Raw genomic sequence first — 57671 nt, forward strand, 5'->3', positions numbered from 1 at the left:
GCTTTCTATAGCTTATTTTCTAAAAAACTTCTAACCATATTCATTTACAAACCTTTACAGATAAAACTTCTTTTCACCCTTAAAAATTACCGCTACCAAAACTCAAATCACTTACGCTTTCTTATACTATATAGGTAAGAACCCTCCCTGCCAGGTATCAGCTACCTATAGTAATGAATAATATTACTTTTTCCCCTTCTTAACCTATACCCTCTTTCACAGCTTCTGGATTGAAGGATACAAATCTTCAAGCCTCATACCTCGTTTAACCTTAGTTCATAAAATGAATATGAATACCTTTCCTCTACTACCTATAAAGCGGTATTCCTATTACCTTCTCAATACACCATAGTTGACTGCATCATTTAACAGCCAACCATCCCCTACCCCACACTATATATAGTAGTGTTAAACACCTTCTTCCAGAATGCGTCCATTTCGAAAGAAGCAGCGCCTCACTAATAAGTTATCCCACTACAATACCATATATATGACACCTAACTTTAAGGCTTTGCTTTGGTAAGGTATGTTTAACCTGAAATCGAAGACAATGAAATAGGCAAAGGAATAAAGCTGACGAAAACAATTTTGGCAGCATTGTTTCAAAATAAGCTACAATACCACCAAAATCCATTTGAAATGCCACCTCCACCAGTGGACTCATCTTACTAAACCACAAATTCTGGCTAGACAACCCTTTGCCACCTTATGTCATTGTTAACTATGGTAAGCCTACACCTATAAAAATAATGGACAGTTATGGCGCATTCTAAGGAAATGCGTTTCAAGCTCATCAAATCCAATCTCGAAGTAGCTTCATTACAATACCTACCGCCTGTTACACCCCGAAGCATACTTTTTAAATTCCAATCCTTGTGAGGTGACAAGCTGATTCTCTTGCAAACGACAGGAAAGTTCTCTTACCATAAGCAATTGAACTAGAATCGTTTTTAAGAAAGGATACTGAATAGTGCCATTGTAAAGGTTAAACCTCTGAATTCTATCACTTTATAAGGTCCTTCCAAAATAAGTCTGCTTTTTCTTTAAGATTAACCTCATCTTCATTCCAGGGAATCAGGGTGTTAGTGAATAGTTTATTGTAAAATAAATAAAGTTTCCCCTCAACAATCTTAAAGGTTTTGGGATTAATAGAAACTTTCTCTCCATTGTCTCCCATGGCATAAGCACACCAACCGCCATATTGAGGCTCATATTTTATAGGGTCGCCTTCAAAAAGGCTTTTGTTTTTTGAGGAGGAAAAGTAGTAGGTCACTCCTTTATAACTTAAGCTGTACTTTTTACTTCCTTCCGTGGCAACTCCACTTGTAAAGTACGCTACAGGATCAAAGCCATCAATCGCCAGATGCTTTGAGTCTAAATTGAAATGCGCTAATCGCTTTGAAATGTCTGCCTCTTGAAAAAATAAGCTAATGGTACTTATAAATAGCAAGGCACTTAGTTTGATTGCGAAATTCATGGTTTCAATATTTAATAGTTCACTCCATATAACCTACGTAATTCAATAGCAAAAAATTGAATTTCATTAAAAAAAACACATACAACACTTTATTACTAAAGCGGATTTCCATTTACAAACCCAGTCCCCTCTGAAACGAATCGGTTTAACCTGCATGCCTACCATGGATTTGCCATCTGATTTTGCGTATTACTGCAAAAAACAACTCCCCTTAAATCGTATGTTCACATGGGCTATTACACAGCTTGTCGTTCGCTTCTATTGATTAAGGAGATCCTTTTAATTCGAGAGCGCTATATAATATAGTAAGTAGGGATTGCAGTGAGGCAGGTTTTTCTCTGTTCTTTCAGAATGTGGCTTCAGTAGGTTGTAGCTGACCTATTGCCCACTTCGAATTTAAGCCTGTTTCTTCTTTTAGGTAAACGAAAATCAACACAAGGAGGCTTCCTTACAAAGACTGAAGTCTCAGGTTTAGAAAAAATAAGAATTAGAAAAACCATTTAAAACCAAAAAACCATGCAGTTTCAAAGAACTACATGGTTTTACCGCTATTAAGATAGCTTTTAGTGACCTCGCCAGGATTCAAACCTGGAACCTCTTGAGCCGTAATCAAGTACTCTATTCAGTTGAGCTACGAAGCCATTTCTCTTAAACGGAATGCAAAGGTAAAGAATATCCTTAATATTACAAAGGATGAATTGATGGAAAATTAAAATGTTTGTTCTTGCTTAATAATTATATTTTAAGAATAATTAAGATCAACACGCCATCAAATCAATCATAATTTCCTAATTTAGCCGTTCGATAAGTTAAAAATATCTGTTTTCATGAAAAGACTTTCTATAATATCCTTTATTTTATTGATCACTTTTCAGCTACAGGCCCAAGAAGAGGAACGTACATCTATAATAGGTGGAAGACCAAACATCACAGGGGACTTGTTTCTGGATTTCGGATTCAATATGTTAAATAACAGGCCTGATGATTTAAATACGCGTTTTATCGCATCACGTGTATTCAATGTTTATTACCAAACGCAAATTAATATTGGTGAAAAAACAGGCTTCACATTCAACCCAGGTATTGGTCTTGGTCTTGAAAAGCTCGCTTTCAAAGATGAAATGACCCTTACTTCAGATCCTGATAAAGCTGTCAATTCAAGTATGCTTGTACCCATTACAGATGTATATGGACAAGATGCTACTAGCGTTTCAACCAATACTATGGCGCTAAACTATTTTGATATCCCACTCGAATTTAGATACCATGTCAATCACGACGACTATAACAGTGGTATGCGTGTAGCTGTCGGAGGTAAAATCGGATTGTTATACAACGCTCATTCCAAAATAGCTTATACCAATGGGGATGGTTTGGAACAAAAAATCAAAAACACCCAGAATTATGGATTGAATCCAATTCGTTACGGTGTTTATACCCGTTTGGGATTCCCAGGGTTTAACATTTGGGGTTATTATGGCCTTAATGGTGTGTTTGAAGGAAACAAAGGACCTTACGGTACAGAATCCACACAATTCAATTTTGGCCTTTCAGTGGCGTTGTTTTAGTTGAAACCCAACTAGATTTTATAAAAGGAGCGGATAATCAAATCCGCTCCTTTTTTTTATGTCAATTAATTACGAAATGATAAAAGACTGGATAGCAAATTCCAAAGCCCAACAAAAACCCGGCATAAACCTCTGATGGCCGATGTGCATTGAGGTACAACCTTGCTGTCCCGATCAGACCGCTCAGCAAAATGACCAAAATAAAATAATAAAAAAGAGGGCCTGAGGTAAACTTTAGCGACAATACTGAAACGATCGCTACCCATCCCCCCATTGCTGTCTGATGGGCGCTAATTTTCCAAAAGAGCGTAATCAAGGTCATCAATATCAAGGATACTGTTACTAGGGAAAGGGTAACAATCAGCAATTGATCAATATTGAGCTTCCAGTAAAAGAAAGAAACGGTCATCATATAAAAGACTGATACCAGTGCAAAAGGATAAATCCGTTCTTTTCTATCCGGTAACTGTAGGCTATTGATAACTGCTGAAAACCGCAATCCCATAAGCCCCAACAAAGGCACAAGCAGTGTCGTGAAACTTATCAATAACAAAACAGCCCATTTTGCCGCTTTAGGAACAATCGTAGCCTCTGGAACAACATAAAACAAGGTGACCACCATAAGGGTTGGGATCACCAAGGGTTGAAAAATTACCGATAAAACTAATGCTAACTTTCTATACACTATAACTCTTTTCTTAGCCTTGCAACTGGAATCTGCAACTGCTCCCTGTATTTAGCAACTGTTCTTCTAGCGATATTATATCCCTTCTGATTCAATAACTTCACTAATTTATCATCTGACAGTGGCTTTTTCTTGTCCTCTTCGTCAACCATTTTGTTAAGCACACTTTTTCACCTCACGGTTACTCACATCCTCCCCACCATCAGTAGCAATCCCTTCAGAGAAAAAGTATTTTAATGGAAAGACTCCAAATTCTGTCTGTATGGCTTTACTATTGGCCACCCTTGAAACAGTGGAAATGTCCATGTCTATTCTTTCCGCAATGTCCTTTAATATCATTGGGCGCAATTTTGTCTCGTCTCCATCAAGAAAGAAATCATGCTGATAGTCAAGAATACATTGCATGGTGCGCATTAAAGTTTGTTGCCTTTGCTTAATAGCATCTATGAACCATTTAGCAGAGTCTAACTTTTGCTTTACAAAAGATACCGTCTCCTTAAGCTTTTTGTCTTTTTTATCGCTTTTGTCGTAGGCATTGAACATATCTGAGTAAGACCTACTCACTTTTAGTTCTGGGGCATTTTTGGAATTTAAGATGATTTCAAATTTTCCATTTGCGTTATTAAGAATAAAATCAGGAATCACGTAATGATTCCGAGACAAACCGTCAGATATCCCTCCTGGCTTTGGGTTCAACCTTGTGATCAAGTGGATGACCTCCTTAAGCTCCTCTTCCTCAATCCCTGCTTTCTTTAATATTTTATCATAGTGCTTTTTGGTGAATTCCTCGAAACACTCCTGAACAATAAAAATTGCCATTCGCAATAATGGCTCCTCTGTGGCATTTCTTCGCTCCAATTGAATGATCAAGCATTCTTGCAAATTCCTTGCTGCTATACCTGGAGGGTCGAAAGTTTGAATCTTGAAAAGTATTTCCTCTACTTCATCCAAGTCCGTTTCTACATTCAGACTAAATGCCAAATCATTAATAATGGCTTCAAGGTCTCTCCTTATATAACCATCATTCTCTATGCTCCCTATTAATTGCGTACCAATTAAACGTTGTGCCTCATTTAATTTTAAGAAGTTCAATTGCGAAAGCAACTGCTCATGAAGGGAGCTATGACTGCCGATAGGCATATCTCTTTCTTCTTCATCCGAAGAATAATTTCCATCCCCTTGCATTTTATATCCGCCATACTCTTCATTTAGATAGTCATCTATGTTGACATCCTTGTCATCTTTTGAGTCGGCCACATCAGTATTGTCGGGAAACTCATCCTGTTGGTTTTCAGCGTCCCCATCTTTCCCCTCCTCCAAGGCAGGGTTAATCTCTAGCTCCTCCTCAATTCTGGAATCAAGCTCTGCAGTAGGAACCTGCAGCAATTTGATGAATTGAATCTGTTGAGGGGATAATTTCTGAGATAATATCTGGTTTAAATTCAGTTTCTGCATATATTAAAACCTATTATTGGGTTGAGTTATTTCCATCTGGTGTCCTAAGAAACTCGATTGGAATTTCAAATTTAGGAAATAAGATCAAAATTTTGATAAAAAGCGTATTATATCGTTTTTTTGTATTCAATTTAAATGTGCACCCTTTTGGGTTTTTTATTTTATAACAAGGAATCGTCATGTCATTTAACAAGAGAATTAAAATAAAACATTTACTGGAGAACCCTACTCCAGAAGAAAATGCAACCGTAATGGGTTGGGTAAGAACCAAAAGGAGCAATAAGCACGTGACTTTCATTGCCATTAATGATGGGTCTTGTATCCAAAATTATCAATGTGTGGCCGATCCTGAGCTAATCCCCGATGATGTGCTTCGTAAAGCCAACACTGGGGCTTGCCTTAAAATAACAGGGACCATCGTCGCCTCTCAAGGAGCAGGACAATCTACTGAAATTCAAGCAGTATCTATTGTCGTACTTGGAGAAGCTGATCCTGATAAATTTCCGATCCAGCCTAAAAAGCACTCTTTGGAATTCTTACGTGAAAATGCTCACCTGAGATTAAGGACCAACACCTTTGGTGCAATATTTCGTGTACGCAACCAGCTTTCTTTTGCAATTCATCAATATTTTCACGAAAAAGGTTTCGTCTACATTCATTCTCCTATCGTCACAGCATCGGATGCGGAAGGAGCAGGTGAGACATTCCAGGTAACCACACTCGACCTTAATAATCCACCTAAAAATGAAGCGGGAGAAATAGATTTCCAGGAAGATTTCTTTGGAAGAGCTACCAATCTAACTGTTTCAGGACAACTGGAAGGCGAACTTGCGGCAATGGCTTTATCAGAAGTTTACACCTTTGGTCCTACTTTCCGAGCCGAGAACTCAAATACTACCCGACATCTTGCGGAGTTTTGGATGGTCGAACCAGAAATGGCTTTTTTCGACGCAGAAGACAACCAAAACCTTGCTGAGGATTTCCTTCAATTCATCATTGGCTTTGCATTGAAACACTGTAAAGAGGATTTGGAGTTTTTGGACAAACGGGCTGCTGAGGAAGACAGCGTGAAGAAGGCGGATCAAAGAAGTGACATGGGTTTATTGGAAAGACTTTCTTTTGTTACCCAGAACGAATTTGTACGAATCACCTACACGGAAGCATTTGAAATACTAAAGGCTTCTAAACCGAATAAAAAGAAAAAATTCGCTTACCTCATTGAGGAATGGGGTACTGATTTACAATCAGAACATGAAAGATTTCTAGTAGAAAAGCATTTCAAAAAACCGGTAATTATTACAGATTACCCAAAAGAAATCAAATCCTTCTACATGAAACAAAATGAGGATGGCAAAACCGTTGCAGCCATGGACATACTCTTTCCTGGAATCGGCGAAATAGTTGGCGGATCTCAACGTGAAGAGAATCTAGAGAAACTTTGCCAGCGAATGGACGAACTAGAGATTAGCAAGGAAGAAATGTGGTGGTATTTGGATACCCGGAAATTTGGCACAGCTCCACATGCAGGATTTGGTTTAGGCTTTGAGCGCTTGGTACTGTTTGTAACAGGAATGAGTAACATTAGAGATGTAATACCTTTTCCAAGAACTCCTGGAAATGCAGAATTTTAAAAGTGTTTTAAAGATCCTTGGGTGCATGCCCAAGAATTAAACAATAAGCATCCCAACCTTTATGCCTTGGTTTATTGGTTGGGATGCTCTCAAAATTTAAACCCTCATTCTGCCCCTAATTGCCTTTACATTCTTTCTTGATTTAACTCAAAAATAGCACCGACGTAGTTGATTTTGGGGTAAGCCCTTTACGTTTTAATATACTTATTAATATTATAGGTTAAAATATTTTTTAGGTAAATGCTAGCCGTACTCTTTTTAAAACTTCTTATGGTTACATAATGGTTTAACTAATTGATAATCATCAATCAATTTAAAGGTTAGCATAAAAACAGAACAATTAGAAAAAAATCAATATGAAGAACTCATTAATAGGCCACATTAAGCCCGACACAGGAGACAATATGGTTGCTATTAGCAATACTTCTCCAACCTCTCTCCAACACTTTTTCAGGCATGGAAGACGGGGATTTTATCACCTCTTATGGTGTATCCTTCCTGTTTTTTCTCTCTTTTTAGCAAGTTGTAGCGGTAAGAATGATATCAATGAAGAAGTGCAACAAGAAACAGGTATTCAGCCTTGGTCAGAAAACCCGGGTTATTGGGAATACAAGGGAGAACCTGTCCTTTTGTTAGGGGCGAGCGACAATGACAATTTATTTCAATTGCCTCATTTGAAATCTCACCTTGACAGCCTATCTCAAGTGGGTGGTAATTATGTCAGAAATACCATGAGTGATAGGGATGAAACGGATGAAAAGGCCTACTATAAAAACGAGGATGGAAAATATGACCTTAGTCAATGGAACCCTGCCTATTGGGCAAGGTTTGAAAACCTTTTAAAATTAACTAAGGAAAGGGACATTATTGTTCAAATTGAGATCTGGGATCGTTTTGACCATGCCAGAGAACAATGGGAAACTGACCCGTACAATCCAAAAAACAATATAAACTACAGCTATGAAGAAGCGCTTTTGGATAGCCTCTACCCTGATCATCCAGGCCAAAACAAACAACCTTTCTTTTTCACAGTCCCTGCTCTCCAAGACAATAAGGTGCTTTTACCTTATCAGGAAGCATTTGTAGAAAAACTGCTCTCCATCTCTCTTAATTACAATAACGTGCTTTACTGCCTGGACAATGAAACAAGTGGAATGGAAGAATGGGCAACCTTCTGGGCAGCATTCTTAAGGGATAAATCTGGAGAAACGAATATTCACATGACTGAAATGTGGGACCATTGGGACCTAAAATCAGCGGAACATAAAAGGACTTTAGATCATCCAGAGCGCTACGATTTTATAGACATCTCACAAAACAGCCACAAATTAGGCGACGAGAACTGGAACAATGCCCAATATGTTTTTGAATATATAAAAGACCAACCACGACCAGTGAATTCTGTCAAGATATATGGAAGTGATGGACACGGGCCATGGCTTGACAGAGGTATTACAACCAAACATGCTGTCAATACCTTTTTTAGAAATATCATTGGAGGTTTTGCTACCAGCAGATTTCACAGACCTCCACATGGATTGGGCCTAAGCAATTGGTCTATTCAAAGCATTAAAACGATGAGAAAAATAGAAGAAAAAATAAAATTATGGGATTTGAAACCTATGAACGAAACCTTGTCTGAACGGGAAGAAAATGAAGCTTTTCTGGCCGGAAAAGCCGGTGAAACTTACCTGGTATATTTCCCCGTAGGTGGAGAAGTAAAGCTGGACCTAAGCCCCTATTCCAAACAATTCGAATTAACATGGATTAGGCTGGAGGATGCCAAATGGGGAGAAAGTTCTGAATTGAAAGGTGGAAATAAAATCTCTCTTTCAGCAGCCAATGAGACCGGAAGCTTGGCCTTGATTCAGGTCAAATGATTTATAAGAGGGCCTGATATAAGAGGAGTCAACTGTTTCCTCTCTTATATCAGGCTCTATTCATTTGATAAGGGAATAAATTATGCTTCCATTATGCAATATTTGGGTTTAATTCTTATATTGAATACTTGGAAACATTCTTAAAGTACCTGAAAACTGAGGCCATAGGAGGCCATATTATCAGAATATCCCTTGCCTGTCTGCTTCTATTTGGGGGATTTACAAAGTTAAAACTTATTGGGGCACTGGAATACAATCTATTTTGGTCTATTCTACTTGCTGCCATTGAGACTTTTGCTGCTTTTGGTTTAATTATTCATTATAAGAAACCTATTTTGGGAATAGCAGCAGGGGCTTTGGCTTTATTGTCCATTTTTATCCGTTTGATTTTTTCTATTGGTTGGGTCAGAGACCATATTCTCCAAACGAATTCATTTATGGATGCCTTTGGTGCCATTATAGGTGTCTATAACAATGGTCTTTTTCATATCGCCCTCCTATTTGGTGCAGGGATCTATTGCTTAGGAAATTCTTACAAAGCGTATATTAAAGAACGAATCACCAGGCCCTGGCCTCATTAATCCCAGTTGTTTTAGGCCAATGGTTTGTCGTCATTATTGGCAGGCCTATTTTTATGTAGTCAGAGGCGAAAGTCAAAAACGTGGCCTTCTTTGGATAAGTACTAGCCAGCAGGAAAGTTTAACTTGTATTTTAAGACATCGCTAAGTCAAGATTTTGTCAGCATTGTTGCAGAAAAAAAGCAACAATACCGCCAAAATCCAATGTTTGTATTTCACTATTCCATGAGTTAAAACCCATGGCTATTGATTATATCGTTGTATATAAAAAGAGTTAGATGGAATTATAAGACAATAAAAATGAAACGTAATTTATCATGGGCTCACACCCCTAACTAAAAAAACTAATCCTTTTGGGACATTCACTTCCTCTTCCACAAGGTAAATCCCTTCACCATATATAAACTAAGCCCAAGACCTGTTCGATTGCTCTCGAAAAGACCTTGGGCTTAGTTATGTTCTATAAAGTTCTCAATGGAACCGCGTAATGAAATATCAATCTTCCGAAAAGCCCATTTCAGGGGTGTACAATAACTCCTTGGCTTCAAAATCATACAAAGTAAGCTCTCTCAGCTCATAATAAGCCGTCCAGAAATCTTTTAAAGACTCTACATAACGTCTTCTATTTGTATCTTTATCTTGTTGGGCTATACCAAGATCCGTAATCGTTACATTACCGCTTTGGTACCTTCTGAAAGAAATCTCATACCGCTTGTCTGCTACTAAATCGGAAGTCTTGCTAATTTCCAATTGGTCTTTTAGCATGATGAAATTCCTGACTTTAGTGAAAATTGTCTGCTCGAAAGTGATGATTTCCTGGTCTATTTCGAATTCAGTCAATTTTTGATTCGCCTTGGCCATACTCATTCGGGCTTTGTTCCTTCCCCAATCAAGTATCGGAACATTAATAGTCAAATTGACCAATGCTTGGGTATTGGGATTTGAATAAATGTCTGACCACATCAGGTCTGCTTTATTGTACCCATAGCTGGCATTCAAATTCATTTGAAATCTTTGTCCTCTGGCTTGAGCAACCACTGCTTGGGCTTGTAACCTTTCTCTATCGAATTTTATTGCATCTGATCTGTTTTGGAAAGCATATTCTATGGCATCCTCTACCCTCACCTGAAAATCAGGAATCTCTGAAGGCAACACCAAGTTAAGTGCTGTAGATTCATTTAAGCCAATATAGGATTTTAATTGTAAAGAAGATGATTCCATATCTAAACGCGCCTGAGCTACCCCTTGCCTCGCTTCCAATACCTGAAGTTCTACCTGAAGCAATTTATCTTCATAGGTAGTACCTATATTGTACCTTCCTTGTTCAATTTGTAATATTGCTTCAGAATTTAGAAGGTTTTTGGTAGCAATGTCTAAATTCACTTGAGCCACCAAAAAACTGAAAAACATTTGGGTCACCCTACCACTTATTTGTTCCATTTCTTCAACATATTCTCGCTTACTTTCTTCGTAGAGTTTAGGCTCTATTTTCCTATCCCATTTATAACGATTATAGGCAAAAATCGGTTGAATCAAACGAACATTAACGGGAACCCCATTCCATCTTGTCTGGTTTTCATTGCCTGTGGCTAGAAAATTGTCAAACCTACTGGAAGAACTGTTTACAGATATGGTACCACCAGTGGGACCTATAACCTGTCGCAATCCCAACTCAAGATCTGCATAATTTTGCCGTACCTCCCGAAACTCAATGGTCCCATCCGGTTGTTCGACACTATTGAAGGCTTGAGAGTAACTGGGTAGTGTACCTTCCAAATTTAATTGTGGGTTATAGTCTGACTGGTACAGTTTATAGATCCAGTAATTATTTTCTCTTCTGGTATCGGCATTTAATGCAGCAGGGGATTGGTTTTTTGCCCTTGCAATAATGTCTTCAAGCGTATAGCTGACGACTTGTTGTGCACGACCAGAAAAAATGATCAGAAAAAGAAGGGTGACCGTAACAATTAAGTATCTTTTATTCATATCGTAAAGAAGTTATAGGGTCTTGACTTGCCGCACGCTTTGCAGGAGTGATACCAAAAACCAATCCTACAGTAGCGGCAACGCCAAAAGAAAGAATTATAGAACTTAGGGTGATGACCGTAGGGAAATCTGCAAAGGTAGACACCAAATGTGCCAGAACAATTCCCAGAATCACGCCTATCAGTCCTCCACTAACACTTATCATAATAGATTCAAATAAAAACTGATTAACAATATCGGTTTTTTTTGCTCCTAACGAAAGTCTTAGGCCAATTTCTTTTATTCTTTCCATCACAGAAGCCAGCATGATGTTCATAATCCCTATCCCCCCCACTAACAGCGAGATACCTGCTATTGCCCCAAGGACAATATTAAAAATATTTTGCGTGCGTTGTTGTTGCTTTAGTAAAAGCTCGGGGATTGTAATTTCAAAGTCAACCACATTAAAATGTCTTCTTTGAAGCATTTTGGCCAAGACTTCAGCGGTAGGGTTCAGCAGTTCACTGTCTGAGACCTGAATCACCAACTTATCGATTTGGTGATAATTACTTGAATTGTTTCCATCCGAATCATTCAATCGGGACTCTGTAATCAGGTCTCTGTTCCGATAGCGTATCAACATGGTTTGGATGGGAATATATACATCCATATTAAAATCTCTAATACCCAATTTGGAAATACTGGACTCGGAAACAATTCTTTCTTCCAGAATCCCTATTACTTCAAGCCATTGATTTCCACTTTTAATCCTTTTCCCAATTGGGTTTTCATTGGGGAAAAATCTGGCTGCCACATTTCTACCAATGATACATACCGGATTTCCATCAATCAGGTTTTTCTCACTAAACATCCGGCCTTCCTTCAGCTGAAAATCGAGTACATCAAAATAAGCCACATCTACTCCTACCAGTTTTGCAGATCGTCGGATGCCACTTTTTACGATATAAGTGTCCATGACAATTTCAGGACTGATTCTGTTGATCCCAGGAATGATATTTTGAATGGCGATAACATCATCAAGTTTTAGTCCTGGAGAAAATTTACTTTTCTCCCTTTCCATGCCACTATTTTGATCTACCTGCTCTTCGATCTGTTCTACTATAGGTTCAATTACGATATTATTGACCCCTACGAGCTTGATTTGCTCCATGATTTCCTGCTGGGCACCTGTACCAATGGCGAGCATTGCAATCACCGCAGCAACTCCAAAAATAATTCCTAATGCTGTTAATAATGAGCGAACCTTATTGGCCAAAACGGCTTCGAAAGCGATGTAGAAATTGGCTAATAACCTTTCATTGAACATAAATTATGGATTGGTTTGTCAGGGGGTTAAATTACTTCTTGTCAAAAAACAATCTGACGTTGATATTATTTAGACACGGAAGCCAAAGGCTCTTCCTCTTCTTTCGTCTGGTCTTGGTTTCTTTTACCATTTAATTCCTCAAGTAAATTAATGGCTATATTTTCTCCCCAGTCAGGTGTATTTAAATAGACATATTGGCCCTGAGTCAAGCCTTTCTCTATCACTACATCATTGGCATTTGTCATCCCCAACAAAACTTCCTGCTTAGTACCATTTCTAAGGTAAACATAATTTATACTATCGCTGGCAACATTTACGGCCTCCAAAGGAACATACAATACATCGTCTAACTGATCCGCAATGATGGTATTGCTTGAAGTCATAGAAGGACGCAATAAAGGGTCACTTTCATTTACTTCTATAATCACCTCAAACACCTTGGCATCTGAATTAGGTCTTTGTTGACCTACATTGGCCACTTTCTTAACCTCTCCTGTATATTTTTTGTCTGGAAAGGCGTCCATTCCCAATTCTACTTGCTGCCCCCTTTTTACCCTTCTTATATCCACCTCATTTATATAGGTAATGCTTTGCATGGTAGTAAGGTCAGGTAGGGTGGCCACTACTGGGTTCCATGAGTTGATTTGAGAACCTTCTTTCACTTTTGACCCTCTATAATCCACATAGATAACCATTCCATCTTGCGGAGCTGTGACAACGAATTTATCAAGCACTTCCACCATTTGGCTTACTTCCAATTCATCCTCCCTAAGCTTGGCAGCAATCTCCATCATCCTGGCTTTTTCCTGAAGGGTTTTAATTCTATACCTTTCCTGGGCCTGATCCAACTCTCGTATTGCTTTCTCAACATTGTATTCATTTTGCTTTATGATAGCAGGCGGCTCAAATTGGGATTGTTCCAAAATCAATTCCTGCTCCTGGACAATGTATTTTTGATTGAGAATATTATCCCTTTCTACTCGAAGGTTTAAAGAGGTATCCAATTGGATTTGTTCATATTGTGCCCTGGTCTGCTCCAAGTCTAATTTCCGATCTTCAAGACGACCAAACAGTTCCGTTTTATCAATTGAGCAGATAAAATCTCCTTTTTGCACCACAGTACCTTCATCTACCATTTTATCAATGGTAAAGCTACCAATTCGGAATCTTCGAGCCTCAGCAGGACCAAATACCTGAACGGAACGTAGGGCTTCTAATTCACCAGAAGTAGTGATTTCTATACGAAACTCTCCTTGCTCAACAGTTGCCAGGATATTATTCTCCACTCCAGTGCTTCCTGAAGCAAAGAAAAAATACAAGGCTCCTATGACCAATATGCTCCCAATGGCGACGTATATTAGATTCCTTTTCATTTCATTTTATTTAATTACTCTCAAATTTAATCATTTTGAAACCCATGTCTTCCCCACATAGCATTTTATATAGCCATTAGAATAATAACTAAAGTGTCTTCTTGACAGTTAAATTCAAACTATAGCCTTCGACATCATGGGAAAATGATTTTTCGCAAACAAAGTGCCATTTCAACGGTACCTTATATATTTGCAATATGAAATCAATTATTAGTTGGACAATCCGCCATATTCCCAGAAAATATTTGCAGCTTTTTAGCCATTTTTTCCTAAAAGTCGCTGCAATTTTTTATTCGGGGACAAACGTATCGTGTAACATTTGCTTGAAGGGCTTTCGTAAGTTTTTGCCTTATGGAAGAATTGCCAGAGAAAATGCGCTCTGCCCTAACTGCTTGGGTCTGGAAAGACATCGGCTTATGTGGCTCTTTTTACAAACAGAAACTGATTTCTTTAAAGCCCCACAAAAAGTCCTCCATGTTGCTCCCGAGTTGTGCTTTCTGGATCGCTTCAAAAAATTAAAAACCTACAATACATCACTGGCGATATTGAATCCCCTTTGGCAGAAGTCAAAATGGACATTCATCAAATCCCTTTTCCTGACAATTCTTTCGATGTAGTATTTTGCAACCACGTCCTCGAACATGTGGCAGATGATTTGAAAGCCTGTGCTGAAATTAATAGGGTGCTGAAACCAAATGGTTGGGGGATCATACAGTCTCCCGTCTATGAGCAGGAGATCACCCTCGAAGACAATTCTATAACCGACCCTAAAGAAAGAGAAAAAGTATTTGGCCAAAGTGACCATGTAAGGAAATATGGGAAAGATTATGCAAAAAGGCTTAGCCATTCTGGCTTAAGGGTTTTAGAAAATAATTTTGTACAGCACCTTCCAGAAGCATTGATAAAAAAACATGCCCTTCCTGAAAAAGAAATAATCTTCTATTGTCAGAAAGGGCATTGATATAAACTTTGCCTTAGGGTAGGGATTAACCTAACTTATCTACAAGGATTTCTACAATTCTTTTAGCAGTTTTCCCATCCCATAAATGTGGGATTTGGCCCTTCTTCCAATTCCCGGAAAATAATTTTTCCATGGCAGGCTTTATGGCTTTTGGATCTGTTCCAAGCAATTCATTGGTACCTTCAGTGATGGTTTCCGGACGCTCGGTATTGTCTCTCAAGGTCATGCAAGGAACTCCCATTACTGTAGTTTCTTCCGTGATCCCTCCCGAGTCAGTGACTACTGCTTTTGCGCTTTCTACAAGGTAGTTGAACTCAAGGTATCCTAATGGGTCGATCATGTGCAACCTATCATGAGAAATACCCAGGTTTTGCAACATCTTCTTGGTCCTTGGATGAACAGGGAATACCAAAGGCAGACCACCAGAATGGTCTATGATTTCTTGTATAAGTTCTTTCAGTTTCTCCTCCTGATCCACATTGGCAGGTCTGTGTAAAGTCATCACAATGTACTTGCCTTTTTCCAAGCCGATTTCATCCCATACTTCAGGTTTTTGAAATCTTGGGCGATGCTTCACCAAAGTATCGATCATGGTATTACCCACATAGAAAATTCTTTCATTTCCAATTCCAGCTTTCCTTAGGCTTTCATTGGCTACCTCAGAGGTAGTGAAAAAATAATTGGTAATGCTATCGGTAACCATTCGGTTAATTTCTTCTGGCATAGACCAGTCTCCTGACCTAATCCCAGCTTCCACATGCGCTACTTTTACATGTAGTTTTTGAGCTGTTATGGCACAAGCCATCGTCGAAGTTACATCTCCAACTACCAGACATATGTCCGGTTTGTCGCTCTCCATTAGCAATTTTTCATAACCTATCATGATAGCTGCCGTTTGTTCGGCCTGGCTACCACCACCTGCTCCAAGGTTTACATCTGGCTCTGGAATCCCCAACTGTTCAAAAAAGCTTCCAGACATGTTTTTGTCGTAATGTTGACCGGTGTGTATCAGTCTAAAAGTTATTGACTTTCCTTCTCCAGAAGCGGCGTTAATCGCATCTATTATTGGAGAAATTTTCATAAAATTAGGGCGAGCCCCTGCAATCAAGTCTACGCTTATCATATTTCAAAAATTAAATTTACCAAGTTTACCAAATAAATCTGAAAAAAATGGGGAATCACCCCCTAAATATTTCGACAAATTAAGAAAAATATTGAATAAGAAATAATATTCAATGTTTTTAAAAATTCAACTCTCCTATTAAGCACTCTCCTGAACAGAATCGAATCCTTTTAAAATTAAATTCTTATAAAGCCTAACTGTTAGTTTTTATTTGTGAGGAGATGCTACTTTTTCTTCACCGGATGAAAACCCATTCATCCGCACTGCTTTTACTTTCCGAATACTCGTACTTTCCTTCATTAAAAGTTTTAAGCATTTCTGGATTTTCGACTTTGTTTTAATAATAAAATCCGTCATTAACCCCCTCGCTTGTTTGGAAAAAATACCAATGTTTTTATAAGCCCCGTTTTTATATTCCTTGAATACAGGACTCACAAGGGTAGATTTTAAATCCTTCTTTTTTACTACTTTAAAGTATTCGTTGGATGCCAAATTGATAATGGTTTGATCCGCTGCTAAGTCATTTATTGCATTGGTGATTTTTGAGCCCCAAAATCCATAAAGATCTTTGGCTTTTTATTTTTAATTTAATTCCCATCTCCAATCTATAAGGCTGTATCCTATCCAAAGGACGTAAGAGTCCATACAAACCTGATAGAATCCTTAAATGGCCTTGCGCGAAGGAAAAATCTTCCTCGGAAAAAGAAGCCACATCGATATGGGTATACACATCACCTTTAAAGGCCAAGAGTGCTTGCTTGGAATTATCCCCATCAAACACATCAGAAAACTGATGGTATCGCGCTACATTTAATTCAGCCAAATTTTCACTTACCCCCATTAATTCCTGAATTGCCTTACTGGATTTCTTTTTCATTATTGCTACCAGTTCCCCTATCTCTTTTTTAAATTCAGGTTGGGTTTCGGTAGTTATATTTGTGGGGCTGTAGTCCAGTGTTTTTGCTGGAGAAATCAATACTATCATACACTATTCTATGACGACAATGGCGTCTCTTTTTATTTTGTTTATGTTTTGTTCCTCATTGGTAAACTTCACAACGATAGGATATGTTCCCGAAGGCACTTTTCTTCCATTAACCATGCCATCCCATCCACAGACAGAAATGTTCCCGGAAATATTTTCCTGTTCACAAAAATAAATTAATTCTCCCCAGCGATTGTATATCAAAACTGAAAGTGCATCAATCTCTCCCGTGGTGTAAATCAAGAAGTTCCTGTCTGGATCATCAGGTCTAATTGCATTTGGGTAAACCACATTTACTTCACACACTTCAGTGACCGTAAAGTTAAGGGTATAATCACATCCTTCGGCATCTATTACCATTAATGTATAGTTCCCTTCATCAACAGGTGTGAAAGATGGGTCAGTACTTACCAAAGCACCTCCCAATGACCATTCGTAGCTGTCCCAATTCCCTACATCAAGTGTTACCAAATCATTTGATGCCAAACAAATATCATAATTTGGAGACAATACTGGAGGAACAGCGTCTATTTGGTTAAGTGTAATTTGCTCAGTTCCAAGGAGACAACCAACAGCATTAAACAATTGAATCTCGTAGGTCCCTGGACTGCTAACGATCAGATTGGCCGTCTCTTCACCTACTAATAAATTTTTGGAAGCTCCTACTACATAATACCACTCAATTCGATCAACCAATGATAAATCAGCTTCCGCTATAATTTCGGTCGTTACAACTCCTCCACAAAAACCAGCACTGGTTAAGACTATCTCTTCCTCTCCCGAAGGAATCTCATAGGTGCCTGGCGCTGGAACAACACAGCCCAATTCATTGGCAACTTCGACCACATAGGATCCTTCAGGAAGTGCTATATTGATACTGGTTCTATCAATAAATGAAGCATTGGCTATTTCTCCTGTAGCTACGTTGGTAATGGTATATTCACCAGAGGCCGGATCTCCATCGAAAACAATTACAATGGCACCCTCTTGTGATCCGGCATCACTACAGGATTCAGGCAGTGTAGAAACAGTAAAGGAGACATCATCAGGAGGCGTACTGTTTTCTACGACGGCAGAATGAGTCGTCTCGCAGGAACCAATATATCCTGTAAATGTATAGGTCCCAGGGGCCAGGTTATCAATGGTGATCTGGGAATTTTCCTGAATGTCAACAAACACTTCATCTGTCCCCTCTAAAACCAATCTATCCAATTGGGTACTTACCTCCACGACTATGCTACCATTAGTAATGGTGCAACTTTGTGAAGGAATAACATCCGTCACAGAAAACTCAGGCAAGCCAGTTACCTCCAATGTTGCCGTTCTTTCGACTAAACAATTACTGTTGAGTGGGTCAGCTGTTTGAAATAATAATTCGTACGATCCAGGTCCATCAAGGTCACCAGTGTTCAATTCTAGTTCTTGGCTTTCTCCTATCAAGGAGTATTCTCCGTCTGAGCCATTGCGAATAGACCAGGTTCCTGACACAGGTGTATCTGGGGAAAGACTAACTGTATCACCATAGCAGACAGCTTCCGCTGACTGTTCGATTGTAAATTCAAAGGGTGGTCCTACAAAAACCGATTGACTGACCGGGCAGGTTTGATATACATCATCCTCATCCTCACTCTCAAATTCTTCCGGAATAATATAGGCTACAAGCACTGTATAAATACTTTCTTCAGTAACTGTCAACTCATTGCTGCTCCCTACCACTACTCCCGCAGCATTTACCCAACGGAAATAATATTCACCAAGCCTTGGGTCCTCAGGATCAACTGCTACCAATGTTATTTCCTCTCCGCAAAGAGATATTTCGGAGGGCAGGGTGATTACAGGGGTAGCAACAACCTCCACCTCATGCGTAAACACTTCTTCCCAAGGTGATCCACACCTGTCTACCTGTAACTGTACAGTATACATGCCTACTTCCTGAAAGAAATATTCCAGCTCTTGCAAATCTTCACCTCCATTCAAAAACTCATCAACGACCTCTCCCTCTGAATCGAATATTGTCCAATTATAAATGTCAATATCTGGTTCACCACCACCTTCAAATACTCCTCTGGCGCCGATATCATTGCCCAGGCAAAGTCTATCTGGGCCATCGAGACTTGGGTCCGGAATGGAACTTCCTGAATTTTGGACAAATGAAGGCAATCCCAAATTAGTTGTACCTGGCATAGCTGCAACTCCCTGTTGGGTAAAAGTAGAGGGATTACAAGTTCCTCCTACCTGGACTTGACCAATTTGATTGGATCCTACAACTGCTGAATAAATTTGCCCATCCGGACCAATCTGCAATGCACCCAAGGCTAAACTTTCAGTACCCGAAATCACCGCTTTACTAGATAAGATACAACTTTCTATTTGGGCCTGAAATTTAGCATCCTCAAAACAATCAGGACAGACTGTGGTCACAGGATTTTCTGGATCACTGTTGTCTGTTTCCTCGAAACCTTGTATGAAATACTCTTCAATTCCCGGACCTCCATTGGTATAGGATACAAATACCCTATTGGAGTCGTCCGAAAACTCCAGTCCATAAATGTCTCCCTCAGTACCCAGGTCGAGTAAGGCATAAGGCTCCATTTCTCCAGTTTCCTGATCGAAATCGAATATCTCCAGCTTATTGGATCCCCCTTCCTTAAAGGTAACTGCCACCTTATCACCATCAGAAGAAAATTTCATGGTGCCTGATCCATCACCGAAATCAAAATTACTACCAACCGAATTAAAGACTGGCTGAGCTATACCGTCATCATTCACAGGATACAAACGGTAAGTATTGTTCCCTTTCTCATGGAAAGCTACCCAGATGGTATCACCAGAATTAAAAGCCGCAGAATGTTGGGTACTGGGACTGAATAAAAGGTTGTCTTTGGTGACTACATTCCCTATCCCATCAGGGTTATCTCCCTTTATGTCTACTAGAGAATACCTTACTTCATTCTGACCTCCTGCTCCTAATTGGGTGGTAAATAGATAATAAAGGGTCTCATCAGTTGCTATGGGAACGGCCATAACACTACTACTGGAAAGATTGTCTCCCCCAATGTCCTCGCCATTTTGCATGGGGTCACCATTAAGGTCCCAAACGGTCTGCCCGTCTGTATAAAACAAAACCTGACCTGTCTGGTCTGAAACGGTAGTCACACCTGCAGGAATATCCTGCGGATGAGCGGTTTCAATGGGTCTTGGAGTTGGTGCATTTGGGTCGTCAGGATCTCTATTGAAATCCAGACCAGCTCCATCTCCAAAATACCAGATATTATTGCTTTGGTCCTCGATGTCCCAAATTTTTATCCTTATTCCTGCATAAGCATAACAGGAAGAGCCTTGCTCCCTTACCAAAACCCAGTAATAACCTGGTTCACAAACCTCGTTAGGAGCTTCTGGTCCCCAACCCTCATCTCTTTTATTGGACCAGAAATACTCATAATTGGTTTCTCCTCCACTGCCTGTTCCACCACCGATATTTCCACCTCCTTGTTGTCCTCCTTGACCTTCGTCTTCACTTTCGCTTTGAGCCTCTAACAAGGGCATCAAGTCGATACAGGCAGGTTCACATAGCGTGGTATCTGAGGGACTGAACTGTGCCGTTAAATTGTTTTCTGTTAAGGAAATGCTTTTGGTTACATTCCCGGTCTCACCATTTGCATAGGTAACTGTGAGGCTTACTGTTACTTGTTCTTCAGCAGTAGCTTCCGCAGGCAAAAGAAGGTGTTCAACTGAAAGATCCATTTCTATCTCTTCGCCCTCCTCATCCACAAGTGGTGGCAATATCTCCCATTCAAAACTCACTGGGCGGTAATTTTGTGGCGTCACTTCACTGGTCAATTGAATGGAAGTATTCATACAAGGCATCTCTGGATCCCATGTAAAATCAACCGTAGGCCCTAAATCTATATTCGGAGAGAATTGAGGGAAAACGGTGCCACAAAAATCACTGCCATCAAATGGTAGCTCTTCAATGGCCAGGCTTCCCATGCTCCACTCATCTGGCATCGTCACCCGACCAACAAACTGAGGCCCACCTTCTACTTCTTCATAGATATAGTAAAGCTGGTCATCCGGACCTACTTTAACATCATAGACTTTATAAATCTCGGAGGTAAGCGGCAGCTTAACAGCTGTAGCACTAGGGATTTGGCTAGCAGGAATTTCAGGAGCAATCTCTTCCTCGCTTATAAAAAACCTATACAATTCATCTCCCTGGGCGTAATAAAGAAAATCTCCCTCGGGGGAAACGGCTAAGCCTGTTATCAATTCAGGCCCAGCAGTATCAGGAATTGTAGTAGGCTCACCAAACAAACCGGTATCTGCATCAAATGGAACAACCAAAATGTCCTCATCGGGATTGTCGGAAACGATATACAATACACCAGCACCTTCGTCAAATAGCATCGTTTGAGGTGCAGATGCTAACGGTAAAATATCTGTATCTGTAAACAGTCCCTGCTGGTCTTCAAGCTTTTTGGCGGTCAAGTTACCATTGTCATAGCTGACTATATAGTCGAGAGAACTCCCTGATTTAACAGCTAAAATTGCCCCTTGCGCATCGCCAATTGTCCCTCCTTGTGTCACTGCTCCTGCGGGAGGCTGATCGGAAGGGGCCCCACCCTGATCGTTCATATCTACCAGACTGTATTGTAATTGGCCATCTTCACTGATATAGAAAATATAAAAATCTTTGGCCCCTCCTTCATCTAGGTCATAATCGAATGCTGAAATAGCTACAGATTGTTGCGCAGTTTCAACTCCCCCCAACTCACCTACAACCCCTTGCATGGCATCATTGAGGTAATTGTAAACCAAAGCGCCATCCGTATAGAACAATATTTCTCCAGAAATAGGATCAATTGCCATGGCCGTATTGGCCTTACCCAGGGTAATGTTCCCAGAAAGGCTCTCTACATTGGCCTTGCCATCTTTTCCAAAAGAGAGGTAATTATTGTCACCACCTTCACAATATCCAAAGATCCATTCATTGTTATTAAAGCCTTGGGCATAAATCGTTATAGGGGTACCTAAACACCAAAATAAAAAAATTACTTTAATAATAAATTCAAATATGCTTTTAAAATGGTTAGATTTCATAAATTAGGCGCAGCTTTGCATACAGTTTATATTTGCTATACGTTTCTAAACTGTTTGGTATTCAATAAACGAATAAATCTTTGTTTCAGGCACAAATAAATACAGTTTTTTTGACCTTTGTCCTTCTGGCAACAGGAATTAGTGCATTTGGTCAGGACCCACAGTACAGCCAATACTATGCTGCTCCACTATACCTTAACCCTGCTTTTGCTGGTGCTGAACTCGCTACCAGGGTAGGTGTTAATTACCGAAATCAGTGGCCTGGATTAGAGGCAAATTTCTCTACTTTCTCTGCTTATGGGGATACCTATGTCGAGGAATACAATGTAGGGGTGGGTTTTCTGGTAACGAATGACACAGAAGGAGTGTCGGGACTGCAATCCACCCATGTTTCAGGAATCTTGTCCTATGAACTTAAGCTAGCAGACAATGTGTATTTCAAGCCTGGTTTTCAAGCAAGCTATATGCGTAGAGACATTGGGTTTTATGAAAACCTGGTGTTTGCCAATCAAATAAACCCATCCGATCCATTTGGCCCAATCCTTCCAGGAAATGACATTACAGGATTGGGAGACCCTGTGAATATGTTCTCGGTTTCCTTTGGTGGATTGGTATTTACAGATAATTTTTGGTTTGGCCTTTCCACTCACCATGTCAATCGCCCCAATCAAAGTTTTTTAGACGAGGGCATCAGTCGCTTACCCGTCAAATACTCTATCCATACTGGTTATAGAATCTCATTGGGAAGAGGCTCACCTAGGAATGATTTTACCCATACCTATAAAGAAAGGTATTTCACTCCTACCATTAACTATAAAAGACAAGGACCTTTTGAGCAACTTGACCTTGGTGGTTACCTCTACCTGGAGCCAATAGTATTAGGGGTTTGGTATAGAGGACTCCCCTACAAGCCAGTGGAAAAACAAAGCAACAGAGATGCAGTTGTTCTAATGGTAGGATTTAATTTACCTTCTGGTTTAAATATTGGCTACAGCTTTGACTACACCGTATCAAAATTAGGGATACAATCAGGTGGCGCACACGAAATCAGCCTTTCCTATATCTTTCCACCTAAAAACCCTGGTGCTCCCTTAAAAAGGAACACAATTCTGCCATGTCCTAAATTTTAATAATTTTGCACCATGGATCAAGAGACAATCAAGTACCTTTTACTTTTCGTAGTTAGCTTCAATTTTATTTTTGAAAAAATCATTAACTATCTTAATGTAAAGAAGAAGATGGGGCCTATTCCCGTTACACTTCAAGGCTTTCTAGATGTAGACAAACTAAAAGAAAGCAAAGCCTATCAGCGCGCAGGGTATCAATTTGGTTTGATAACAGGCACCTTTACTTTTATAATTACCTTAATTTTGATAGGTTTTGGTGTATTTGGCTGGCTGGATGAATGGCTCAGGCTATACATCCAAAATCCAATGTTGCTCACACTGGCTTATTTTTCCATTGTCTTTATTGGCTCAGACATCCTTTCTATTCCCTTTGACTATTACCATACATTTAAAATAGAAAATGACTTTGGCTTCAATAACAGTACTGTAAAAACTTTCTTTCTGGACAAAGCAAAGGGGTACCTGCTTTCAATCATTATTGGAGGTGCATTGCTTGCCACATTGCTATGGCTCATTCTGGAATTAGGCCATGATTTCTGGTGGATTTTCTGGATCGTAGCTTCCCTTTTTATGCTATTGGCCAACTTATTCTATGCTGGATTGATCCTTCCATTGTTCAATAAGTTAACCCCACTAGAAGAAGGTGAATTGAAAGATGCGATTACTTCCTATGCCAATTCAGTTGATTTCTCCCTGAAAAATGTGTTCGTGATGGACGGAAGCAAACGCTCGTCAAAAGCAAATGCATTCTTTTCAGGTTTTGGTAAACGAAAGAAAGTAGTGCTTTTTGACACCCTAATCAAACAACATACACAAGAAGAACTTGTAGCTGTTTTGGCTCACGAAATTGGGCATTATCAAAAAGGGCATATCAAAACAGGAATGTTGGCAGGAATTCTTCAAACAGGATTAATGCTTTATATACTCTCGCTATTCATTTTCAGTGAACCTTTAAGTCTGGCCCTTGGAGGAAATCAAATGGCCATACACCTCAACATTATTGCCTTCAGCATATTATTTACACCAATTTCCATGATATTGGGGATGGGAATGAATTATTTGAGCAGGAAGAATGAATTCGAAGCGGACGCTTTTGCCAAAACTACTTACAGTGGTCCTCCACTTGCTAAGGCATTGAAAACACTCTCAGTGAAAACCCTCTCAGACATCAACCCGCATCCACTATACGTCTTTATAAATTATTCCCACCCTCCCCTACTGAAAAGATTAGCAAAACTTGAATAAAATTGTTTTGTTTGAAGTTTAATAATGCAGTAAAACCCAAAATTCCATGAATGAATATCTCCAAAAAATGGGCGTTTTATCAGAGCTGTTATCTGAAGATGAGCAACAATTTTTAAGACTTAACGGCTACCTCAACCTTGGGAAGTTACTTTCCGATGACAGTCTTAGTGAGATAAGGCAACGTGTGGATGAGATACTTGAAGAAGAGGGTGGAAATGCAGGAGCAGAATTAATGCAATCTTCCAGTATTCGACATCCCAAGGAATCCGGAGCTACCAGAATTGGTGACTTGGTAAACAAGGGTGCTGCCTTTGACATCTTCTACACCCACCCTAAAGTATTGGCTGCCATTTCGCTTGTTATTGGTGAGCAGTTCAAGCTTTCATCTCTAAATTATAGAGCGGCACTCCCTGGAGCAGGTTTACAAAAACTTCATGTGGATTGGCCCAATTCCATTCAAAACATGGATTTTATGGTCTGCAACTCCATTTGGTTATTGGATGATTTTTATAAAGAAAATGGTGCTACCAGGGTAGTCCCAGGTACTCATTTACAATCCACACTACCTGCAGAAGCCATGGATGACCCAATGGATTCACATCCCGATGAAAAAATAATAGTAGCTGAAGCAGGCTCTGTGGTCATATTCAATTCCCACACCTGGCACGGTGGAACGACCAACCACACTGCTCAACCAAGAAGGGCTATCCATAGCTATTTTTGCAAAAGAGATCAAGTCCAGCAAACCAACCAAAGCCAATTTATTAAGAAAAGCACGCTTGATCGAATTTCGGCTGAGGCCGCTTACCTTTTAGGGCTAGAAGAAACTTTATGAGTCATTTGAGTTTGTGTTTTTTTCACAGGAAGAATATTTTAACCTCAGCACAGGTAAATCCTTATTGAATCAAAGAATAGAAAGATCTGATTTCCAAAATCACCTCTCCTTCTTTTGGGATAGTTATTTTTATACATAAACGTACATAGCAGCGCCCATTATCGCTTCGGTGTCGGTTTCTATTTTAAAAAGGCCGGAAGGACTTGGACTTGGTAAGCCCTTTAAAATTATTTTCCCTCCCTTTAATAAATCAAATGAATATTCAGGATTCTGCCTGAGTGGGATTAAAACATTGCTATCAAATCGCATTGCGCTATGACCATTTTTAAGAACTACTTCAGTAGGCCCACTAAATTGAACTCCCGAATCACTAACAATGCTTATCCCTGTTAAGGGTAGTCCACCATTATTTAGGAAATTATATTGCCATTGGATTGATCTTGAGTTGAAGTTGATATTAAAATGAACACTTCTCCCAGCTTCTAAAGGTGGTATTAAGTCATCCAAACAAACACGTATTCTCCCTAAAGCAGGACCAGTTTGAGCTCCCTGATAAACTGGATGAAGAACAATTATTCCATTTTCGATTTTGTTCAATTCATCGTCGCTAGAATACTGAAACAAGCCTAATCCGTCTACAGGAAACGCAGTATAGGAAGTAAAGTAAGTATCCTCACTAATTAAGTCAAAATCAAAAAACTCAATCCCAGTTTTATGAACAATGGTTTTTAAATAATCAGCCAATGGAAAGGGTGATGCTACAAATAAATCCAAACCGCCGTTCCTTTTTTTTACAATAAAATTTAACCGAGAAATGGATTGCCCGGAAGATTGGGAGGGAATAATAGTAAGAGGAGCTTTTTGGTTTCCATTAAAATAGGAATGATTTACATCTATTTTAAAAACAAGTTGGTATTGGGTTTCACTCATAGTGGTCTTTCTTGATTAAAGAAAACAAATAAAACCATAAAAATCAACAAGTTGACCAATTCACAGCCCAAATAAATGGACTCCTATTTTGACAGATTAACTTTTCATTCATTTACCGTTTACTCTTGCTCTACTTTTGGGAGATTTAAAGGAACGAAGTGATGCTGAATGGTATCGGATGACACATCCCAAACTCTAAATCCATAAGGTCTATCGTCGAAATTCTTACTGGTAGTTTCACCGCTGACAAACTGAATGTTTTCATAATTGTTAACCAACAATTTATGTGTATGTCCTGACAAATACGCCAAAACATTGTTGCTTTTAAACAAGTCCAAAATCCATTTGCGTTTTACTGGAGGTATATTGTAATATTTCTCTTCTTCCTCTGGATTTTCCAGGAATATAGGATAGTGCCCAATAACGAATATGGGAAGTTTTTTAGCCTCCTGAATTTTAAGGGTCTCTTCAAACCATTTGTCCTGTTTAACTGATTCGTTCGCTACATCAACTTTCCATAACTGGGTATTGGTCACAATAAACGAGTATCCTTTGTTTTGAAAATCGAAATAATCTTCTCCTATCGTTTTTCTGTAAAAGCTAAGCGTTGTATCATTTGGCACGTTTCCAACATCATGATTTCCAGGTGCCAAATGGCTTGGCACTTTTAGCGTCTCCAGAATTGCCAAAAAATCTGAATAGGAACTGTCAGTGGCATTGTGAACCAGGTCACCGCATATCACGGCAAAGTCAGGATTGAGTTCATTTATTTGTTCAACGGCCTGTTTGAATGTCATTATGTCATGCTCATAACCTCCCATTCCCAACTGGGTATCACACAACTGTACAAAACTAAACGGCTGCTGCGCTTTTTCAGCACAAGAGAAACAAAAGGCAAGTAGTCCAACAATTATAAAGGTTTTCAAACGCAAAATCATCCGGTTTAATTTTATAGAAATAGCACAAAAGCTTAGCAACGCAAACAAATATAATCAAAAGATTTTACGGGGTCCCTACCAACATCTGCGAATTTAATATTATCCAAAAGCCTGAAATCATTTCTAAATCAAGCAATGACTTTTACAGGTTTTAAAATCCCTTAGCACTCAATGCTGCTGATTGGTTTTTAAAGACGCTATCGATTGGGCCTCAAATACAATGGTACAGTTTTGTATCTCTATTCAATTTTCTTCTTGATAGACCTATCCTCCTATTTTAATCAAAGAAATCGATATCCGTATAGATAGGAAACTTCATCAGGTATTGAAGGGCTGCCTCCACTTTTAGGTCTTCAAACAAAACTTTGTATAGGTTTTCGGTGATGGGGGCTCGTAAATCTGTAGACTCCAAAAATAGCTTTATCAATTTTACGGTATTTACCCCCTCAGCTACTTCTTCCATATCGGCCACAACATCGGTAAGTTTTTCTCCTTTGGCCAATCTAAAGCCCAAGGTGTAATTTCTAGATAGCGTGGAATTACAGGTAGTCACCAGGTCACCAACTCCAGCCAGTCCTAAAAATGACTTGGTGCTTCCTCCCATGGCTTTGCCGAGGTAAACCAGTTCTACCATCCCTCTGGAGATCAAAAGTCCTTTGGCATTGTCCCCAAGCCCAAGGCCTGACAATGCACCAGAGGCAATGGCTATGATGTTTTTCAGTACACCTGAAAGCTCCACTCCTATAATATCCGAATTGCCATACACCTGAAAATTGTCGGACCGCAAAAGCTGCTGGCCTTCTCTAATCACCTCATTGTAGCGACTCGCAATCACTGTGGCGCCAGGTTGGTTTTCTAAAAGTTCCTTGGCCAGGTTGGGTCCTGCCAGACATCCGATCCTTTCCACAACCGTTTCCTCCATGATCACCTCACTCATGGTACAGATATTCTTCCGTTGTATTTTTTTAATATTCCCGAGGTCTTTACCTTCAGGAAGGTTAAGAGAAAGCCCCTTGGTACCATGAATTAAAAAATGGTAAGGATGAAGATAGGGGGCAAACCTTACCATTACCTCTCGAAAGGCTGATGAAGGGATCATCGGAAACATGACATTGCACGAATCACAAATCAATTTGGGATCAGTTGTGGCACGTATGCTACTCGCCAATTTCCGATTCTTGACCATATGGGTCTTATTAATCGCTTCCACTACAGCCTCATCCCTGGCATATACCAAGACATTGTTTTTCTCTGCCAGCAAATTGGAAATTGCAGTTCCGAAACTACCGATCCCTATTACCCCTATCGGTTTATTTTCAGATGATTTTTTCCAATTCATATCCATCAAGTCTGTTATGATAATAATACAATAAACTTATATCCTCCGTTACGATATTTCCTGCCTCATTTTTTTTGAGCGGTCTTTTGGCATGATACATCCCTACGTTTTGTAAGCCATGCTGAATAATCTCCTCTAGCCCAGCATTCATATGTGGCGCCATATGGACGGCACCTTCTTCCCTTAATTGCTGTATTCTCGCCAACACCAAACCACAAGCTTCTTTGAAGGTGTCATAGGGCAAGAAAAGATCCTCTTCAGGTAGCCTAAGCAAGCTGAAAAGATCCAGTTTGCTGTTCTGCTTTTTAAGCAGCCTGAATGCCGTAAAAGCCACTAGGTGGCTACTAAAAACCCTGTTTATTTTGTGGAATTCCTCCACTATTCTTTTGCCTAATTTTTTACTGTATTCCTCTTCTCGTTGCAAATCTACATTTACCTTTCCGTCCACCATAAAATAGTCTTTGCAGTCTATGCTTCGACCATGGGCATCTTTACTGTTTCCGTCAGTATCTACATAGTTGCCTAATATATCCATGGCTTTACCTATGGACACGGAAATATCTGATCCTTTTGTGAAGAATTTCACTAAGAATTTAGAGATTTTATACGAAGTAGAGAATTCATCAGACTCGCTGTAATATCGCTCTTGTCCGGTAAAATTTAAGTGTTCTTTTATCAGACTGGGGGCTTCAAGTACAAAATGGTAATTGATCGCTACTGGAACGATGAAAACCTTACCAAACTCAGTATCCCCTTTTTGATAATTGGCTCTTTGGGCTTCAATAGCCGTACTTAGTAAGCCAAGTTTAACTTTCGATTCAATATTTCCACTTCGGGAACGCGTGCCTCCGGGAAAAAACAGGCTGTGACAGCCAAATTGAATGGCTTCTCTGGAATAAGTTTTCAAGGTTTCCAGGTAAACCTGATTTTTTTTACGTCTATCTACCTTATAAGCGCCCAGAGCATTCATAAAATAAGCGAATATCTGGATATTAAATAAATTTAGCCCTGCCCCATAAATGAAAGGTGGCAAGCCCAAAGTACTTATGGTCCAGCCTATAAGTATACTGTCTAGGTTACTGAAATGAGTAGGTACCATCACTATGGTGCCCTTTGAAGCAAGTTCCCTGATTTGATCAGTTTCCCCTATGATCTGAATTTTATCCTGGAGCCGATATTGATTGCTAAAAATCGATTTGAAGCCTTTGACTCTGGAAGTATTTAGCAATCGTGAAAAACCAAAAGACACAAATCTTTTGGTCATTTTATAATGACTGTGTTTGAAATTACTCGCAATCTCTTCCGCATATCTTCTGGTAATTCGAGTAAGCACTTCAAAGTACTCTTGCTTCTTTTTTTCATCCTCAATTTGTTGATCGGAATCCAATGCCAATAGCGCTGCTTTTACTTCTGCCCAAAACTCCTGCTCATCATCAGGATCAACCGCCCAAGAGTTTTGTTTGATCCGCATCCTTTCTTTAAAAAGCGTAATTTCCAACTCCTCTTTAAGCGCCTGTAACTGATTACCAGTAAGCCCTTTAATATTCCCCACACTCGACTCCACCACCTGTTGGATAAATTCTTTACGGCTTTTACTTAGTTTTACCACAGGCCATTCATCCTTCTTGGGGAGGATCGGCTCATACTGGTGTTTAATATAGTCGTCGGTCAAGTTTATGTCGTTTAGTTGTTCAAAGATAACCAAAAATAAAATTCATTAAACAGAATTATCAATTGAGCGGTTTTGTCAATGGTGGAATAGATTGTATTATTGCATCATCTAAAGGTCAAATGAATCAGGATTTAAAGCAGATACAAGCCCCAATAGCCACCGAGATGGCTGATTTTGAGAAGAAATTTCGCACTTTCATGCAAAGTAAGGTGAAATTATTGGATCATATTACCCAATATATTGTCCGGAGAAAAGGAAAGCAAATGCGACCGATGTTTGTTTTCTTAACCGCAGGAGTAAGCGGCAATATTTCAGAATCAACCTATAGAGGAGCGGCTTTAATAGAATTATTGCATACAGCCACCCTCGTACATGATGATGTGGTAGATGATGCCAATTACAGAAGAGGATTTTTCTCCATCAATGCTTTGTGGAAAAATAAAATCGCTGTCTTGGTAGGAGACTATTTGCTCTCCAGAGGCCTTTTACTTAGCGTGGACAACGGTGATTTTGAGCTACTTAAAATCGTTTCCAATGCGGTGCAAGAAATGAGTGAAGGGGAACTTTTACAAATCTCCAAAGCACGGAAACTCGACATTACTGAGGAGGTTTATTACACAATCATCCGTCAAAAAACTGCCAGTCTAATTGCCTCTTGTTGTGCTGTAGGGGCCGCTACTTCTGGCTCTTCTGAGGAAAACATTGAAAAGATGAGACTCTTTGGTGAAAAAGTTGGAATGGCATTCCAGATCAAAGATGATCTTTTTGATTATGGTGAAGATGTTGTCGGGAAACCTGTCGGTATTGATATCAAAGAGAAAAAAAATGACGCTCCCTCTCATATATGCACTCCAAAATGCCACATGGATTGACAAGAAAAAAATCATCTATAAGATTAGAAACAAAAGTGAGCACAAGGCCACCATTAATGAAATCATAGAATTTGTTAAAAAATCAGGTGGACTTGAATATGCTCAAAAAATAATGAACAATTATTACCAGGAAGCCCTAACCTTGTTAGAAAACTTCCCTGAGTCTCCATTCAAAAATTCTTTGACTACCTTGGTAACCTATACCATCGAAAGGAAAAAATAACCCTTAATTCTGCTTTTCCGGAAAAACACTGGGATTTTACGGGAATTTATCCCACTTAAAAATCAATCAAATAAATTAACTTTTTTTATCGGTTGAAATACCTTCAAAATCTAGCTTTAAAGGGATATTGCCTGCGATTTCCCAATGATTACCTACTGATTCATAGCCAATTGGATCAGGGCACCACTACTGTTTATTTTTTAAAAAATAATTGTGTTTCTAGTTAGTATTAGATACTTTTATAGCAATGTGGTAAAAAGTGGGGCAAAGTGGTAAAAAGTGTTTAGCTATTTACTACTTTTGTATCCAGTAATCAGGCAGAACAGATATGGCATCATTTACCGGAGAATTTGAGTGTAAATTGGATGCCAAGGGCAGGTTGGTATTGCCTTCAAAAATGAAGGCTTTAATCCCTGAGTCCTTGGGTCAGGAAATGATGCTGCGCAAAGGTTTGGAACCATGTCTTGAATTGATACCAATGGTCGAAGTAAAAAAAGACCATAATAAACTCGCCAGCCTGGATGACACGGATGATGATGTAAGGTTTTTCAAAAGGTCCTTTTTCAGGAGGGAGTCTACGGTAGATTTAGATGCTACTGGCAGGTTTGTGATTAGCAAAACCATGCTACGCCACGCTGAATTGGAGAGAGAGGCCATCGTGATTGGTATAGGTACAAAAATAGAGATTTGGAACCCAGAATGCTATGAAGCATTCATGTGTAAAGAAGAGAAAAGGTTCAGTGATTTAAACAAAAAATTCTTAGGTAAAAGTGCATAATACAGCCTACCATATTCCCGTAATGCTCGAAGAATGCCTGTCAGGGTTAAACATCGACCCCAATGGTACTTATATAGATTTGACTTTTGGAGGAGGGGGGCATTCCCGTGAAATCCTGAAAAAGCTCGACAAGGGACACTTGTATGGTTTTGACCAAGATCCAGATGCCGAAAAAAATGCTCCAGATGATGAAAATTTCACTTTCGTCATGGCCAATTTCCGGGATTTACGCAGGTATCTTAAAATCTATGGCGTAGACAAAGTAGATGGCATCCTGGCTGATTTGGGCGTTTCCTCTCACCAGATAGATGAACCCTCAAGGGGTTTTTCGACCAGGTTTGAAGGCAAGCTGGATATGCGAATGAGCCAATCAGGAGACCTATCTGCCGACACTATATTGAACACTTATGAAGAGGAAGCGCTTCATAAAATTTTTGGTATTTATGGAGAGATAAGAAATGCAAAAACGCTAGCTAGAGCCATCGTTTCCGCCAGAGCCAATGTCCCATTTGAGTCCATTCAGGAGTTTAAAATTCTTTTAGATAAATATGCTCCCCGTGGCAAATATGCAAAATATTCCGCGCAGGTTTTTCAGGCCCTCCGCATCGAGGTAAACCAGGAAATGCTTGCTTTGGAGGAAATGTTGGAACAAAGCACCAAGCTTTTGAAAAGTGAAGGTAGACTTGTAATCATGAGTTACCATTCCCTGGAAGACCGCATGGTTAAAAACATTATGACCAAGGGCAAACTTCATGGAGACCTTGAAAAGGATTTTTATGGCAACCCCATCAGACCCCTTGAACCAGTAAGCAAAAAGCCAATAGTGGCAGATCAAGAAGAGATCGAAACCAATAAAAGAGCCAGAAGTGCCAAATTGAGGATAGCAAAAAAACTTTGATCATGGGAAGAAACAGCTTTAAAAGTCCGATCAAATCGTCAAGGGACCAGAAGAAATCCAGGTTCAATCCTTTTGCCTTTATTGAGCAAAAGCTGGACATCAGTGCGCTCATTGGTGAGAGTGTTCCTGTAAAATTTGTGCTGCCTCTTTTGTACGCTTCCTTTTTGGCTATGGTATATATCTGGAGCAATTATAAGGCGGAGAACACCATTAGAAAAATTGACCGAATTCAGCAGGAAGTTGAAGACCTGCGCGCAGATGTGACCACTTTGGAAGCAGAGTACATGTATGCTAGTAAACAATCTGAAGTAGCAAAAAAAATTCAGCCCTTGGGCATCGTTGAAATAGAAGAGCCACCACAGAAAATAATATTGGAGAAGTGAATATCAAAAAATCCATATTGCTCCGTGTAAGGCTTTCCTTTTTGGCAGTTTTGCTTATTGCCTGTTCTATTTTTTATAGAATAGGTCATATTCAAATGGCCGAGGGTGATAAATGGCGCCAATTATCCGAGGACATCAATCTAAAATACAGACCTGTAAAAGCCACAAGAGGCAATATCTACGGCACAGAAGGAAGTTTACTGGCCACTAGCCTCCCTTTTTATAGGGTAGCCATTGATCCTTCTATTGACAAGAGTACTGACTGGAAAGCTAGTTTTGATTCTCTCGCAAGGAATTTGTCAGCTTTCTATAAGGATCGATCAGCGAATGCCTACAAAAGAATGATTCTCGATGCCCGTAACGATGGAAAAAAGTACCTGATTTTAAATAGGCACCAAATTAATTATCAGGAAAAAATTGTCATGTCCAATTGGCCTGTCTTCAAAAAAGGAAGAATGGGGGGTGGTGTGATTTTCGAGAAAATTGACAAACGATATCGCCCATTTAAAAATTTAGCCGGAAGAACAATCGGTTTTTTAAATGAAGACCAATATGGCGTCGGTCTGGAATACAGCTTTAATGAATACTTGCAAGGAAGAAACGGGGAAGCCCTGTTTCAAAAAATTGTGGGTGGAAGCTGGAAACCATTGCACGATGCTGATGACATTAAACCAACCGATGGGTTTGATATTGTTACCACACTGGATGTTAATATTCAAGATGTAGCAGAATCTGTTTTATTGAGGCAATTAATCAGCAAGGATGCTGCTTTTGGTTCAGTGATTGTAATGGAAGTGGCCACGGGTCATATCAAAGCCATTGCTAACCTTGAAAAAACCAACAATCTTATGGTTACGGCGAGTATTATAATTATGCAGTCGGGGAACAAGGTTTAACAGAGCCGGGCTCAACTTTCAAGTTGCTTTCTATGATGGCCTTATTGGAAGAAGGAAAGATCAATTTAAACGATAGTATCGATACTGGAGATGGTGTTTATAAATTTTATGATCGATACATGAGAGATGCAAAACGCGGAGGGTATGGAATGCTCACTGTTCGTGATGTGTTTGAGAAATCGTCTAATGTAGGCGTCTCTAAAATGGTGGAAGAACATTTTGGCCATCAACCTCAGCGTTTCATCGATTACATTGAGAAAGCCAATTTGGACAAGCCACTTGGATTTCAATTGAAGGGCGAAGGAATTCCTTATTTCAAAAACCCTAATGATAAAAACTGGTACGGAACTACCCTTCCTTGGATGTCTATAGGTTATGAATTAAAGATCACCCCTTTGCAAACATTGGCTTTTTATAATGCCATTGCAAATGGTGGCGACATGGTAAGGCCCATGATTGTGAAGCAGATTTCCAGAGGAAATACCATTGAAAAGGAATTTAAAACAGAAACATTGTCACGAAATATCGCTTCTAAAAAGACAATTAAACTCCTTCAGGAATTGCTTCAAGGAGTAGTAGATAGAGGAACTGCTCGAAACATTGCTACTGATACTTATTCCATTGCAGGTAAAACTGGCACTGCCCAAAAATTAATAAATGGGAGATACACCCAAAAGTACTATACTTCATTTGCTGGTTATTTCCCAGCAGATCAACCGAAATACAGTGCCATCGTGGTCATTGACAGTCCCAAAGGGTACAATGCTTATGGAGGAGATATTTCTGCTCCGGTTTTTAAGGAAATCGCTGATAAAATTTATGCGCAAGACATGAATATCCAGGAAATGGATAAAAACGATTTCCAACGGGTAAACAACGATGAATTCCCTTATATAAGGGCAGGAAAAGCGGAGGAGTTGCAAATGATTTGTAACAGCATGGGCATCTCCAATCATTACGCAGGAAACAATACTTGGGTACAATCAAGCATTTCTAACAAGTCCATTCAATGGGTGAGCAATGCAGTTGAAAAGCCTGTAGTACCGGATGTTATCGGCATGACATTAAGAGATGCCCTATATATACTAGAAAATAAAGGGCTTAGAGTACAGTTCTCTGGTACAGGAAGGGTAAGTACCCAATCCTTAACCAAAGGAACTGCCTACAAAAGCGACCAAATCATAAAATTATCATTGAGTTGAGCCAACAATTAAAGGACATATTGTACAAAGTTTCGCTGGTTTCTACCAAGGGGAATATGGAAGTGGAAATCACGCAACTGACATTTGACAGTAGAAACGTCAGTGAAGGAGCCGCTTTCATCGCTATCCAGGGAACCCAAGTGGACGGTCATGCCTATATTGAAAAAGCCATAACAAAAGGAGCCAAAGCGATTGTTTGTGAGCATCTTCCAGAAAACTTGAAGGAAGGGATCACTTACGTGCAAGTAGTAAATGCTTCAAGATCTATGGGTTTGATGGCTGCCAACTTTTACGACCATCCTTCAGACAAAATAAAAATAGTAGCGGTGACGGGTACCAATGGTAAAACCACCACAGTAACCTTATTGCACCAGCTTTATACAGAACTGGGCTATTCTGCCGGTTTGATATCTACTGTTGAGAATAAAATTAAAGAGGAGATAATCCCTGCAAGTCATACCACACCAGATACCATTTCAATCAATGAACTGCTGGTCAAAATGCTTGAGGAAGGTTGTACCCATTGCTTCATGGAAGCCAGTTCTCATGCCATTGTACAGGAAAGGACGGCGGGATTAAAATTTGCCGGAGCATTGTTCACTAACCTATCCCATGACCACCTGGATTATCATGGGGACTTTGACCATTATATCAAGGCAAAGAAAAAACTCTTTGACGAATTGCCAAAGGATGCTTTTGCATTGGTGAATGCGGATGATAAAAGAGGCTTGGTCATGCTTCAGAATTCCAAAGCAAGGCACTATACCTTTGCTTTGAAGTATCCAGCAGATTTTAAAGCCCGAATTATAGACAATTCTATTCAAGGCCTTGAAATGGACCTGGACGGGAAATCCGTTTGGTTTAGACTAACAGGCGAATTCAATGCTTACAACCTTTTAGGGGTATTGGGCATTGCCCAGCTTCTTGGAGAAAATGAGGAAGAAGTATTACGTCAGCTCTCAATGCTAAAAGGAGCTGTTGGCAGGTTTGATCTTTTGGTTCAAAATGGCATCACGGCTATAATCGATTATGCGCATACACCTGATGCACTTGAAAACGTATTAAAAACGATCCAAAAACTCCGTACTGGAACAGAAACCCTCATCACAGTAGTAGGCTGCGGTGGCAACAGGGATGTCACGAAAAGGCCTATAATGGCCAAAATCGCTTGCAAATTCAGTAATAAGGTCATCCTTACCTCTGACAATCCAAGAGATGAGGAGCCAATGGCCATCATTAAGGATATGGAGGCAGGCCTAAGCCCAATAGACCAAAGGAAAGTGCTTTCAATTGAAGACAGAAAATCTGCTATTAAAACAGCTTGCCACCTATTACAACCTGGGGACATTGTATTGATCGCAGGAAAGGGCCATGAAACGTACCAGGAAATAAAGGGGGTAAAACATCCTTTTGACGACAAAAAAATAGTTAGTGAACTTTTAAAGCTTTTATTCAAGGATTAAGATGCTGTACCACCTTTTTGACTATATCGACCAAACATTTGATTTCCCTGGAGCAGGTGTATTTAAATACATTTCTTTCAGGGCAGGCATGGCAGCATTGTTTTCCCTGTTGATCACCATCACTTTGGGTAAAACCATTATTGATTGGATCAGAAAAAAATCTATTGGGGAAACGGTAAGAGAACTTGGCCTTCAGGGGCAATTGGAAAAAAAGGGCACTCCTACAATGGGAGGAGTCATGATCATGGCTGCCATTGTTATCCCTACCCTTCTTTTTGCCAATATTTTTAATATTTACATCATTCTTTTGCTGGTAACGACCCTATGGTTGGGAGCCATTGGTTTCCTGGATGATTATATCAAAGTATTCAGAAAGAATAAAGAAGGCCTTGCTGGGAAATTTAAAATTGTTGGTCAGGTCGGAATTGGTATTATCGTAGGCACCACCCTCTATTTCCATGAGGATGTAGTGGTGAGGGAATTTCACGACAGTGTTTCTATAGAAGAAGGAACCGTGGCAACGCCCTCTTTTGAGGATGTTAAGTCCATGAAGACAACGATTCCTTTCCTCAAAAACAATGAGCTAAACTATGATGTGGTTTTCGGTTTTCTGGGAGAAAACTTAACCCCATTTCTCTATATCCTATTGGTAATATTTGTGGTTACAGCAGTTTCTAATGGAGCAAATATTACGGATGGAATTGATGGATTAGCGGCAGGCACTTCGGCAATAATAGGCTTAACCATAGCCATTTATGCCTATATCAGTGGCAATGTCATATTCTCCCAATACCTAAATGTAATGTTTATTCCCAACTCTGGAGAGCTGGTGATTTTCTGCTCTGCATTTGTGGGGGCATGCGTTGGCTTTTTATGGTACAACTCTTACCCTGCACAAGTCTTTATGGGTGATACAGGAAGTCTCATGATAGGTGGTGTGATAGCCGTGCTATCCCTGACCTTAAGAAAGGAATTGCTCCTCCCAATATTGTGTGGAATCTTTCTTATCGAATTGCTATCTGTCATTATTCAAGTAGGTTACTTTAAATACACAAGAAAAAAATATGGTGAGGGAAGAAGGGTCTTTTTGATGTCTCCTTTACACCACCATTATCAGAAAAAAAATATACCTGAAGCCAAAATAACTGTTCGTTTTTGGATTTTGGGAATTTTGTTTGCCATCATGGCATTGGCAACATTAAAATTAAGGTAAATGCAGAAGACAGTAATTTTAGGATCCGGAGAAAGTGGTTTTGGAGCTGCTTTATTGGCCCATAAGCATGGGCACAGGGTTTTTGTGTCTGATGCGGGAAAAATTAAAGCCGAGAAAAAAAACGTATTTCTAGAAAAAGACATCGCTTTTGAGGAAGACCAACACAGTTTGAACATCCTCTTAGATGCGCAAACGGTTGTTAAGTCACCAGGTATACCCTATGAAGCCTCAATAGTTGTCCAATTATTGGCCGCAGGTATAGCCGTAATAGATGAGCTGGAATTTGCACAAAGATTTTCTAAGGGCAAGGTGATAGCCATCACTGGTACCAATGGAAAAACCACCACTACCCTGCTAATCTATCACTTGATGAAAAGTGCTGGTATGGATGTAGGTCTGGCTGGAAATGTTGGTCAAAGCTGGGCATTGCAATTGGTTGAAAAGGATTATAGCTGGTGGGTTTTAGAAGTAAGTAGTTTTCAAATAGAGGGCTTTGTTAATTTGAAACCTACAATCGCCATTCTGTTGAACATTACACCTGATCATTTGGACCGGTATCAGTATAAGCTAGAAAAATATGCTGCCGCAAAGATGAAACTTACAGACAAGATGGTTGAAGGAGACCATTTGATCTTTTATGAGAGCGATCAAAATATATTGAACGCCATGGAAAACAGGATAGGCCAACCTAACCTAATCCCCATTGCCTTGGAAGAACAAACGTTAACCAAGGGATATATTCAGAACAATGAATTACACCTTGGACTTGCTGGAACAGAATGGTCCTGGCCAACAAGTGAAATGGTCCTCCATGGTGAACATAATTTAATCAACACGCTTGCAGCAACATCGGCAGCGATATTGGCAGGTACGGCTATAGAGGAAATCGGACCAGCATTAAAAAGCTTTGTGAATGCTTCCCATAGAATGGAAGAAGTAGCAGAAATCAAAGGCATAAAGTTTATCAATGACAGCAAAGGCACCAATGTAGATGCTACTGCATTTGCACTTAGTGCTTTCCAGGAGCCATTGATATGGATAGCTGGAGGGGTGGACAAGGGAAATGATTACAGCTTATTGGATGATAAAGTAATCGATCATGTCAAAGTGCTGATTTGCCTTGGAAAGGAAAATGAAAAGTTAAAAATAGCTTTCTCAGGTAAAATACCGGTCATTCTAAGCACCGAAGACATAAGAGAAGCAGTACAATGGGCTTCTGATCATGGAACATCAGGAGATGTAGCCCTTTTATCTCCTGCATGCGCAAGTTTTGATTTGTTCAAAAATTACGAGGATAGAGGAGATCAATTTAAAGAGGCGGTAATAAGATTAAAGGATAAAAATTAATGACGAAAGTAAAAATCTGGCTGGAAGACAACTTAAAAGGCGACCTGATTATTTGGGGAATCGTCCTGCTATTGTCTTTAATCAGTATTCTGGCTGTTTACTCAGCTACAGGTTCTCTTGCTTATAGAAGGATGGGTGGAAACACGGAGATCTACCTTTTTAAGCACAGTGCATTGATCCTGGCCAGTCTGGTAGTCATGTGGGCGGTGCACAATATCCCCTACAAATACTTCTCTAAGTTAAGCCTGTTTGCCCTTTGGGTAAGTGTTCCATTGCTGATGATCACTTACTTCTTTGGGTCCACGATCAATGAAGCCAACAGGTGGCTTACAGTACCAATAATAAACCAGGCATTCCAGCCTTCTGATTTGGCCAAATTAGCCCTTATTTCAGCGGTGGCAGGAATGTTAGCAAAACGACAAAGGAAGATTACAGATATTAAAGGAACATTCATCCCTATCATCATTTGGATTGGCATCATCTGCCTGCTTATAGCCATGGCCAATATGTCAACGGCCGTCATGCTACTTGCAACCTGCTTGTTGCTTATGTTTATCGGACGAGTTCCTTTAAAATACCTTTTAGTGGTTGGTATGGTAGGTGCATTGGTGCTTTCTACCGCTATTTTGATGGGACAAAGAGGGGGCGTTTTCTTTTCAAGGATAGAAAAATTCATGGATGATGATCCTGCTGGGATCCCATTCCAGGCCAAGCATTCCTATATCGCCATTGCTACAGGTGGCTTTACGGGCAAAGGTCCTGGAAATAGTGAACAGAGAAATATTCTTCCTCACCCCTATTCAGATTTTATTTATGCCATCATCATTGAAGAGTATGGCATGATTGGAGGTGGATTTGTACTCTTCCTTTACCTGGCCCTACTCTATAGAGGCATGCGCGTAGTCGCCATATCCACCCGGCCATTTGGCGGTTTGTTATCGGCTGGCTTGAGTTTTTCTCTGGTGATACAGGCCATGATAAACATGGGGGTAACCGTAGGGTTGGTACCCATTACGGGATTGCCCTTACCCATGGTAAGTATGGGGGGAACCTCACTGATATTCACGGGGATATCCTTAGGTATTATATTAAGTATTAGCAGAGGTGATCATGAAGATGCCTTTGTTAATGAACAAAAATCGATCAATAGAAAAGTTAAAGTAGCATAAAGAATTGAATAACACTGGAGAAACATATCGAATCATTATTAGTGGTGGAGGCACTGGTGGACATATCTACCCTGCCATAGCTATTGCTAAGGCTTGGAACGAAAAATATCCAGAAAGTGAAGTTTTGTTTGTAGGTGCAGAAGGCAAAATGGAAATGCAAAAAGTACCAGAAGCAGGCTATAAAATAGAGGGGTTGAAGATTGCAGGCTTGCAAAGAAGGCTAACACTAGCAAACTTAAGCTTTCCCTTTAAGGTGTTGAGTAGCCTTCAAAAAGCGAAAAAATAATCAAAAATTTTGATCCACACCTGGTAGTAGGAGTTGGAGGATATGCCAGTGGCCCTGTCCTTTTTGCTGCTCAGCGCAAAGGACTACCTACACTGATACAGGAGCAAAATAGCTATGCCGGATTGACCAATAAACTATTGGCAAGAAACGCTAGTGCCATTTGTGTGGCCTACCCTGACATGGGGCGCTATTTCCCTGAAGCTAAAATCACCTATACCGGAAACCCTGTAAGAAAGGACATCCTTTCGATAGCAGATAAAAAAGCAAAAGCACTGGCTCATTTTGGGATTAACCCTGATTTACCTGTAATCCTCTCCATCGGAGGAAGTCTGGGAGCCAGAACACTCAATCAGGCCCTGCTTCATTCCATGGTAGATTTCGAATCCAAAGGCTACCAGGTTTTATGGCAGACAGGAAAGTTCTATTATGAAAAAACCATGGCAGAAGTAAAGGCCTCTGGTGTCAAAGGGATTTTTCCTTTGGAGTTTATCAAGGACATGGACCTTGCTTATGCTGCTGCAGATCTGGTGATATCCCGGTCTGGTGCTTTATCGGTTTCCGAATTAAGCTTGGTAGGAAAACCAGTGATCTTTATCCCTTCTCCGAATGTGGCTGAAGATCATCAGACCAAAAATGCCATGGCTTATGTTTCGAAAAACGCAGCATTAATCCTTAAGGATGATGAAGCCATTGCGCAATTAGCGCCAATGGTACATTCCTTGCTGAATGACCAAAATAAACGAGACAAATTGTCTCAAGCAATTAAGAAACTGGCAAAGCCTGAGGCAGCCAAAGATATTGTCAAAGTAATGGAAGGATTGATACAATGAATTTAAAAAACTTACATAGCGTCTTTTTTCTAGGAATTGGAGGAATAGGTATGAGTGCCATCGCCAGGTGGTTCAATCATATTGGAGTTCCTGTGTATGGTTATGACAAAACACCATCGCCACTTACAGAAGCGCTTGAGGCGGAAGGAATGCAAATAAGTTACGCAGATGATAGCAATAGTATTCCTGAACCGTTTAAAACTTCGGGTGCTGACAAATTAATTGTCTGGACTCCTGCCGTACCTCAAAGCAGCGAACTGTTCAAGTACTTTGAAGCAAATGGTTTTGCCATCAAGAAAAGAGCTGCAGTTCTGGGTCTGATTACAAGAAACATGGAGTCTGTTGCCATCGCGGGAACGCATGGAAAGACGACTACTTCATCCATGGTTGCACACCTGCTTAAACATGCAGGACACAATACAGCTGCATTTTTAGGGGGCCTTACTCAAAATTATAAAAACAACCTTATTCTTCATGATGAAGGGAGTTCTGAGTCACCAGTAGTAGTGGTGGAAGCCGATGAATTTGATCGTTCTTTTTTACACCTCCACCCTGACCTGAGTATAGTTACCAGCATCGATCCAGACCACCTGGACATTTATGGTGATGCAGAACAATTGATGGAAGGTTTTGCTGCGTTTATCAGGCTTACCAACCCAGGTGGTAAATTGATCATTCATCAGAATGCTTATGAAAAAATCAAGCAAAAAGAAATCGGGACAACCCCGATATTCCAGTACGGCTTGCATTCAGGGAATATCCATGCGGATAATATTAAAGTAGGTACAACCTCCTTTACCTTTGATTATGTAGCAGAAGACCAGCGAATCGATGGGCTTGTATTAGGGGTTCCGGGCTTTCATAATATTGAGAATGCACTAGCAGCAATAGCAGTAGCCATTCATTACGGGCTTTCAAAGGAGGCAATTTCTGCAGGTATAGCTACTTATAAAGGCGTAAAAAGACGATTTGAAAAGATTTACAATAGTGACCGCATCACTTATATCGATGATTATGCGCATCACCCAGAGGAGATTAAAGCTTTTCTGCAGTCTGTAAAAGCAATGTATCCAGACAAGAAAATCACCGCAGTATTTCAACCGCATTTATTTACGCGTACTAGAGATTTTGCCAGTGGTTTTTCTGAAAGTTTGTCCTTGGCAGATGAAGTCATTTTACTAGACATTTATCCTGCAAGGGAGCAGCCAATAGCCGGAATTACTTCGGAGATGTTACTTCCTGAAATCACAAGCCTTAATAAATGCGTGATATCAAAAGACAATTTATTGGCCCATTTGCAACAGCATGTCCCAGAAGTACTGGTAACTATTGGTGCTGGAGACATTGACCGTTTGGTAAAACCAATTGAAAAATGGATAAGAGATGATAAAGAATAAGGGATGGAAACTTAAAAAGTCCTTCCTGATGATAGTATTGGGAGTGACGTTGGTTGGATTTATAGCTTTTACAGAGCATAAGACAGAAAGTCGTGCGCTTTCTGAACTTGAAGTTTATGTAGAGGGTGTGAGTGATGTTTACTTTGTAGATGAAAAGGAAGTAATTGAATTGTTGACCAATGCATTTCCAAGTTTACTAAGCAACACGGCTAAAGAAAAAGTATCTATCCATGCAGTGGAAAAAAAGGTTGAGGCACATCCTTTTGTGAAAAAGGCGGAGGTATTTGAAGATTTAAAGGGCACTTTAATGGTGAAAGTGAGCCAACATGTACCCATTGCAAGAATAGTTCGTCCAATGGCTGCTGATGGGTATATCAGCTCCTCCGGAAAAATTCTTCCAACCTCATCCAACTACACTACAAGAGTTTTGATTCTGACAGGTAGTAAAGCTGAGGCATTGTTAAAAGAAAATGACCTGTCGATTGGAAATGCTCCATTGATGGAGTTAATAAAATTTATCAACTCAGATCCTTTCTGGTTGGCTCAAATCAGTGCTTTAGAACTACTTGCAAATGGAGACATCAATATGTACCAGCAAGTAGGGAAACAAGTGATAGAGTTCGGGAAGCCTGAAGATATTGAAATAAAGTTTAGAAAAATAAAAACCTATTATAAGAAAATCCTACCAGAAAAAGGATGGAATACTTATGACCGGGTCAATGTAAAATATAAGGATCAAATTATTTGTGAATAATTGTTAGCGCTATGGAAAACGAAAAACTCATTGTAGGACTGGATATCGGCACCACAAAAATATGTGCCATTATAGGCAGGAAGAACGAATATGGAAAGCTAGAGGTGTTGGGTATGGGTAAAGCAGTGTCTGATGGCGTAATCAGAGGCATCGTTACCAATATTGACAAAACGGTTAATGCAATTACTAAGGCAGTAAATGAAGCATCCGAAATGTCAAATGTGGACATAGGGGAGGTAATTGTAGGTATAGCAGGCCAACATATCCGTAGCTCTATCCACCATGGTGTGATTATCAGAAACCCAAAAGACGAAGAAATTACGGTCGAGGATGTCCGCAGGTTATCCAATGATATGGAAAACATCGTCGTTCCTCCAGGCAATAGTATTATTCATGTAATGCCGCAAGACTATACGGTGGATTATGAAGAAGGAATTCGTGATCCTGTGGGAATGTCTGGCGCGCGTATGGAAGCAGATTTCCATATCATCACTGCTCAGTCTGCTGCCATAAACAATATTGATCGTTGTGTAAAACGAGCGAACTTACAATCCAAAGCTTTGATCCTTGAGCCTTTGGCAAGTTCTTTATCTGTCCTAAGTGACATGGACAAAGAAGCTGGTGTTTGCTTGGTAGACATTGGTGGTGGCACTACCGATGTAGCCATATTTTACGACAACATCATCAGGCATACCGCTGTAATTCCTTTTGGAGGAAATATTATTACAGCAGATATAAAAGAAGGTTGCATGGTCATGCAACATCAAGCTGAATTGTTGAAAACGAAATTTGGAAAAGCCATAGCCGAAGAAGCCAACCCAAATGAAATAGTATCTATACCTGGATTAAGAAACCGTCCACCAAAAGAAATTTCCGTGAAAAATCTTGCTTCCATTATCCAGGCAAGAATGGAGGAAATAATAGAAATGGTTCAGTCGGAAATTGCAACCAGTGGCGTATACAAGAAACTCGCTGGTGGCATAGTATTAACCGGAGGGGGTTCATTACTTCACGGAGTCGGCCCGCTTTTTGAATACATCACAGGGCTGGACACTAGGATAGGTTATCCAAATGAACATTTAGGCAAGTCTAAGGTGGATGATGTTAAAAGCCCAATGTACGCCACTACTGTAGGGCTGGTATTGGCTGGATTTAGAGGACTGGATGATAGAGAAGATACTTATCGACAGAAAGAGAGCTTAAAAATCCCGGAAGGAAAAAGAGGGTTGAGAACAGACCAGTTAAGCAGTGATATTTTCGGGTCAATCACTAAAAAGCTAAAAAGATTCATTACTGATGATATAGGAGATGACTCCGGACAATATTAATATCAGAAGTAAGGAAAGAAATCAGTATTCAAAAGAGGAAAAATGTCAAGCATCATGAAAGACTATAAATTTGATATTCAAAAAACCATCGATCGATCATCAAGGTCATTGGTGTAGGAGGAGGTGGTTCCAACGCCGTGAATCACATGTTTAACCAGGGGATAAAAGACGTGGAATTTGTGGTAGTCAACACAGATTCCCAAGCTTTAAAAAGCAGTCCAGTCCCACTAAAACTTCAAATCGGAGTTCACCTTACTGAAGGATTAGGTGCTGGTGCCAACCCTGAAAGAGGTAAAAATGCGGCATTGGAAAGCAAGGACGAAATTAGAAAACTCCTTGAAGACAATACCAAAATGGTATTTATCACTGCTGGCATGGGAGGTGGTACTGGTACAGGAGCAGCTCCTGTCATTGCTAAAATAGCAAAGGACATGGACATCCTGACGGTAGGAATCGTCACTGCGCCATTTATATTTGAAGGAAGGAAAAAAACCTTCTCAGCACAAGCTGGTATTGAAGCCCTTAAAGAGAGTTGTGATACCGTGCTTGTTATCCTAAATGATAAGCTTCGGGACATTTATGGTAATTTACCTATTCGCCAGGCATTCGGTAAGGCAGACAATATCCTAAGTACAGCGGCAAAATCCATCGCAGAAATCATCACAGAAACACAGGATGTTAACGTGGATTTTGAAGATGTGAAAACCGTCATGAAAGATGCTGGAGCAGCAGTAATGGGCTCTGCAATGGAAGAAGGCGAAGGAAGGGCCATTAAAGCCGCCGAAAAAGCGATCTCTTCACCATTGTTGAACAATGTGGATATAAAAGGTGCAGAGAAAATTCTATTATCTATCATGTCTGGAGAAGAAGAAGAGTTGTCTATGGACGAACTCGTGGAAATCACAGAATACATCCAGGAAAGAGCTGGCGACATGGCAGATGTGATCTTTGGACAAGGCATAGATCCAGACCTTAAAAAGGCTATCCGTGTAACCGTTATTGCCACTGGTTTTGAAACGAAGTCATTAGCAGCCAAAAACAAAAAGGATAACGAGGAAGAGCCTACCAAAAAGGTGATTGATCTTGAATCAGGTAAATCCTCTAAAGAGGAGGAAGCGGCAGTCTCCGGACAATCCATACCTTTCACTGTACAGCAAGCTCCTATTCCTGTTCAGGAACCAACAAAACAACAAGAGCCAGTAATCGAAAATGTTGCGCCAAAGGTAAATCCTCAGCAAATTAAAGCGACTGAGTCTGAAGACGATGATTTTGAATATGTGTCTCCAGAACCTAAAGCGGAACCTAAAAAAGTACTGTCTTTATTTGACAAGCCTGGTCAAAATCAGTATCGGCAAGAAGAAAAGGAAACAGAAGAGTCGGCTGTTAATCAGGTAGATTATTTTGAACAAATCAAGGTAAAAGCGCTTAAAAGAGCCCATGATAGGTTTGAAAAACTAAGACAAATGAGATCGGTAGATCAGTCTCCAGAGGAATTCAAAGAAAAAATTGAAGTCCCGGCTTATATGAGAAAAAAGATCAAACTTCAAGAAGTCCAACACAGTTCTGAAAGAAGCATTTCTAAGTTTAACCTAAATGATGACAACGAAATCATCAGTAATAATAGGTTCTTGCATGACAATGTTGATTGACCTTTAAAAGTCAATCAACAATTTTGCTTGTTCATTCAATAATGCCAAATACAGCCTGTTGGATACATGGTCGTTTGACATGTTTTCCTCTATTTTTGCCAGTTTAATTTTATTGGCCAAAACATGCATCCCCAGGTAATTAAAGATGTCGGTAAGGTGGCTAAGTGCGATGCCACCCCCGCCGATACCTGATGAAATACCAACCAAGGCACATTTCTTAGCGTTAAAGCTATTTGGATAAGTCATCCCATCAATAAAAGACTTTAATATTCCAGGGAATGAACCATTGTACTCAGGTACAATGAAAACAAACTTGTTACCACTTTTAATTTTATCATGAATGGCATTATAGGCTTTGTTTTTGCCATTGTGCTCATATAAGGCTGTAAAAACAAAATCATCCGGCAATTCCGTGAGGTTAATGATCTCCGCCTTGGCACCATTTTGCTCCAAAATCTCTTGATAAATAACAGCGATTTTCTTAGAAATTGCATTTTTACGATTGGTACCAACTATTATCTTAATCATACAGGCTTAAATTTGATTATATTATTACAACCAAAGGGCATATAAAGTTTCTAGATTATTGTTTTAAACTGGAACATATAATAAACAAACGATAATTTATTAAATTCTCTTCCCCTGAATAAGAATCAGGGTAGGCTGAGAAATACCAGTAAATCTTATCCCATATCCACTTCTTAATTTGCAGAACGCCACTCGAATTTTGCCAAAAAATTTCGCCTACGGTTTAGGCAAAACTACAAAGTCATAGAAGATTAAAAATCCGTACCTTCGGGTGGTCAGGTAATGCCAAAGGGGTAATTTACCTGTTTTGTATGGCAATTTCAACACTAAATACAATGATTTTGCCTATTTTAGTTTAAACCATAGTTAACGCATCATTCCTGAATTGCCAAATTCACATGTATAAAGATTTCGAAATCAACTATCTGGACAAAATTCATCAGGCAGTAGCTCACCTAAAAGGTATAATTAATGATAAACCTGAAATAGGAATAATTCCTGGTACAGGACTAGGGAGTTTACTCAACGACATAGAAATAATCACCGAAATCCCTTACCAGGAAATCCCACATTTCCCTATTCCAACAGTTGTTTCACACCACAGCAAATTAATTCTAGGCAAAGCTGAAGGAAAGCTTATCCTGGCCATGAAGGGTCGGTTTCATTATTATGAAGGCTATTCTATGAAGGAAGTTACTTTTCCTATTCGGGTAATGAAAATGCTCGGAATTAAAACGTTGATTATTTCCAACGCTTCAGGTGGACTCAACCCTGATTTTAAAATCGGAGACGTTATGGTCATTGAAGACCATATAGATCTTTTCCCTGAGAACCCACTCAGAGGACTACATGTAGAAGGATTTGGAGACCGTTTTCCAGATATGAATACTGCCTACCACCCGGGAATGATCCAATTGGCTTTTGATATTGCCAAACAAACCAATATAAACTTACAAAAAGGAGTATATGCTGGAGTTCAAGGTCCAAACCTGGAAACACCAGCCGAGTACAAATACTTGAGAACAATTGGTGCAGATGCCGTAGGGATGAGTACAATCCCTGAGGTAATTGTTGCTATTCAATCTGAAATGAATGTTTTTGCATTGTCGGCCATCACCGATTTATGTACCCCTGGAAATATAAAGAAAGTTAGCCTTCCTGATATCCTTGAGGCAGCTGCAAAGGCGGAACCTGCTATGCGTAAAATCATCCTGGAACTATTAAAAAGAATATAAATACCCCTCGTTTCATCCATAAAACCTCACTTAAATCACTTCTTTCGGCAGATTATTTGATGAACTGTCAATGCACAGCTATAAAGCCACTACCATAAATCCACTATTGGAACAATTATTGGAGACTTTCCATTAAAAAAGAATTATGGAAAAAGTATTGATAATTGGAGCAAATGGAAGTATAGGGCGTATCCTGTCGGAGAAGCTTAAAGACAATCCTGATTACACCCCTGTGGCCATGGTAAGGGAAGAAAGCCAAGTGGAACATTTCAAAAACAAGGGAATAGATACTGTTATTGCCGATTTAGAACAAGATTTTGGCCATGCTCTTCAGGGGATTGACAAAGTTATCTTCGCTGCTGGATCTGGTGCTAAAACTGGAAAGGACAAAACGGAACTGGTAGACAAGAAAGGGGCCATTAAAAGTGTCGATTTTTCGATTAAATATGGCGTAAGGAAATTTGTAATGCTGAGTTCAAGAGGAGCTGAAAATGCTGAAAAAGCCGATGAGTCCATGCAGCATTACCTTCTCGCAAAAAAAGCCGCTGATGAGCATTTAAAGGCTACTAACCTTCCTTATGCCATCGTTAGGCCGGGAAGCTTAACAGATGGCCCTTATACCGGGGAGATAAAAATAGCTGATATTTTCAATGAAAAAGGAGACATTTCCAGGGCTGACGTAGCAGCTGTTTTAATACACATGCTCGATCATGGAATAGATGGGAAACAGGTTTTTGAAATCTTAGGTGGAAAGGTAGACATTGAAGATGCCGTACGTTTATTCCTTAAAACAGGCCAAGCAGTGACATAATATTCCTTATTTTATAGTTTTTAGCCATTTATCATTTTTTGGTTAAATTTATTGGAACAGTAACCCAATAACCTAAACTATGATACACTGGCTCTCCTATTTATTTACCGCTGTTTTAATTAACAACTCACCAGAACCACATTTTCAAGCCCAGACACTGGACGACAACATTCAAATCGGCTATGGACTTGCCATTGGGGATGTAGACGGTGATGGAAAACCGGACATTTTATTGGCTGACAAGAATGAGTTTGTCTGGTACAGGAATGGCGATTGGAAGCGGTTTGTGATGGTCAAAGACCTTACTGAATATGACAATGTCTGTATTGCCGCCAGAGACATCAATGGTGACGGCATGGTAGAAGTGGCTGTAGGTGCCCAATGGAATCCGGGAGAAACCTCAAATGAGCAAAAATCCGGGTCGGTACATTACCTTATCCGACCAGAGGACCCCACCAAAGCCTGGGAACCTGTAAAGCTACACCATGAACCTACCGTGCATCGCATGAGGTGGGTGAAGGCAAATGACAACTTGTTTCATTTGGTAATGCTCCCCCTCCATGGACGAGGCAATAAAGGAGGTTCTGGGGACGGGGTTAAAGTGATCGCTTATGAGCAAATAGACAAAGAAGGCCGGGACTGGAAACATTGGGTCTTGGATCAAAGCATGCATGTTACCCATAACATGGAACCTGTCCCCAGCGAAACGGGTGAAACATTGTACATTGGAGGCAAAGAAGGCGTCAAAGCTTTCTCTTATCAGGATGGTGTCTGGACACACAAATCCAAGGACGGTTGGCTAGTCAATGAATACGGGTTTGGTGAAATTCGTGTTGGAAAAGATGCAGTAGGAAATTCCTTTTTGGCTGGTGTGGAACCCTTTCACGGTCCAACCTTATCCGTTTATACTGTCGACAAAAAGCCTTTTGCTATAGAAAATTTAAACCGAACCCTCCTTACTTCTGCCATGATGCAGGGACATGGGCTTGCCACAGCCGATTTGCTCAATATGGGTGAAGACCAGATAGTCGTTGGTTGGAGAGAAGCCAATGACGATGGTGACCTGGGTATAAAAATGTTTGTTCCGCAAGAAGATGGTTCTTGGGAGAAACATTGGTTGGATAAAAATGACATGGCTTGTGAGGACCTGAAAGTAGCAGACCTTGACGGTGATGGCAAACCTGAAATTATTGCTTCAGGAAGAGCGACAAAGAATTTAAAAATATATTGGAACAAAAGTTATTGATCCAACACTAACCATACAGATAAACCCAAGCTAAACAGCACATTCATGTATCAATACCTAAAAAGCATCTCAGCGACACTCCTACTTACAGTTGGTATCGTACTATTCAGTCCTGCACAGGATCTTTCACCATTGGCCAATGATTTTATTGAAAGTTTAAGTCCGGAATTAAAAAAGCAAGCTTGCTTTCCTTTTGATCACTCAGAGCGATTCAATTGGCACTTTGTTCCTCGGGAAAGGAATGGCCCTACTTTTCATGACTTTGACCAAACACAAACTACAAATGCATTGAATTTGATGAGGGCTTCCTTAGGGACAGCAGGACAAGAAAAGGCTGCGGCTATTATCGAACTGGAAAACGTACTAAGGGCGGTTGAAAACAGGCCTGAAAATGACACCTACCGGGATCCATTAAATTATCACTTCAGTGTTTTTGGACAGCCCTCAGCTGACAAAGCCTGGGGCTGGAGACTGGAGGGGCATCATTTGTCATTAAATTTCTCCTCTGCCAAAGGAACCATCACCTCCTCTACCCCATCTTTTATGGGCTCCAACCCAGGCATCATTTTAGAGGGGCCTCATATGAACAGGCAGGTTCTTGGGGATGAAACCAACGTAGGATTTCAATTATTGCATTCATTGAACGAGACCCAAAAGAAACAAGCTGTTTTTGCCAACAAGGCCCCAGCAGATATAATCACCTCAAATAACAGGAAAGCGAAAATCCTGGATCAGGCGGGAATAAAAGGAAGTGACCTTCAACCCAAGCAACTGGCCCTATTAAAAGAATTGGTAGAAGTTTATCTCTCCCGATTCACCGCTGAATACCATGCGGACTTATTGAAACGAATTAAAAATTCAGGTTGGGAAAAAATGTCTTTTGCTTGGGCAGGAGCAGAAACGAATAGCGTTGGCCATCCTCATTATTACAGCATTCAGGGTGCTGGCTTACTGATAGAGTATGACAATATTCAAAACAATGCCAACCATGTGCATGCAGTGGTTAGGGATCTTCAAAATGACTTCGGAGGAGATCTGCTACAAAGCCACTACTTACAGGACCATTTAGGTAAAAATATGGCCCATAGTGCAGAATAAAAAAAGCGTAACCTAATAGATATTATAGGTTTGCATTGCAAACCTCGTAAACGAATAGCCCATAGTCAATACTGTGGGCTATTTTTGTTCTAATGAAAGAGAAATTAACCAATACAATAGTTGCTTAATTTAAACAACCTTTTTCTTAATATCAGGAGAAGGTCTGTAGGCATAATATTGTAGCACTTCCTCCAGTGCCATTTTCAGGGCTTTGTTAACGGGTAAAATTTTATTGCCCATGTGAAAGTCTATTTGATTCAACTGCATATAGTAGTCAGTAAAAACCGGCACATTCAGGCCTTTTGAAATGGCCTCTACCGTAGCATTAAAATGTTCGGATTGACCTTCTTTGATGATTTTACAAGTAGCCAATCTCAAATGTCCATATTTATCCTTATTGGCAGCAAACCCAAACAGCCGACAAATTAAACCCCGGTATTTGTAATCGCTACAACGACCCTGACCATTAATGGTTAAAGGCTTATAGATCAAACATGTCAAACTATGGGCCTCATCAAGCTTGGTGAGGGTGCTTTCTGCCTCCCCATTTAAAAACAGGTGAAAAGCCCAAGGTAAAAATTCTAAAGGAGAAGCTTCAATATCAGGGTAGGTACAACATTTACCACAACCAGCAACACAGCCCAATCCTGATGCTTGTTCAAACTGAGCGCTTTCTTGCTCCAATTGATGAAAAAGTTTTTCCACCAATTCCACTTTTCGCTCTATAGACATTATTTTTTATCGAAGGTAGACTTAAAAAAACTATAAGAGGATGTTTATTTATAAAAAGAAATCAAGATTTTTTCATTATTGAATTCCTGCGAAATGATTTTAGATTTAAAGGTATAACTGCGTCTAAACCAAGAAGAAATCCATTCCCTATTTTAAAGAAGGTTAAAAGATAAATGGTCAAAAACTCAATAGCCTATCTCCATAATTTCAAAGACCCGATCTGCCTTGGCTAGTTTCAAAATTGCTTTGTCTCCAACTTTCTTGTCTATTAATAATCTTGCAATTGGCGAAATAAATGAAATTTTTCCCTTAGCAACATCTGCTTCGTCTACCCCCACAATTTGATATTGATTAAGTTTGGTATCATCCCCTATTTTGAAAGTCACCACTGCTCCAAACCGCACTTCATTGGGAGGCTGATTGGCAGATTCTACTATCTTGGCTGAATTGATACGGCTAGTAAGCAATTGCAATTTTGCATTGATGTGATTAAACGCAATTCTCCGTTCTTTCTCATCATGATGCCCCAATTGTTCTCTTTCATTTATTAAAGCCTCTTTTTCGTCTAATAGCTCTTTCATACCAATCCTGGTTACGTAATTCGTTACTCCCTCTGGTAAGTCAGCTCTAGGTGGAACCATTGGAATCACTTCCTGGTCGTCTTCTTTTACAAATCCTCTACTCATGGCTATAGTATTATAAAAATATTTTCTTTGGATCTACTTTATATTCCTTTAAGACTGGGGCTTGATAGGCCTTTACTTTTAGTCCGAAATTAAAGCACTATAAATGGCCCTTACAATAAGTCCAGACAAGGTAGTTTCAGCAAAAAGAAAGCCTAAGTCACAACTAAAACATAAAAAAGTGGATTCAACCTCTTAAAAAATAAAATTGAATAATCGACCCTCTTTTTCAATCCCAGACACTATAAAAGCAAAAGGCGAAAAACCAATCCGTAAAGTCACTCTAATTCCCAGTACTCTTTCCATGCCCTAAACCTAACGTAGGACTAAAAGATTACAGCCCAGACGTTTTCAGGAGGCACAATACTTATTTACTAACAGCTGGTATTTCTTTAATTCTTCTATGGACATCTCTTTTGTCCCATCATTACCCTATTTTAATATTTTATCGCAATACACTATGGCCATATACAAGTAATTTTTTGATGTATCAAACTTCTCAATTTAAAAAGAAAAGCATCACTTGGTATAACCTTTTCCTGATATTCTGGACAACAGATCATTGCACTGATGATTCTTGTAGCAGATTAAAATTCAGGTAAATGATAAAAAGCAAAATTTTATGAGTAATTAGAAGGGTTATTTAAATCTTCGCCATTAAGTAGAATGATTTCTAATCGAAAAAATTATATAGGTCTTCTATTGAAGCATTATCAAGGATAAACAGGTTGTTTTCTGTCCCTGTATTCTTAAAACCTGATTTAATAATTTCAATGTCTTCATTGATAATACTCAAATTTTCATGCTTTCCATTTCCGTCGGTTATTCCTGAAATCAACAGTTTTATGGGTGCTAAGCCTGCGGCAAGGTCTGGCAAGTCATAATATTGCAATGAACCCGCTACTGCGTTGTCAATAAATTGCGGGGCATAAAATCGGGATGCTACAATTGACCTATAAGATGAATATGGTTTAATAAGTGCAACATGTGTAATTGATTTTTCAAAAGCTGCAGCATGCAGTAGTACCGGGGACATTTGTTCATGCGCAATACCACGTATTTCTTTAATTTCATCATTCTCCTTAATGACTTGGACAAGTCTGAGCACATCACTTACTCTAATACCCAAAATACTCCTTCCTATCATTACGGAAGGATACCAGATTTGATATATAAGTCCTTTATTGTAAGCATGGTCAAAATACGAACCACCTAACCATTCGCCAGGACCTGTTTCACCCGTGCCAATTAAATCAGGAACCAATACCGTATAACCTTGATTTACAACATCCTCTATTTCATTACTTTCGGAAGAACTGGCAATTTTACCATCGGGATGTAAATAAATGATAGCCTTTTTATTCGAAGCATCAGGGGTAAACAATAAATAAGGGACAGGATAGTCACCTTCGCCTTTAATAAAATATTTCTCAATAAGATATCCTGTTTTTCTTATACTTCCTGTAAGAACTGGCTTTGGATTGGTTCCGGGCTTAATATAGCCGGATAGTTGTTTGGCATATTCCACCACCTTTGCTGGGTAATCTTCAATTGCTTTTCTTGACCGCTTTAGCTTTTCGTTTAATTTTTCAGCTTCTTTTTTATTCAAACTAAAAACAGACTCATAATTATCAAAAGATGTTGAAACTTGCCCTGTTGGGGTAACCTGTAATTCTTCTTCTGATAATGGGACCAATTCCTCGTCAAAAGGATCTCCGGGATTATCTAAGTGTTGTTGAAAAAAAGCATACGTCGCTTCCCTGTTCTTTTTTGTACTTGAGTGGGCCGCAAGATCTTCTACCCTGCCAAAGTTGTCTTCTTTGTCATAGGCTTTGTACATTTTTGAAATTTCTTCCTCTGCTTCTTTTGAACCATCAATATTAAAAATATCATTTGTGGTTGTTATCATTAAAGCCGGTTTGGGAGCTACGGCTATCAGAAAGTCAGCATGGTCAATTTTGTTTGAAAACATACCTATTATGTTTTGTTCCCCCTCTCTAGGCCCTATTGATTGCAACATTCTAGTGTATGTTGTTATATGGTTTTCAACAGCGATAGCGTCAATCCGATCATCAAATGGTGAAATATAAGCTGTTTGAAAACCACCTCCAGACCTTCCTGTCATCCCTATTCTGCTGCCGTCAACAAAATTTCTGGTTAATAAGTAATCAACTGCCCTAATCCCATCCCAGATCATGTATTTAGTTAAAGAACTGCCGTTTAAAAATATTTGAGCTGTAGAATAAGCATGTTCTCTTGTCACAGCCCCTACTATTGACTCATTATTCACGGAGTCAAAATATTGAAATCGTTCCCCCTGCCCAATCGGATCGTATGCAAATACAACAAAGCCTTTTTTCACCAGGTTAAGGATAATTTGCTGATAGCCGCCACGATATCCTTGCGCGGTATGACCACTACAATATACAATCGTTGGGACTTTATCCCCCTCTTTTACAGAAGAGGGAATAAACAAGGAGGAGGTGACATAAAAATTAGGTTGGGATTCGAAAAGGATGTTTTCAACACGATAAAAATCCTTTTCAATTGTCGATACAATTTTTGAATTCAAGGGTGTTCTTGCGGGGAATTCTCCAATAACTTTTTTCAACGACCCTTTTACCTTTTCCTGGTATTTTAACCAATCATCAGTGCTGCGAAGGTTTTCAACTTCAATTTTACGTTCGTTTAATAAGCCGTAAGCCTGATCGGTAATATGATCATACAATGCATTTGGTGCATTACTAAAGCCCTTCCAGTCTTTTATTACATCTAATTCCTTTTGGGCATTTGAATTTGAACTTAATGAAAGTAGTACAATTACGAAGAAAATTTTTCCAAGGAACTTGTTTTGTATTGACAATCGCTTTTTTATTAATTTCATATAAGATGATAGTAACGATTCAAAATCCATTTCTTTTTGCATACTTGCCGCATTTGCCAATGCCTGACCGAAAAAGTCATTCTCATTAGCAACAACACAACCTCTAACGGATAAAAAGTAGTCAGTAGAAAAGCGTTTGTTTTCTTCTTTTTATGAATCAGTTCCAATATTTGAAGCATAGATTAAACCGTCAAGAGCGTACAGTTTCACTGCTGAAATTGCTTGATGTTTGTGGCTTGTTTTGACCTCACCGATAACTTGGGTATTTCATGAGGTTTATGCTGCAGAGATGCGCAAATAAGGACTACACGCCTTCCCTTTACTTTTTCCTTTCTCAAATTAAGGCTTCTGTACAAGAAATCAAGCGGAAAAACCACTTATTTAATTGAAACCGATACAATACGGAAATATATTTCCATAGTAGCGGCGTCCTTATATCCCAATAATACCTGGATCCTTCTTAAACCCGAGGTATGCTATGGCCATTCTAATCCTGATGAACTACCTCCCTTTATTGCCCTGAGCCTAGTAAAGAGGCAAACATAGCTTTCAGTCCAGGCTGTTCCAGCCATCCGAATGCTTGGCTATGGACAATAGTATTTATTTTCTTTTATAACTTGATTTTTCACTTGTTCCATCTGGATTTACAAACTCAAAAGTGTAATTGCCATCAGTATCCCAACCGTAATTTATTTTATGGATTTGTGAACTCACTTTATAGGTCAAGTTAAATTGCTGGGAATTAGGGTTTTCAAAACCAATGATTTCTGCCCCACGTAATGGTCTCAAATCAGGTCTTACACCTCTTGTTTTTGCTTGTGGCATTATTTCATTTTCGGGGGCTTTTGTTCGAGGGTTTATCTCAACTTTGCCCTTCATTGCAGCAATTAAATAGGGGTATTCTTTTACAGCGTGGTATTGATAGGTACTGTCTGAAGTAAATCGGCCTAAATTCTCATCCAACTCCTCTGTCGTTTCACCATACACAGCAAAGCCATCTAAGGCATAAGCAATGGGCTTGTCCTCTCCAACTTTAGATTGTAAGTGCGTTGGAGCTAAGTGGTAATGGTAATCATCTGCTCGTCCACAATGACCGCCCCAATTGTCAAGTTCCCCAATCGCATTGGCATCTTCACCTCGATTATTGAGCGGATTAAAAATAGGAATGCCGTTTGCTGCAATGGCAATGGCCCCTTTCATGAAATTGTCTTTTGTGGACATTGGATTTTCAGCCAATTCAGGCTGCAAAGGAATAGCCCAGGCATTTTTACCCGAATAATCATGGTTAATAGGAACTTGTTGCTGCCAATTGGTAATCCCTACCATCATTTTGTGGGCTGGAATACCATCTGACTCGATATAAAAATAATTGTCATCATGCCTTGTACTAACCTTGTCAAAAGATCCAAATACAGCTTCTAAAAATGGAAGCTTATTGGCAGCCATTTTTTGTAAAGCTTTAGAAGATTGTGTGTTTGCACAGCCCATAATTAAAAACAGGACACCAATAAAACTTGTGGCCAGAAAAGGCTTTTTTGTCTCCTTTTTCAGGTTAAAAACTGAAAGTGCTAC

General features: G+C 39.6%; 38 protein-coding genes, 1 tRNA gene and 6 pseudogenes (1 of these 45 running past the window's edge). 26 read left to right on the top strand and 19 right to left on the bottom strand.

What is annotated here, in order from left to right; translation table 11 throughout:
- Nucleotides 1-1003 precede the first annotated feature (1003 nt).
- Together ADICYQ_RS10745 and ADICYQ_RS10750 are read right to left on the bottom strand one after the other, a co-directional pair.
- Entirely contained in the window at nt 1004-1477 is a 474-nt protein-coding gene (locus tag ADICYQ_RS10745) for a YHS domain-containing (seleno)protein (protein ID WP_020892533.1), read from the bottom strand.
- 567 nt (nt 1478-2044) lie between these two features.
- Nucleotides 2045-2118, bottom strand: a tRNA-Arg gene (locus ADICYQ_RS10750).
- A gap of 186 nt (nt 2119-2304) precedes the next feature.
- Between ADICYQ_RS10750 and ADICYQ_RS10755 the strand changes: the two genes are divergently transcribed.
- Nucleotides 2305-3045, top strand: a complete 741-nt coding sequence (locus tag ADICYQ_RS10755; protein ID WP_020892535.1) for a porin family protein — start codon at nt 2305-2307, stop codon at nt 3043-3045.
- Nucleotides 3046-3106: 61 nt separating this feature from the next.
- On the opposite strand, the gene ADICYQ_RS10760 is transcribed toward ADICYQ_RS10755, so the two are convergent.
- Entirely contained in the window at nt 3107-3730 is a 624-nt protein-coding gene (locus ADICYQ_RS10760) for a phosphatase PAP2 family protein (protein WP_020892536.1), read from the bottom strand.
- Nucleotides 3730-5185 (bottom strand): annotated as a pseudogene (gene rpoN, locus ADICYQ_RS10765) (RNA polymerase factor sigma-54). Before rpoN ends, ADICYQ_RS10760 begins: the two are co-directional and overlap by 1 nt.
- A gap of 179 nt (nt 5186-5364) precedes the next feature.
- On the opposite strand from rpoN, the gene asnS reads away from it, so the two are divergent.
- The 3 genes from asnS (at nt 5365) to ADICYQ_RS10780 (ending at nt 9277) form a co-directional block, all read left to right on the top strand.
- Nucleotides 5365-6816, top strand: coding sequence for an asparagine--tRNA ligase (asnS, locus tag ADICYQ_RS10770; RefSeq protein ID WP_020892539.1), 1452 nt, complete (start codon nt 5365-5367; stop codon nt 6814-6816).
- A 356-nt stretch (nt 6817-7172) separates the two neighbouring features.
- Nucleotides 7173-8696 carry a hypothetical protein gene (locus ADICYQ_RS10775; RefSeq protein ID WP_051160173.1) on the top strand — a complete coding sequence of 508 codons (1524 nt, stop codon included), beginning with the start codon at nt 7173-7175 and terminating at the stop codon, nt 8694-8696.
- Between the two features lie 128 nt (nt 8697-8824).
- On the top strand, nt 8825-9277 hold the full coding sequence (locus tag ADICYQ_RS10780; protein ID WP_020892542.1) for a hypothetical protein: 453 nt from the start codon (nt 8825-8827) through the stop codon (nt 9275-9277).
- Between the two features lie 492 nt (nt 9278-9769).
- Here ADICYQ_RS10780 and ADICYQ_RS10785 read toward each other — a convergent pair whose 3' ends face one another.
- From ADICYQ_RS10785 to ADICYQ_RS10795, 3 genes are all read right to left on the bottom strand, one after another.
- Nucleotides 9770-11260, bottom strand: a complete 1491-nt coding sequence (locus ADICYQ_RS10785) for a TolC family protein (RefSeq protein ID WP_020892543.1) — start codon at nt 11258-11260, stop codon at nt 9770-9772.
- The gene (locus ADICYQ_RS10790; protein ID WP_020892544.1) at nt 11253-12566 is read right to left on the bottom strand and encodes an ABC transporter permease; all 1314 of its coding nucleotides are present in this window, start codon (nt 12564-12566) and stop codon (nt 11253-11255) included. Before ADICYQ_RS10790 ends, ADICYQ_RS10785 begins: the two co-directional genes overlap by 8 nt.
- 65 nt (nt 12567-12631) lie before the next feature.
- Nucleotides 12632-13939, bottom strand: a complete 1308-nt coding sequence (locus ADICYQ_RS10795) for an efflux RND transporter periplasmic adaptor subunit (RefSeq protein ID WP_020892545.1) — start codon at nt 13937-13939, stop codon at nt 12632-12634.
- A 197-nt stretch (nt 13940-14136) separates the two neighbouring features.
- Between ADICYQ_RS10795 and ADICYQ_RS10800 the strand changes: the two are divergent.
- Nucleotides 14137-14900, top strand: a pseudogene (locus ADICYQ_RS10800) (class I SAM-dependent methyltransferase).
- A 25-nt stretch (nt 14901-14925) separates the two neighbouring features.
- Here the strand turns inward: ADICYQ_RS10800 and wecB are convergent.
- The 3 genes and pseudogenes from wecB to ADICYQ_RS10815 all read right to left on the bottom strand — a co-directional run bounded on the left by wecB (nt 14926) and on the right by ADICYQ_RS10815 (nt 22108).
- Nucleotides 14926-16023, bottom strand: coding sequence for a non-hydrolyzing UDP-N-acetylglucosamine 2-epimerase (gene wecB, locus ADICYQ_RS10805; protein ID WP_020892548.1), 1098 nt, complete (start codon nt 16021-16023; stop codon nt 14926-14928).
- 207 nt (nt 16024-16230) lie between these two features.
- Nucleotides 16231-17008, bottom strand: a pseudogene (gene yaaA, locus ADICYQ_RS30245) (peroxide stress protein YaaA).
- Nucleotides 17009-17011: 3 nt separating this feature from the next.
- Nucleotides 17012-22108: a T9SS type B sorting domain-containing protein gene (locus ADICYQ_RS10815; protein WP_020892551.1), complete on the bottom strand. Its 5097-nt coding sequence runs from the start codon at nt 22106-22108 to the stop codon at nt 17012-17014.
- Nucleotides 22109-22218: 110 nt separating this feature from the next.
- On the opposite strand from ADICYQ_RS10815, the gene ADICYQ_RS10820 reads away from it, so the two are divergent.
- From ADICYQ_RS10820 to ADICYQ_RS10830, 3 genes are read left to right on the top strand one after another with little or no spacing between them, the layout of a single operon-like run.
- Nucleotides 22219-23238 carry a PorP/SprF family type IX secretion system membrane protein gene (locus ADICYQ_RS10820; RefSeq protein WP_020892552.1) on the top strand — a complete coding sequence of 340 codons (1020 nt, stop codon included), beginning with the start codon at nt 22219-22221 and terminating at the stop codon, nt 23236-23238.
- A 12-nt stretch (nt 23239-23250) separates the two neighbouring features.
- Nucleotides 23251-24480 (top strand): M48 family metallopeptidase, encoded by a 1230-nt coding sequence (locus ADICYQ_RS10825; RefSeq protein WP_020892553.1) that lies wholly within the window; start codon nt 23251-23253, stop codon nt 24478-24480.
- Nucleotides 24481-24526: 46 nt separating this feature from the next.
- Nucleotides 24527-25315 carry a phytanoyl-CoA dioxygenase family protein gene (locus ADICYQ_RS10830; RefSeq protein WP_020892554.1) on the top strand — a complete coding sequence of 263 codons (789 nt, stop codon included), beginning with the start codon at nt 24527-24529 and terminating at the stop codon, nt 25313-25315.
- A gap of 129 nt (nt 25316-25444) precedes the next feature.
- Here the strand turns inward: ADICYQ_RS10830 and ADICYQ_RS10835 are convergent, their stop codons facing one another.
- The 4 genes from ADICYQ_RS10835 to ADICYQ_RS10850 form a co-directional block, all read right to left on the bottom strand.
- On the bottom strand, nt 25445-26245 hold the full coding sequence (locus tag ADICYQ_RS10835; RefSeq protein ID WP_020892556.1) for a hypothetical protein: 801 nt from the start codon (nt 26243-26245) through the stop codon (nt 25445-25447).
- A gap of 119 nt (nt 26246-26364) precedes the next feature.
- Nucleotides 26365-27177: a metallophosphoesterase gene (locus ADICYQ_RS10840; protein WP_161625595.1), complete on the bottom strand. Its 813-nt coding sequence runs from the start codon at nt 27175-27177 to the stop codon at nt 26365-26367.
- A 283-nt stretch (nt 27178-27460) separates the two neighbouring features.
- Nucleotides 27461-28522: an NAD(P)H-dependent glycerol-3-phosphate dehydrogenase gene (locus ADICYQ_RS10845; protein WP_020892558.1), complete on the bottom strand. Its 1062-nt coding sequence runs from the start codon at nt 28520-28522 to the stop codon at nt 27461-27463.
- Complete coding sequence (locus ADICYQ_RS10850; protein WP_040415725.1) at nt 28500-30194, bottom strand: 1-acyl-sn-glycerol-3-phosphate acyltransferase; 1695 nt, start codon at nt 30192-30194, stop codon at nt 28500-28502. The genes ADICYQ_RS10845 and ADICYQ_RS10850 overlap by 23 nt, the downstream gene beginning before the upstream one ends.
- A 119-nt stretch (nt 30195-30313) precedes the next feature.
- Between ADICYQ_RS10850 and ADICYQ_RS10855 the strand changes: the two are divergent.
- From ADICYQ_RS10855 to ftsZ, 14 genes and pseudogenes are all read left to right on the top strand, one after another.
- Nucleotides 30314-31289: pseudogene (locus ADICYQ_RS10855) on the top strand (polyprenyl synthetase family protein).
- Between the two features lie 328 nt (nt 31290-31617).
- Nucleotides 31618-32067: a division/cell wall cluster transcriptional repressor MraZ gene (gene mraZ, locus ADICYQ_RS10860; protein ID WP_020892563.1), complete on the top strand. Its 450-nt coding sequence runs from the start codon at nt 31618-31620 to the stop codon at nt 32065-32067.
- A complete protein-coding gene (gene rsmH / locus ADICYQ_RS10865; protein WP_040415729.1) occupies nt 32060-32965 on the top strand; it encodes a 16S rRNA (cytosine(1402)-N(4))-methyltransferase RsmH in 906 nt (301 codons plus the stop codon). Before mraZ ends, rsmH begins: the two co-directional genes overlap by 8 nt.
- Before the next feature lie 2 nt (nt 32966-32967).
- Nucleotides 32968-33348 carry an FtsL-like putative cell division protein gene (locus ADICYQ_RS10870; protein ID WP_040415732.1) on the top strand — a complete coding sequence of 127 codons (381 nt, stop codon included), beginning with the start codon at nt 32968-32970 and terminating at the stop codon, nt 33346-33348.
- A pseudogene (locus tag ADICYQ_RS10875) lies at nt 33345-35446 on the top strand (penicillin-binding protein). Before ADICYQ_RS10870 ends, ADICYQ_RS10875 begins: the two are co-directional and overlap by 4 nt.
- Nucleotides 35443-36909 (top strand): UDP-N-acetylmuramoyl-L-alanyl-D-glutamate--2,6-diaminopimelate ligase, encoded by a 1467-nt coding sequence (locus ADICYQ_RS10880; RefSeq protein WP_040415735.1) that lies wholly within the window; start codon nt 35443-35445, stop codon nt 36907-36909. Before ADICYQ_RS10875 ends, ADICYQ_RS10880 begins: the two are co-directional and overlap by 4 nt.
- Before the next feature lies 1 nt (nt 36910).
- Entirely contained in the window at nt 36911-38122 is a 1212-nt protein-coding gene (gene mraY / locus ADICYQ_RS10885) for a phospho-N-acetylmuramoyl-pentapeptide-transferase (protein WP_020892569.1), read from the top strand.
- Nucleotides 38123-39469, top strand: coding sequence for a UDP-N-acetylmuramoyl-L-alanine--D-glutamate ligase (gene murD, locus ADICYQ_RS10890; RefSeq protein WP_020892570.1), 1347 nt, complete (start codon nt 38123-38125; stop codon nt 39467-39469).
- Nucleotides 39469-40638 carry an FtsW/RodA/SpoVE family cell cycle protein gene (locus ADICYQ_RS10895; protein WP_020892571.1) on the top strand — a complete coding sequence of 390 codons (1170 nt, stop codon included), beginning with the start codon at nt 39469-39471 and terminating at the stop codon, nt 40636-40638. The genes murD and ADICYQ_RS10895 overlap by 1 nt, the downstream gene beginning before the upstream one ends.
- A 34-nt stretch (nt 40639-40672) precedes the next feature.
- Nucleotides 40673-41754, top strand: a pseudogene (gene murG, locus ADICYQ_RS10900) (undecaprenyldiphospho-muramoylpentapeptide beta-N-acetylglucosaminyltransferase).
- On the top strand, nt 41751-43151 hold the full coding sequence (murC, locus tag ADICYQ_RS10905; protein ID WP_020892574.1) for a UDP-N-acetylmuramate--L-alanine ligase: 1401 nt from the start codon (nt 41751-41753) through the stop codon (nt 43149-43151). The pseudogene murG and the gene murC overlap by 4 nt, the downstream one beginning before the upstream one ends.
- Nucleotides 43138-43905 carry a cell division protein FtsQ/DivIB gene (locus tag ADICYQ_RS10910; protein WP_020892575.1) on the top strand — a complete coding sequence of 256 codons (768 nt, stop codon included), beginning with the start codon at nt 43138-43140 and terminating at the stop codon, nt 43903-43905. The genes murC and ADICYQ_RS10910 overlap by 14 nt, the downstream gene beginning before the upstream one ends.
- An 11-nt stretch (nt 43906-43916) precedes the next feature.
- Complete coding sequence (gene ftsA, locus ADICYQ_RS10915) at nt 43917-45233, top strand: cell division protein FtsA (protein WP_020892576.1); 1317 nt, start codon at nt 43917-43919, stop codon at nt 45231-45233.
- Nucleotides 45234-45379: 146 nt separating this feature from the next.
- Nucleotides 45380-46882: a cell division protein FtsZ gene (gene ftsZ / locus ADICYQ_RS10920; protein ID WP_020892577.1), complete on the top strand. Its 1503-nt coding sequence runs from the start codon at nt 45380-45382 to the stop codon at nt 46880-46882.
- Nucleotides 46883-46885: 3 nt separating this feature from the next.
- Here the strand turns inward: ftsZ and ADICYQ_RS10925 are convergent, their stop codons facing one another.
- Nucleotides 46886-47410 (bottom strand): NADPH-dependent FMN reductase, encoded by a 525-nt coding sequence (locus ADICYQ_RS10925; RefSeq protein ID WP_020892578.1) that lies wholly within the window; start codon nt 47408-47410, stop codon nt 46886-46888.
- Between the two features lie 398 nt (nt 47411-47808).
- On the opposite strand from ADICYQ_RS10925, the gene ADICYQ_RS10930 reads away from it, so the two are divergent.
- The 4 genes from ADICYQ_RS10930 to ADICYQ_RS10945 all read left to right on the top strand — a co-directional run bounded on the left by ADICYQ_RS10930 (nt 47809) and on the right by ADICYQ_RS10945 (nt 51800).
- Entirely contained in the window at nt 47809-48645 is an 837-nt protein-coding gene (locus ADICYQ_RS10930; protein ID WP_020892579.1) for a purine-nucleoside phosphorylase, read from the top strand.
- A 145-nt stretch (nt 48646-48790) separates the two neighbouring features.
- Complete coding sequence (locus tag ADICYQ_RS10935; protein WP_020892580.1) at nt 48791-49456, top strand: SDR family oxidoreductase; 666 nt, start codon at nt 48791-48793, stop codon at nt 49454-49456.
- 79 nt (nt 49457-49535) lie between these two features.
- Nucleotides 49536-50702 (top strand): FG-GAP repeat domain-containing protein, encoded by a 1167-nt coding sequence (locus tag ADICYQ_RS10940; protein ID WP_020892581.1) that lies wholly within the window; start codon nt 49536-49538, stop codon nt 50700-50702.
- A gap of 45 nt (nt 50703-50747) precedes the next feature.
- Nucleotides 50748-51800: a DUF3500 domain-containing protein gene (locus tag ADICYQ_RS10945; RefSeq protein WP_020892582.1), complete on the top strand. Its 1053-nt coding sequence runs from the start codon at nt 50748-50750 to the stop codon at nt 51798-51800.
- A 129-nt stretch (nt 51801-51929) separates the two neighbouring features.
- On the opposite strand, the gene ADICYQ_RS10950 is transcribed toward ADICYQ_RS10945, so the two are convergent.
- The 4 genes from ADICYQ_RS10950 to ADICYQ_RS10970 all read right to left on the bottom strand — a co-directional run.
- The gene (locus ADICYQ_RS10950; protein WP_020892583.1) at nt 51930-52532 is read right to left on the bottom strand and encodes a YkgJ family cysteine cluster protein; all 603 of its coding nucleotides are present in this window, start codon (nt 52530-52532) and stop codon (nt 51930-51932) included.
- A 185-nt stretch (nt 52533-52717) separates the two neighbouring features.
- Nucleotides 52718-53218, bottom strand: a complete 501-nt coding sequence (locus tag ADICYQ_RS10955; RefSeq protein WP_020892585.1) for a GreA/GreB family elongation factor — start codon at nt 53216-53218, stop codon at nt 52718-52720.
- A gap of 670 nt (nt 53219-53888) precedes the next feature.
- Nucleotides 53889-56099 (bottom strand): alpha/beta hydrolase family protein, encoded by a 2211-nt coding sequence (locus ADICYQ_RS10960; protein WP_051160174.1) that lies wholly within the window; start codon nt 56097-56099, stop codon nt 53889-53891.
- 600 nt (nt 56100-56699) lie between these two features.
- A protein-coding gene (locus ADICYQ_RS10970) for a YHYH protein (RefSeq protein WP_020892589.1) crosses the window boundary here: on the bottom strand, nt 56700-57671 show its 3' portion. The gene runs 336 nt beyond the window's last position; 972 of the gene's 1308 nt are visible here — the last part of the coding sequence; the start codon falls outside the window, past its right edge; it ends in the stop codon at nt 56700-56702.

It is taken from the genome of Cyclobacterium qasimii M12-11B, from assembly GCF_000427295.1.
Lineage (GTDB): Bacteria > Bacteroidota > Bacteroidia > Cytophagales > Cyclobacteriaceae > Cyclobacterium > Cyclobacterium qasimii.

Coding starts and splice junctions, on each gene's coding strand:
- ADICYQ_RS10745 (WP_020892533.1), bottom strand. CDS start 1,477: ATGAATTTCGCAATCAAACTAAGTGCCTTGCTATTTATAAGTACCATT.
- ADICYQ_RS10755 (WP_020892535.1), top strand. CDS start 2,305: ATGAAAAGACTTTCTATAATATCCTTTATTTTATTGATCACTTTTCAG.
- asnS (WP_020892539.1), top strand. CDS start 5,365: ATGTCATTTAACAAGAGAATTAAAATAAAACATTTACTGGAGAACCCT.
- ADICYQ_RS10775 (WP_051160173.1), top strand. CDS start 7,173: ATGAAGAACTCATTAATAGGCCACATTAAGCCCGACACAGGAGACAAT.
- ADICYQ_RS10785 (WP_020892543.1), bottom strand. CDS start 11,260: ATGAATAAAAGATACTTAATTGTTACGGTCACCCTTCTTTTTCTGATC.
- ADICYQ_RS10790 (WP_020892544.1), bottom strand. CDS start 12,566: ATGTTCAATGAAAGGTTATTAGCCAATTTCTACATCGCTTTCGAAGCC.
- ADICYQ_RS10795 (WP_020892545.1), bottom strand. CDS start 13,939: ATGAAAAGGAATCTAATATACGTCGCCATTGGGAGCATATTGGTCATA.
- wecB (WP_020892548.1), bottom strand. CDS start 16,023: ATGATAAGCGTAGACTTGATTGCAGGGGCTCGCCCTAATTTTATGAAA.
- ADICYQ_RS10815 (WP_020892551.1), bottom strand. CDS start 22,108: ATGAAATCTAACCATTTTAAAAGCATATTTGAATTTATTATTAAAGTA.
- ADICYQ_RS10825 (WP_020892553.1), top strand. CDS start 23,251: ATGGATCAAGAGACAATCAAGTACCTTTTACTTTTCGTAGTTAGCTTC.
- ADICYQ_RS10830 (WP_020892554.1), top strand. CDS start 24,527: ATGAATGAATATCTCCAAAAAATGGGCGTTTTATCAGAGCTGTTATCT.
- ADICYQ_RS10835 (WP_020892556.1), bottom strand. CDS start 26,245: ATGAGTGAAACCCAATACCAACTTGTTTTTAAAATAGATGTAAATCAT.
- ADICYQ_RS10845 (WP_020892558.1), bottom strand. CDS start 28,522: ATGAATTGGAAAAAATCATCTGAAAATAAACCGATAGGGGTAATAGGG.
- mraZ (WP_020892563.1), top strand. CDS start 31,618: ATGGCATCATTTACCGGAGAATTTGAGTGTAAATTGGATGCCAAGGGC.
- ADICYQ_RS10870 (WP_040415732.1), top strand. CDS start 32,968: ATGGGAAGAAACAGCTTTAAAAGTCCGATCAAATCGTCAAGGGACCAG.
- mraY (WP_020892569.1), top strand. CDS start 36,911: ATGCTGTACCACCTTTTTGACTATATCGACCAAACATTTGATTTCCCT.
- murD (WP_020892570.1), top strand. CDS start 38,123: ATGCAGAAGACAGTAATTTTAGGATCCGGAGAAAGTGGTTTTGGAGCT.
- ADICYQ_RS10895 (WP_020892571.1), top strand. CDS start 39,469: ATGACGAAAGTAAAAATCTGGCTGGAAGACAACTTAAAAGGCGACCTG.
- murC (WP_020892574.1), top strand. CDS start 41,751: ATGAATTTAAAAAACTTACATAGCGTCTTTTTTCTAGGAATTGGAGGA.
- ADICYQ_RS10910 (WP_020892575.1), top strand. CDS start 43,138: ATGATAAAGAATAAGGGATGGAAACTTAAAAAGTCCTTCCTGATGATA.
- ftsA (WP_020892576.1), top strand. CDS start 43,917: ATGGAAAACGAAAAACTCATTGTAGGACTGGATATCGGCACCACAAAA.
- ftsZ (WP_020892577.1), top strand. CDS start 45,380: ATGTTTAACCAGGGGATAAAAGACGTGGAATTTGTGGTAGTCAACACA.
- ADICYQ_RS10925 (WP_020892578.1), bottom strand. CDS start 47,410: ATGATTAAGATAATAGTTGGTACCAATCGTAAAAATGCAATTTCTAAG.
- ADICYQ_RS10930 (WP_020892579.1), top strand. CDS start 47,809: ATGTATAAAGATTTCGAAATCAACTATCTGGACAAAATTCATCAGGCA.
- ADICYQ_RS10935 (WP_020892580.1), top strand. CDS start 48,791: ATGGAAAAAGTATTGATAATTGGAGCAAATGGAAGTATAGGGCGTATC.
- ADICYQ_RS10940 (WP_020892581.1), top strand. CDS start 49,536: ATGATACACTGGCTCTCCTATTTATTTACCGCTGTTTTAATTAACAAC.
- ADICYQ_RS10945 (WP_020892582.1), top strand. CDS start 50,748: ATGTATCAATACCTAAAAAGCATCTCAGCGACACTCCTACTTACAGTT.
- ADICYQ_RS10950 (WP_020892583.1), bottom strand. CDS start 52,532: ATGTCTATAGAGCGAAAAGTGGAATTGGTGGAAAAACTTTTTCATCAA.
- ADICYQ_RS10955 (WP_020892585.1), bottom strand. CDS start 53,218: ATGAGTAGAGGATTTGTAAAAGAAGACGACCAGGAAGTGATTCCAATG.
- ADICYQ_RS10960 (WP_051160174.1), bottom strand. CDS start 56,099: ATGAAATTAATAAAAAAGCGATTGTCAATACAAAACAAGTTCCTTGGA.